The sequence below is a fragment of the Ottowia sp. genome (assembly GCF_046348305.1).
In the GTDB taxonomy this organism is placed as follows: domain Bacteria; phylum Pseudomonadota; class Gammaproteobacteria; order Burkholderiales; family Burkholderiaceae_C; genus Ottowia.
In genome coordinates this window covers 56050-109723 of record NZ_JAXMEM010000012.1, presented here as the reverse complement: position 1 = coordinate 109723, position 53674 = coordinate 56050, and the positions used below count along the sequence as shown (strand labels likewise).

The 53674-nt window shown below is 68.2% G+C and carries 50 protein-coding genes and 2 tRNA genes (1 of these 52 cut by a window edge); 37 read left to right on the top strand and 15 right to left on the bottom strand.

Translation table 11 applies throughout. From position 1 onward, the window contains the following. Positions 1 to 59 precede the first annotated feature (59 nt). From U1F38_RS15045 to U1F38_RS14975, 15 genes are all read left to right on the top strand, one after another. Positions 60 to 135: transfer RNA gene (locus U1F38_RS15045), tRNA-Trp, on the top strand. A 112-nt stretch (positions 136 to 247) separates the two neighbouring features. Further along, positions 248 to 631: a preprotein translocase subunit SecE gene (gene secE, locus U1F38_RS15040; RefSeq protein ID WP_409987882.1), complete on the top strand. Its 384-nt coding sequence runs from the start codon at positions 248 to 250 to the stop codon at positions 629 to 631. Positions 632 to 651: 20 nt separating this feature from the next. After that, positions 652 to 1212, top strand: a complete 561-nt coding sequence (gene nusG, locus U1F38_RS15035) for a transcription termination/antitermination protein NusG (RefSeq protein WP_409987886.1) — start codon at positions 652 to 654, stop codon at positions 1210 to 1212. A 117-nt stretch (positions 1213 to 1329) separates the two neighbouring features. Beyond that, on the top strand, positions 1330 to 1761 hold the full coding sequence (rplK, locus tag U1F38_RS15030) for a 50S ribosomal protein L11 (protein WP_409987881.1): 432 nt from the start codon (positions 1330 to 1332) through the stop codon (positions 1759 to 1761). Beyond that, positions 1762 to 2457 carry a 50S ribosomal protein L1 gene (gene rplA / locus U1F38_RS15025; RefSeq protein WP_409987880.1) on the top strand — a complete coding sequence of 232 codons (696 nt, stop codon included), beginning with the start codon at positions 1762 to 1764 and terminating at the stop codon, positions 2455 to 2457. Positions 2458 to 2715: 258 nt separating this feature from the next. Then, positions 2716 to 3222: a 50S ribosomal protein L10 gene (rplJ, locus tag U1F38_RS15020; RefSeq protein WP_409987879.1), complete on the top strand. Its 507-nt coding sequence runs from the start codon at positions 2716 to 2718 to the stop codon at positions 3220 to 3222. A gap of 47 nt (positions 3223 to 3269) precedes the next feature. Beyond that, a complete protein-coding gene (rplL, locus tag U1F38_RS15015) occupies positions 3270 to 3650 on the top strand; it encodes a 50S ribosomal protein L7/L12 (protein WP_409987878.1) in 381 nt (126 codons plus the stop codon). 364 nt (positions 3651 to 4014) lie between these two features. Continuing rightward, on the top strand, positions 4015 to 8127 hold the full coding sequence (gene rpoB / locus U1F38_RS15010; protein ID WP_409987877.1) for a DNA-directed RNA polymerase subunit beta: 4113 nt from the start codon (positions 4015 to 4017) through the stop codon (positions 8125 to 8127). Positions 8128 to 8147: 20 nt separating this feature from the next. Further along, positions 8148 to 12383, top strand: a complete 4236-nt coding sequence (gene rpoC, locus U1F38_RS15005; RefSeq protein WP_409987876.1) for a DNA-directed RNA polymerase subunit beta' — start codon at positions 8148 to 8150, stop codon at positions 12381 to 12383. 73 nt (positions 12384 to 12456) lie between these two features. After that, a complete protein-coding gene (locus tag U1F38_RS15000; protein ID WP_409987875.1) occupies positions 12457 to 13020 on the top strand; it encodes a hypothetical protein in 564 nt (187 codons plus the stop codon). Positions 13021 to 13159: 139 nt separating this feature from the next. Further along, positions 13160 to 14518, top strand: coding sequence for a 16S rRNA (cytosine(967)-C(5))-methyltransferase RsmB (gene rsmB / locus U1F38_RS14995; RefSeq protein ID WP_409987874.1), 1359 nt, complete (start codon positions 13160 to 13162; stop codon positions 14516 to 14518). A gap of 19 nt (positions 14519 to 14537) precedes the next feature. After that, positions 14538 to 15119 (top strand): DUF4390 domain-containing protein, encoded by a 582-nt coding sequence (locus U1F38_RS14990; protein ID WP_409987873.1) that lies wholly within the window; start codon positions 14538 to 14540, stop codon positions 15117 to 15119. Continuing rightward, positions 15116 to 17440: an ATP-binding protein gene (locus U1F38_RS14985; RefSeq protein ID WP_409987872.1), complete on the top strand. Its 2325-nt coding sequence runs from the start codon at positions 15116 to 15118 to the stop codon at positions 17438 to 17440. Before U1F38_RS14990 ends, U1F38_RS14985 begins: the two co-directional genes overlap by 4 nt. A gap of 25 nt (positions 17441 to 17465) precedes the next feature. Further along, a complete protein-coding gene (locus tag U1F38_RS14980; RefSeq protein WP_409987871.1) occupies positions 17466 to 18179 on the top strand; it encodes a response regulator in 714 nt (237 codons plus the stop codon). A 35-nt stretch (positions 18180 to 18214) separates the two neighbouring features. Next, a tRNA-Phe gene (locus U1F38_RS14975) sits at positions 18215 to 18290 on the top strand. 314 nt (positions 18291 to 18604) lie between these two features. Here U1F38_RS14975 and U1F38_RS14970 read toward each other — a convergent pair. The 4 genes from U1F38_RS14970 to U1F38_RS14955 form a co-directional block, all read right to left on the bottom strand. Beyond that, the gene (locus U1F38_RS14970) at positions 18605 to 18886 is read right to left on the bottom strand and encodes a BrnA antitoxin family protein (protein WP_409987870.1); all 282 of its coding nucleotides are present in this window, start codon (positions 18884 to 18886) and stop codon (positions 18605 to 18607) included. Next, complete coding sequence (locus U1F38_RS14965) at positions 18873 to 19151, bottom strand: BrnT family toxin (protein WP_409987869.1); 279 nt, start codon at positions 19149 to 19151, stop codon at positions 18873 to 18875. Before U1F38_RS14965 ends, U1F38_RS14970 begins: the two co-directional genes overlap by 14 nt. Continuing rightward, positions 19148 to 19459, bottom strand: a complete 312-nt coding sequence (locus U1F38_RS14960; RefSeq protein ID WP_409987868.1) for a hypothetical protein — start codon at positions 19457 to 19459, stop codon at positions 19148 to 19150. Before U1F38_RS14960 ends, U1F38_RS14965 begins: the two co-directional genes overlap by 4 nt. A 231-nt stretch (positions 19460 to 19690) precedes the next feature. After that, the gene (locus U1F38_RS14955) at positions 19691 to 20611 is read right to left on the bottom strand and encodes a LysR family transcriptional regulator (protein WP_409987867.1); all 921 of its coding nucleotides are present in this window, start codon (positions 20609 to 20611) and stop codon (positions 19691 to 19693) included. A 122-nt stretch (positions 20612 to 20733) separates the two neighbouring features. Between U1F38_RS14955 and U1F38_RS14950 the strand changes: the two genes are divergently transcribed. Beyond that, positions 20734 to 21816, top strand: a complete 1083-nt coding sequence (locus U1F38_RS14950; protein ID WP_409987866.1) for a YeiH family protein — start codon at positions 20734 to 20736, stop codon at positions 21814 to 21816. A gap of 200 nt (positions 21817 to 22016) precedes the next feature. Here the strand turns inward: U1F38_RS14950 and U1F38_RS14945 are convergent, their stop codons facing one another. Continuing rightward, on the bottom strand, positions 22017 to 23171 hold the full coding sequence (locus tag U1F38_RS14945; RefSeq protein WP_409987865.1) for an acyl-CoA dehydrogenase family protein: 1155 nt from the start codon (positions 23169 to 23171) through the stop codon (positions 22017 to 22019). Positions 23172 to 23437: 266 nt separating this feature from the next. On the opposite strand from U1F38_RS14945, the gene U1F38_RS14940 reads away from it, so the two are divergent. Together U1F38_RS14940 and U1F38_RS14935 are read left to right on the top strand one after the other, a co-directional pair. Continuing rightward, positions 23438 to 23791 (top strand): hypothetical protein, encoded by a 354-nt coding sequence (locus tag U1F38_RS14940; RefSeq protein WP_409987864.1) that lies wholly within the window; start codon positions 23438 to 23440, stop codon positions 23789 to 23791. Positions 23792 to 23954: 163 nt separating this feature from the next. Next, positions 23955 to 24407 carry a hypothetical protein gene (locus U1F38_RS14935; RefSeq protein WP_409987863.1) on the top strand — a complete coding sequence of 151 codons (453 nt, stop codon included), beginning with the start codon at positions 23955 to 23957 and terminating at the stop codon, positions 24405 to 24407. A gap of 146 nt (positions 24408 to 24553) precedes the next feature. Here the strand turns inward: U1F38_RS14935 and ruvC are convergent, their stop codons facing one another. From ruvC to U1F38_RS14910, 5 genes are all read right to left on the bottom strand, one after another. Further along, a complete protein-coding gene (gene ruvC, locus U1F38_RS14930) occupies positions 24554 to 25090 on the bottom strand; it encodes a crossover junction endodeoxyribonuclease RuvC (RefSeq protein ID WP_409987862.1) in 537 nt (178 codons plus the stop codon). Continuing rightward, a complete protein-coding gene (gene mtgA, locus U1F38_RS14925; protein WP_409987861.1) occupies positions 25087 to 25812 on the bottom strand; it encodes a monofunctional biosynthetic peptidoglycan transglycosylase in 726 nt (241 codons plus the stop codon). The genes ruvC and mtgA overlap by 4 nt, the downstream gene beginning before the upstream one ends. Further along, the gene (locus U1F38_RS14920; RefSeq protein ID WP_409987860.1) at positions 25812 to 26729 is read right to left on the bottom strand and encodes an energy transducer TonB; all 918 of its coding nucleotides are present in this window, start codon (positions 26727 to 26729) and stop codon (positions 25812 to 25814) included. The genes mtgA and U1F38_RS14920 overlap by 1 nt, the downstream gene beginning before the upstream one ends. Further along, positions 26726 to 28786 carry a ribonuclease catalytic domain-containing protein gene (locus U1F38_RS14915; protein WP_409987859.1) on the bottom strand — a complete coding sequence of 687 codons (2061 nt, stop codon included), beginning with the start codon at positions 28784 to 28786 and terminating at the stop codon, positions 26726 to 26728. Before U1F38_RS14915 ends, U1F38_RS14920 begins: the two co-directional genes overlap by 4 nt. 176 nt (positions 28787 to 28962) lie before the next feature. Beyond that, positions 28963 to 29562, bottom strand: coding sequence for a YqiA/YcfP family alpha/beta fold hydrolase (locus tag U1F38_RS14910; RefSeq protein WP_409987858.1), 600 nt, complete (start codon positions 29560 to 29562; stop codon positions 28963 to 28965). 39 nt (positions 29563 to 29601) lie between these two features. Between U1F38_RS14910 and rodA the strand changes: the two genes are divergently transcribed. Together rodA and U1F38_RS14900 are read left to right on the top strand one after the other, a co-directional pair. After that, positions 29602 to 30756: a rod shape-determining protein RodA gene (gene rodA, locus U1F38_RS14905; protein WP_409987857.1), complete on the top strand. Its 1155-nt coding sequence runs from the start codon at positions 29602 to 29604 to the stop codon at positions 30754 to 30756. A gap of 43 nt (positions 30757 to 30799) precedes the next feature. Further along, positions 30800 to 32431, top strand: a complete 1632-nt coding sequence (locus U1F38_RS14900) for a phospholipase D-like domain-containing protein (RefSeq protein WP_409987856.1) — start codon at positions 30800 to 30802, stop codon at positions 32429 to 32431. On the opposite strand, the gene U1F38_RS14895 is transcribed toward U1F38_RS14900, so the two are convergent. Together U1F38_RS14895 and U1F38_RS14890 are read right to left on the bottom strand one after the other, a co-directional pair. Beyond that, positions 32432 to 32626 carry a DUF2905 domain-containing protein gene (locus U1F38_RS14895; protein ID WP_409987855.1) on the bottom strand — a complete coding sequence of 65 codons (195 nt, stop codon included), beginning with the start codon at positions 32624 to 32626 and terminating at the stop codon, positions 32432 to 32434. A gap of 948 nt (positions 32627 to 33574) precedes the next feature. Then, entirely contained in the window at positions 33575 to 34759 is a 1185-nt protein-coding gene (locus tag U1F38_RS14890) for a class I SAM-dependent methyltransferase (protein WP_409987854.1), read from the bottom strand. A 42-nt stretch (positions 34760 to 34801) separates the two neighbouring features. Here U1F38_RS14890 and U1F38_RS14885 point away from each other — a divergent pair, with 42 nt between their 5' ends. The 9 genes from U1F38_RS14885 (at position 34802) to U1F38_RS14845 (ending at position 42026) form a co-directional block, all read left to right on the top strand. Next, the gene (locus tag U1F38_RS14885; RefSeq protein ID WP_409987853.1) at positions 34802 to 35620 is read left to right on the top strand and encodes an SDR family oxidoreductase; all 819 of its coding nucleotides are present in this window, start codon (positions 34802 to 34804) and stop codon (positions 35618 to 35620) included. Next, positions 35617 to 36030: a dihydroneopterin aldolase gene (locus tag U1F38_RS14880; protein ID WP_409987852.1), complete on the top strand. Its 414-nt coding sequence runs from the start codon at positions 35617 to 35619 to the stop codon at positions 36028 to 36030. Before U1F38_RS14885 ends, U1F38_RS14880 begins: the two co-directional genes overlap by 4 nt. Before the next feature lie 4 nt (positions 36031 to 36034). Then, positions 36035 to 36418, top strand: a complete 384-nt coding sequence (locus U1F38_RS14875; RefSeq protein WP_409987851.1) for a dihydroneopterin aldolase — start codon at positions 36035 to 36037, stop codon at positions 36416 to 36418. Positions 36419 to 36517: 99 nt separating this feature from the next. Further along, entirely contained in the window at positions 36518 to 37693 is a 1176-nt protein-coding gene (locus U1F38_RS14870) for a serine hydrolase domain-containing protein (RefSeq protein ID WP_409987850.1), read from the top strand. A 72-nt stretch (positions 37694 to 37765) separates the two neighbouring features. Next, on the top strand, positions 37766 to 38254 hold the full coding sequence (locus U1F38_RS14865) for a hypothetical protein (RefSeq protein ID WP_409987849.1): 489 nt from the start codon (positions 37766 to 37768) through the stop codon (positions 38252 to 38254). 4 nt (positions 38255 to 38258) lie between these two features. After that, the gene (locus U1F38_RS14860) at positions 38259 to 39347 is read left to right on the top strand and encodes a PHA/PHB synthase family protein (protein ID WP_409987848.1); all 1089 of its coding nucleotides are present in this window, start codon (positions 38259 to 38261) and stop codon (positions 39345 to 39347) included. After that, positions 39344 to 39931, top strand: coding sequence for an N-acetyltransferase family protein (locus tag U1F38_RS14855; RefSeq protein ID WP_409987847.1), 588 nt, complete (start codon positions 39344 to 39346; stop codon positions 39929 to 39931). Before U1F38_RS14860 ends, U1F38_RS14855 begins: the two co-directional genes overlap by 4 nt. 24 nt (positions 39932 to 39955) lie before the next feature. Then, positions 39956 to 41539: a WS/DGAT/MGAT family O-acyltransferase gene (locus tag U1F38_RS14850; RefSeq protein ID WP_409987846.1), complete on the top strand. Its 1584-nt coding sequence runs from the start codon at positions 39956 to 39958 to the stop codon at positions 41537 to 41539. Positions 41540 to 41585: 46 nt separating this feature from the next. Further along, a complete protein-coding gene (locus U1F38_RS14845; RefSeq protein ID WP_409987845.1) occupies positions 41586 to 42026 on the top strand; it encodes a phasin family protein in 441 nt (146 codons plus the stop codon). 14 nt (positions 42027 to 42040) lie between these two features. On the opposite strand, the gene U1F38_RS14840 is transcribed toward U1F38_RS14845, so the two are convergent. Beyond that, the gene (locus U1F38_RS14840) at positions 42041 to 42985 is read right to left on the bottom strand and encodes a COX15/CtaA family protein (RefSeq protein WP_409987844.1); all 945 of its coding nucleotides are present in this window, start codon (positions 42983 to 42985) and stop codon (positions 42041 to 42043) included. 149 nt (positions 42986 to 43134) lie between these two features. Between U1F38_RS14840 and U1F38_RS14835 the strand changes: the two genes are divergently transcribed. From U1F38_RS14835 to U1F38_RS14800, 8 genes are all read left to right on the top strand, one after another. Continuing rightward, positions 43135 to 43299 carry a hypothetical protein gene (locus tag U1F38_RS14835; RefSeq protein WP_409987843.1) on the top strand — a complete coding sequence of 55 codons (165 nt, stop codon included), beginning with the start codon at positions 43135 to 43137 and terminating at the stop codon, positions 43297 to 43299. A 40-nt stretch (positions 43300 to 43339) separates the two neighbouring features. Then, positions 43340 to 43882, top strand: a complete 543-nt coding sequence (locus U1F38_RS14830; protein ID WP_409987842.1) for a cytochrome C oxidase subunit II — start codon at positions 43340 to 43342, stop codon at positions 43880 to 43882. A gap of 10 nt (positions 43883 to 43892) precedes the next feature. Continuing rightward, positions 43893 to 45593, top strand: coding sequence for a cbb3-type cytochrome c oxidase subunit I (locus U1F38_RS14825; protein WP_409987841.1), 1701 nt, complete (start codon positions 43893 to 43895; stop codon positions 45591 to 45593). A gap of 58 nt (positions 45594 to 45651) precedes the next feature. After that, a complete protein-coding gene (locus U1F38_RS14820) occupies positions 45652 to 46548 on the top strand; it encodes an SCO family protein (RefSeq protein ID WP_409987840.1) in 897 nt (298 codons plus the stop codon). Further along, on the top strand, positions 46545 to 48140 hold the full coding sequence (locus U1F38_RS14815; RefSeq protein WP_409987839.1) for a hydrogenase iron-sulfur subunit: 1596 nt from the start codon (positions 46545 to 46547) through the stop codon (positions 48138 to 48140). The genes U1F38_RS14820 and U1F38_RS14815 overlap by 4 nt, the downstream gene beginning before the upstream one ends. Next, complete coding sequence (locus tag U1F38_RS14810) at positions 48137 to 48670, top strand: hypothetical protein (RefSeq protein WP_409987838.1); 534 nt, start codon at positions 48137 to 48139, stop codon at positions 48668 to 48670. Before U1F38_RS14815 ends, U1F38_RS14810 begins: the two co-directional genes overlap by 4 nt. Positions 48671 to 48853: 183 nt before the next feature. After that, positions 48854 to 50281, top strand: a complete 1428-nt coding sequence (locus U1F38_RS14805) for a cbb3-type cytochrome c oxidase subunit I (RefSeq protein ID WP_409987837.1) — start codon at positions 48854 to 48856, stop codon at positions 50279 to 50281. Continuing rightward, a complete protein-coding gene (locus U1F38_RS14800; protein WP_409987836.1) occupies positions 50278 to 52191 on the top strand; it encodes a cytochrome b N-terminal domain-containing protein in 1914 nt (637 codons plus the stop codon). The genes U1F38_RS14805 and U1F38_RS14800 overlap by 4 nt, the downstream gene beginning before the upstream one ends. On the opposite strand, the gene U1F38_RS14795 is transcribed toward U1F38_RS14800, so the two are convergent. Both U1F38_RS14795 and U1F38_RS14790 read right to left on the bottom strand, forming a co-directional pair. Beyond that, the gene (locus tag U1F38_RS14795) at positions 52192 to 53424 is read right to left on the bottom strand and encodes a lytic murein transglycosylase (protein ID WP_409987835.1); all 1233 of its coding nucleotides are present in this window, start codon (positions 53422 to 53424) and stop codon (positions 52192 to 52194) included. 220 nt (positions 53425 to 53644) lie between these two features. Then, a protein-coding gene (locus tag U1F38_RS14790) for a GNAT family N-acetyltransferase (protein ID WP_409987834.1) crosses the window boundary here: on the bottom strand, positions 53645 to 53674 show its end. 2652 nt of this gene lie beyond the right edge of the window; 30 of the gene's 2682 nt are visible here — the last part of the coding sequence; its start codon lies beyond the right edge, outside the window — the gene reads right to left on this strand; its stop codon occupies positions 53645 to 53647.

The following is a 53674-nucleotide window of genomic DNA, read 5'->3' as shown; positions in this document are numbered from 1 at the left end:
TGGCCGCACGGTGGGCGCGGGTGTGGTGGCCAAGATCATCGAGTGATCGGGGTTTCCGAAGGGGTATAGCTCAATTGGCAGAGCGTCGGTCTCCAAAACCGAAGGTTGTAGGTTCGATTCCTACTGCCCCTGCCACCTGAAATCGGGTGGTTTCGCAAAGCCCGCCCCCTCGGCGGGCTTGCGCATTGAGATGTGAATGAAGTTCGAGGCTCCTGAGCCTCTTGTGTATTGGAAACCGGCAGCCCACATGGCAAGCACGCAAATCGAAACCGTGAGCACGGGAGCTGACAAGGCCAAGCTGGCGCTGGCCGGCGTGCTCGTGCTCGGCGGCCTGGCGGCGTTTTACCTGCTGTCCGGCCGCGGTCCGCTGATCCAGTGGGGCGGCCTGATCGGCGCCCTGGTGTTGGCGGTGATTGCCTTTTTCACCTCCGAGTCGGGGCGGCAGTTGATCGCCTTCGGCCGCGACTCCTGGCGCGAGATGCAGAAGGTGGTGTGGCCGACCCGCAAGGAAACCCTGCAAACCACCGCCTTCGTGTTTGCCTTCACGGTGTTTCTGGCGCTGTTCATGTGGATCACCGACCGGTTTCTGCAATGGTCGCTGTATGACCTGATTCTGGGGTGGAAGCAATGACGAGCGACGTGGTGAATGACATGGCCTTGGGTGCGTCGTCGTCCAATCCCGACCTGCGCTGGTACGTCGTGCATGCCTACTCGGGCATGGAAAAGGCGGTGGAGCGCAACATCCTGGAGCGCGTCAAGCGCGCCGGCATGGAGGGCAAGTTCGGCCGCATCCTGGTGCCGACCGAGGAAGTCGTCGAAATCAAGAACGGCGTCAAGCGCACCACCGAGCGCAAGTTCTTCCCGGGCTACGTGCTGGTCGAAATGGTGATGGATGACGACACCTGGCACCTGGTCAAGCACACCAACAAGGTGACCGGTTTCGTGGGCGGCGCCAAGAACCGCCCGGCTCCCATTTCGGAAGACGATGTGATGAAGATCGTCAACCAGATGCAGGAAGGCACGGACAAGCCGCGCCACAAGGTCGAGTTCGTGGTGGGCGAGTACATCCGCGTCAAGGAAGGCCCGTTCGCCGACTTCAACGGCACGGTCGAGGAAGTCAACTACGACAAGAGCAAGCTGCGCGTGTCGGTGACCATTTTTGGTCGCGCCACGCCGGTGGAGTTGGAGTTCGCGCAGGTCGAGAAGGCCTGATCGCTATTGATTTGATAGTTGCTGGCGCTTGCCGACTCGGCGCCAGCAGCTCATTTGGTGAGTCGTAACCCCCGGGGAGCGCCGATGTGGCGCGTTTGAACCCGCAAGGAGCAAAGCATGGCGAAGAAAATCGTCGGCTTCATCAAGCTGCAAGTGCCAGCTGGTAAGGCCAACCCGTCCCCACCCATTGGCCCGGCGCTGGGCCAGCGCGGCCTGAACATCATGGAGTTCTGCAAGGCGTTCAACGCCCAGACCCAGGGTGTCGAGCCCGGTCTGCCGCTGCCCGTGGTCATCACGGCGTTTGCCGACAAGAGCTTCACCTTCATCATCAAGACGCCGCCCGCGGCCACCCTGATCAAGAAGGCCATCAAGCTGGACAAGGGCTCGGCCAAGCCCAACACCGACAAGGTCGGCAAGATCACGCGCGCGCAGCTCGAAGAGATCGCCAAGACCAAGCAAAAAGACATGACCGCCGCCGATCTGGACGCCGCCGTGCGCACGATCGCCGGTTCCGCCCGCTCCATGGGCGTCACGGTGGAGGGCGTGTAAATGGCCAAGCTGACCAAGAAGCAAAAGACCCAAGAGGGCAAGATCGACTCCACTCGCCTGTACCCCCTGACCGAGGCGCTGGCCATCGTCAAGGAGCACGCCACGGCCAAGTTCGATGAGTCCATCGACGTGGCGGTGCAGCTGGGCATCGACGCCAAGAAATCCGACCAGGTGGTGCGCGGCGCCGTGGTGCTGCCCAACGGCACCGGCAAGACCAAGCGCGTGGCCGTGTTTGCGCAGGGCGCGAAAGCCGAAGAAGCCAAGGCCGCCGGCGCCGACATCGTGGGCATGGACGACCTGGCCGCCCAGGTCAAGGCCGGCGACATGCCCTTCGACGTGGTGATTGCCGCCCCCGACGCCATGCGCGTGGTCGGCACGCTGGGCCAGATCCTGGGCCCGCGCGGCCTGATGCCCAACCCCAAGGTGGGCACCGTGACGCCCGACGTGGCCACGGCGGTGAAGAACGCCAAGGCCGGTCAGGTGCAGTTTCGCGTGGACAAGGCCGGCATCGTGCACGGCACCATCGGTCGCCGCTCGTTCGAGGCCGACAAGCTGCAGGGCAACCTGGCGGCGCTGATCGAGGCACTGAACAAGGCCAAACCCGCCACCAGCAAGGGCGTGTACCTGCGCAAGGTGGCGGTGTCCAGCACCATGGGCGTGGGCGTGCGGGTGGATACCCAGACGATCAGCGCCTGATGAAGAAATTCGGCCCGCCGCCTCCGCAAGGGGTATCGGGCCGGTGTGGTGGGCTGCGGCGGCTGCAAGGTTGTCGCAGGTCATCCAAGACCGCTGGCGGGTCGGCGCAAGCCGAACTTAATCGGCTCTCATTTTGAGAGCGGCCAGCGCAGATGGCGAGCCTGCCGCGAAGGATTTGTTCCTGAAACGGTTGGTCGCTTTGGAAGGCGCGTTGCCCAGGGCCCCGGCCGCAAGCAACGCATTTTTAAGGAGTAGACCTTGAGTCTGAATCGCAGTGAGAAAGAAGCGGTCATCAAAGAAGTGACCGGCCTCGCCGCAAAAGCTCAAACGCTGGTGATGGCGGAATACCGCGGCGTCACGGTCGCTGACATGACGAAACTGCGCACTTCGGCGCGCAGCCAAGGCGTGGCCCTGAGCGTGTTGAAAAACACGCTGGCGCGCCGGGCTGTGGCCGGCAGCAGTTTCGAAGTGGCCAGCGAGCAGATGTCCGGCCCGCTGATCTATGGCTTCTCCGAAGACGCCGTGGCCGCCGCCAAAGTGGTGGCCGATTTCGCGAAGACCAACGACAAGCTGGTCATTCGCGCGGGCGTTTACGGTGGCAAGGCCCTGGATGCCGATGGCGTGAAGCAGCTGGCCAGCATTCCCAGCAAGGAAGTGCTGTTGGCCCAGCTTTGCGGCTTGCTCATGTCGCCGATCTCCCGCACCGCCGTGGTGCTGGGCGCTCTGGCGGCCAAGAAGGGCGAAGGCGAGGCGCAGGCGGCCTGATGGCCGGCACGCGCCCGCAACTGTTTAACTGAATTGGAAAAATCAAAATGGCATTTGACAAAGACGCATTTCTGACCGCGCTGGACGGCATGACGGTCATGGAACTCAACGACCTGGTGAAAGCCATCGAAGAGAAGTTCGGCGTGAGCGCCGCGGCGATGGCGGCCCCGGCTGCCGGTGGCGCGGCCGGCGGCGGCGCTGCGGCGGCCGAGGAAAAGACCGAGTTCAACGTCATGCTGCTGGAAGCCGGCGCCAACAAGGTGTCCGTCATCAAGGCGGTGCGCGAGATCACCGGCCTGGGCCTGAAGGAAGCCAAGGACCTGGTCGATGGCGCGCCCAAGGCCGTCAAGGAAGGCATCGCCAAGGCGGACGCCGAGGCGGCCAAGAAAAAGCTGGAAGACGCCGGCGCCAAGGCCGAGCTCAAGTAAATCGGTCTGGAGCTACTGCGCGACGCGATCCTGGCCCTGCGATGCTCGCCGTACCTCAGTACGGCTGCGCTTCTCGAACCAGCCTCGCGCCGCTCGCTACGCTCCATCCTCGATTTACAGGCTGGCTGTTGGGGCCAGCCTTTCGCGCTTTCAGAGCGCACCTGCAAGCAGCGGCATGCGCTGCTTGCAAGTGTCTTCTGAACCCGACTGCAGAAGACCACTTGGTTCGGATCGCGTGCAACGCGCGGTCGTCCGCCATGGGCTGGTAGTGGCCAGCCACCAAGCGTTTGTCAGGCTGTTTGGGGCCTGACTTTTCAAGTCGCCTGATATCCAGGACCCAAAGCGTCCATCGCCCGGAGATTTCATGGCCTATACCTTCACCGAACGCAAGCGCATCCGCAAGAGCTTCGGCACGCGTGACAGCGTGCTGCAAGTGCCGTATCTGCTGCAAATGCAGCGCGACGCCTACATCGCCTTCCTGCAGGCCGACACCGCGCCCAAGAAGCGCACCCACGAGGGCCTGCAAGCCGCGTTCGAATCCGCCTTCCCGATCGTTTCGCACAACGGGTTCGTGGAAATGAAATTCCTCGAATACAACCTGGCCAAGCCGGCCTTTGACGTGCGCGAATGCCAGACGCGCGGCCTGACTTTCGCCTCGGCCGTGCGCGCGCGCGTGCAGCTCATCATCTATGACCGCGAGTCCTCCACCCCGCAGTCCAAGGTGGTCAAGGAAGTGAAGGAGCAGGAGGTCTACATGGGCGAAGTGCCCCTGATGACCGACAAGGGCTCGTTCATCGTCAACGGCACCGAGCGGGTGATCGTGTCGCAGCTGCACCGCTCGCCCGGCGTGTTCTTCGAGCACGACAAGGGCAAGACGCACAGCTCGGGCAAGCTGCTGTTCTCGGCGCGCATCATTCCCTACCGCGGCTCCTGGCTGGACTTCGAGTTCGACCCCAAGGACATCCTATTCTTCCGCGTCGACCGCCGCCGCAAGATGCCGGTCACCATCTTGCTCAAGGCGATCGGCCTCACGCCCGAAACCATCCTGGCGAACTTCTTCGTCAACGACAACTTCCGCCTGATGGACAGCGGCGCGCAGATGGAATTTGTCGCCGAGCGCCTGAAGGGCGAGGTGGCGCGCTTTGACATCACCGACAAGTCGGGCAAGGTCATCGTCGCCAAGGACAAGCGCGTGACGGCGCGCCACACGCGCGAGCTGGAGCAGTCGGGCACCACGCACATCAGCGTGCCCGAGGACTTTCTGCTGGGCCGCGTGGTGGCCAAGAACATCGTCGATGGCGACACCGGCGAGATCGTCGCCAAGGCCAACGACGAGCTGACCGAAGCCCTGCTGAAAAAGCTGCGCGAGGCCGGCGTGCAGGATCTGCCCTGCATCTTCACCAACGAGCTGGACCAGGGCGCCTACATCTCGCAGACGCTGCGCGCCGATGAGACCGCCGACGAACTGGCCGCCCGCGTGGCCATCTACCGCATGATGCGCCCCGGCGAGCCGCCCACCGAGGACGCCGTGCAGGCCCTGTTCCAGCGCCTGTTCTACAACCCGGACACCTACGACTTGTCGCGCGTGGGCCGCATGAAGTTCAACGCCAAGGTCGGTCGCGACGAATCCACCGGTCCGATGGTGCTGTCCAATGACGACATCCTGGCCGTGGTCAAGATCCTGGTCGAGCTGCGCAACGGCCGCGGCGAGGTGGACGACATCGACCACCTGGGCAATCGCCGCGTGCGCTGCGTGGGTGAGCTGGCCGAGAACCAGTACCGCACCGGCCTGGCGCGCATCGAGAAGGCCGTGAAGGAGCGTCTGGGCCAGGCCGAGCAAGAGCCGCTCATGCCTCACGACCTGATCAACAGCAAGCCGATCTCGGCGGCGTTGAAGGAGTTCTTCGGCGCCTCCCAGCTGTCGCAGTTCATGGACCAGACCAACCCGCTGGCCGAGATCACGCACAAGCGCCGCGTCTCGGCCCTCGGCCCGGGCGGCCTGACGCGCGAGCGCGCGGGCTTCGAAGTGCGCGACGTCCACGTCACGCACTACGGCCGCGTGTGCCCGATCGAGACGCCCGAAGGCCCGAACATCGGCCTGATCAACTCGCTGGCGCTGTATGCGCGCCTGAACGAGTACGGCTTCATCGAAACCCCGTACCGCCGCGTGGTGGACGGCAAGGTGACCATGGAGATCGACTACCTGTCGGCCATCGAGGAAGGCAAGTACATCATCGCCCAGGCCAACGCCGCGCTGGACAAGGACGGACGCCTCACGGGCGATCTGGTGTCGGCGCGCGAGAAGGGCGACTCGGTGCTGGTCGGCGCCGAGCGCATCCAGTACATGGACGTCTCGCCCGCGCAGATCGTGTCGGTCGCTGCCTCGCTCGTGCCCTTTCTGGAGCACGACGATGCCAACCGCGCGCTGATGGGCGCCAACATGTCGCGCCAGGCGGTTCCGGTACTGCGTCCCGAGAAGCCGCTGGTCGGCACGGGCATCGAGCGCGTGGCCGCCGTCGATTCGGGCACCGTGGTGACGGCGCGCCGGGGCGGGGTGGTGGACTACGTGGACGCCACCCGCATCGTCATTCGCGTCAACGACGCCGAGGCCGTGGCTGGCGAGGTGGGTGTGGACATCTACAACCTGATCAAGTATCAGCGCAGCAACCAGAACACCAACATCCACCAGCGCCCCATCGTCAAGCGCGGCGACAAGCTGGCCAAGGGCGACGTGATCGCCGACGGCGCCTCGACCGACCTGGGCGAGATCGCCATCGGCCAGAACATGCTGATCGCCTTCATGCCCTGGAACGGCTACAACTTCGAAGACTCGATCCTGATCTCCGAGAAGGTGGTGGCCGACGATCGCTACACCAGCATCCACATTGAGGAGCTGGTGGTGATGGCGCGCGACACCAAGCTGGGCGCCGAAGAAATCACGCGCGACATTCCCAACCTGGCCGAGCAGCAGCTCAACCGCCTGGACGAGTCCGGCATCATCTACGTGGGCGCCGAGGTCATGCCCGGCGACACGCTGGTGGGCAAGGTCACGCCCAAGGGCGAGACCACGCTGACGCCCGAAGAAAAGCTGTTGCGCGCCATCTTCGGCGAGAAGGCCTCGGACGTGAAGGACACCTCGCTGCGCGTGGACCAGGGCTCGCAAGGCACCGTGATCGACGTGCAGGTGTTCACGCGTGAAGGCATCCAGCGCGACAAGCGCGCCCAGCAGATCATCGACGACGAGCTCAAGCGCTTCCGGCTGGACCTGAACGACCAGCTGCGCATCGTCGAGGCCGACGCGTTCGACCGCATCGAGAAGCTGCTGAGCGGCAAGATCGCCAACGGCGGCCCCAACAAGATCGCCAAGGGCGCGAAGATCGACAAGGCCTATCTGGCCTCGGTGGACAAGTACCACTGGTTCGACATTCGCCCGGCCGACGACGGCGTGGCTGCGCAGCTGGAGAGCATCAAGGCCTCCATCGAGCAGCAGCGCCACAGTTTCGATCTGGCGTTCGAAGAAAAGCGCAAGAAGCTGACCCAGGGCGACGAGCTGCCCGCGGGCGTGCTCAAGATGGTCAAGGTGTACCTGGCCGTCAAGCGCCGCCTGCAGCCGGGCGACAAGATGGCCGGCCGCCACGGCAACAAGGGCGTGGTCTCCAAGATCGTTCCGGTCGAGGACATGCCCTACATGGCCGACGGCACCACCGCCGACATCGTGCTCAACCCGCTGGGCGTGCCCTCGCGCATGAACGTGGGCCAGGTGCTCGAGGTGCACCTGGGCTGGGCCGGCAAGGGCATCGGCCAGCGCATCAACGAGATGCTGCACGCCGAGAACCGCGTGGCCAAGCTGCGCACGTACCTGGAGCAGCTCTACAACAGCACCGGCCGCGCCGAGGACCTCAAGTCCATCAGCGACGAGCAACTGCTGGAGATGGCCGACAACCTGGCTGGCGGCGTGCCGTTTGCCACGCCGGTGTTCGACGGCGCCTCCGAGGACGAGATCCACGCCATGCTGGCGCTGGCCTATCCCGACGAAGTGGCCAAGCTCAAGGGCCTCACGGCTTCGCGCACCCAGGCCTGGCTGCACGACGGACGCACCGGCGAGGCGTTCGAGCGCCCCACCACGGTGGGCTACATGCACTTCCTGAAGCTGCACCACCTGGTGGACGACAAGATGCATGCGCGCTCCACTGGGCCGTATTCGCTGGTCACCCAGCAGCCGCTGGGCGGCAAGGCGCAGTTCGGCGGCCAGCGCTTCGGCGAGATGGAGGTCTGGGCGCTGGAAGCCTATGGCGCCTCCTATACGCTGCAGGAGATGCTCACCGTCAAGTCCGACGACGTGCAGGGCCGCACCAAGGTGTACGAGTCCATCGTCAAGGGCGAGCACTCGATCGATGCCGGTATGCCCGAGTCTTTCAATGTGCTGGTCAAGGAGATTCGCTCCCTTGGCCTGGACATGGAACTCGAGCGCTCTTAATTCAAGAAGGATAGGTTCCCATGAAATCGCTACTCGACCTGTTCAAGCAATTCACGCCGGATGAGCATTTCGATGCTATCCGCATCGGCCTCGCGTCGCCCGAGAAGATCCGCTCGTGGTCTTTCGGCGAGGTGAAAAAGCCCGAGACCATCAACTACCGCACCTTCAAGCCCGAGCGTGACGGCCTGTTCTGCGCCAAGATTTTTGGCCCGATCAAGGACTACGAGTGCCTGTGCGGCAAGTACAAGCGCCTGAAGCACCGCGGCGTGATCTGCGAAAAGTGCGGCGTTGAAGTGACCCAGACCAAGGTGCGCCGCGAGCGCATGGGCCACATCGACCTGGCCGCCCCCTGCGCCCACATCTGGTTTCTCAAGTCGCTGCCCAGCCGCCTGGGCCTGGTGCTGGACATGACGCTGCGCGACATCGAGCGCGTGCTGTACTTCGAGGCCTACGTGGTCACCGATCCCGGCATGACGCCGCTGAAGAAGTTCGGCATCATGAGCGAGGACGACTATGACGCCAAGCGCAAGGAATACGGCGACGAGTTCGTCGCGCACATGGGCGCCGAGGGTATCAAGGAGCTGTTGCAAGGGATCGACCTGGACATCGAGATCGAACGCCTGCGTGGCGACCTGACGGGCTCGGAGGTCAAGGTCAAGAAGAACGCCAAGCGCCTGAAGGTGCTCGAAGCCTTCAAGAAGTCCGGCATCAAGCCCGAGTGGATGGTGCTCGACGTGCTGCCCGTGCTGCCGCCCGACCTGCGCCCGCTGGTGCCGCTGGACGGCGGGCGCTTTGCCACGTCCGACCTGAACGACCTGTACCGCCGCGTCATCAACCGCAACTCGCGCCTGCGCCGCCTGCTGGAGCTGAAGGCCCCGGAAATCATCGCGCGCAACGAAAAGCGCATGCTGCAGGAGGCCGTGGACAGCCTGCTGGACAACGGCCGCCGCGGCAAGGCGATGACCGGCGCCAACAAGCGCGCGCTCAAGTCCCTGGCCGACATGATCAAGGGCAAGAGCGGGCGCTTCCGCCAGAACCTGCTGGGCAAGCGCGTGGACTACTCGGGTCGCTCGGTCATCACCGTGGGCCCCACGCTCAAGCTGCACCAGTGCGGCCTGCCCAAGCTGATGGCGCTGGAGCTGTTCAAGCCCTTCATCTTCGCGCGCCTGGAGACCATGGGCATCGCCACCACCATCAAGGCCGCCAAGAAAGAGGTCGAATCGGGCACGCCCGTGGTGTGGGACATCCTGGAAGAGGTCATCAAGGAGCATCCGGTGATGCTCAACCGCGCTCCCACGCTGCACCGCCTGGGCATCCAGGCCTTCGAGCCGATCCTGATCGAGGGCAAGGCCATCCAGCTGCACCCGCTGGTGTGCGCGGCTTTCAACGCCGACTTCGACGGCGACCAGATGGCCGTGCACGTGCCGCTGTCGGTCGAGGCGCAGATGGAAGCACGCACGCTGATGCTGGCCTCCAACAACGTGCTGTTCCCGGCGAGCGGAGAGCCCTCCATCGTGCCCTCGCAGGACGTGGTGCTGGGCCTGTACTACACCACGCGCGAGCGCATCAACGGCAAGGGCGAGGGCCTGATCTTCTCCGACGTCGGCGAAGTGCAGCGCGCGCTGGACGGCGGCGTGGTCGAGCTGACGGCCAAGGTCACCGTGCGCATGACCGAGTGGACCAAGGACAAGGCCAGCGGCGAGCTGGTGGCATCGACCTCGCTGGTGGACACCACCGTGGGCCGCGCCCTGCTGTCCGAGATCCTGCCCAAGGGCCTGCCCTTCGCGCTGATGAACAAGGCGCTCAAGAAGAAGGAAATCTCGCGCCTGATCAATGCGTCCTTCCGCAAATGCGGCCTGAAGGACACCGTGGTGTTTGCCGACAAGCTGCTGCAAAACGGCTTCCGCCTGGCCACGCGCGCCGGCATCTCGATTGCCATCGAGGACATGCTGGTGCCGCTGGAAAAGCCCGCCATCATCGACCGCGCCGAAAAGGAAGTGAAGGAGATCGAGCAGCAGTACGTCTCGGGCCTGGTCACCGCCGGCGAGCGCTACAACAAGGTGGTGGACATCTGGGGCAAGGCCGGCGACGAGGTTTCCAAGGTCATGATGGCCCAGCTGGCCAAGCAAAAGACCACGGACCGCCATGGCAAGGAAGTCGATCAGGAGTCCTTCAACTCCATCTACATGATGGCCGACTCCGGCGCGCGCGGCAGCGCGGCGCAGATCCGCCAGTTGGCCGGCATGCGCGGCCTGATGGCCAAGCCCGACGGCTCCATCATCGAGACGCCGATCACGGCCAACTTCCGTGAAGGCCTGAACGTGTTGCAGTACTTCATCTCCACGCACGGCGCCCGCAAGGGCCTGGCCGACACGGCGCTGAAGACCGCCAACTCGGGCTACCTCACGCGCCGCCTGGTGGACGTGACGCAGGACCTGGTCGTGACCGAGGTGGACTGCGGCACCAGCGACGGCGCGCTGATGCGTGCGGTGGTCGAGGGCGGCGAGGTGATCGAGTCGCTGCGCGAGCGCATCCTGGGCCGCACCGCGGCCGAGGACGTGATCGATCCCGAGACGCGGGCGGTGGTGGTCCAGGCCGGCAACATGCTGGACGAGGACGCCATCGACGAGCTGGAGGCCGCGGGCATCGACGAGGTGCGCGTGCGCACCGCGCTGACCTGCGCCACGCGCTTCGGCCTGTGCGCCAAGTGCTATGGGCGTGACCTGGGCCGCGGCGGCCTGGTCAACACCGGCGAGGCCGTGGGCGTGATTGCCGCCCAGTCGATCGGCGAGCCCGGCACGCAGCTGACCATGCGCACCTTCCACATCGGCGGCGCCGCGTCGCGTGCCGCCGTGGCGTCCAACGTCGAGGCCAAGTCCAACGGCACGATCGGCTTCAACGCCACCATGCGCTACGTCACCAACACGCGCGGCGAGCTGGTGGTCATCTCGCGCTCGGGCGAGATCACCATCCACGACGAGCACGGCCGCGAGCGCGAGCGCCACAAGGTGCCCTACGGCGCCACGCTGACCGTGAAGGCCGACCAGGCCATCAAGGCCGGCACCATCCTGGCCAACTGGGACCCGCTGACGCGCCCGGTGATCACCGAGTACGCCGGCCGCATCAAGTTCGAGAACGTCGAGGAAGGCCTGACGGTGGCCAAGCAGGTGGACGAGGTCACGGGCCTGTCCACCCTGGTGGTGATCGATCCCAAGCGCCGCGGCTCGGCCAAGATCGTGCGCCCGCAGGTCAAGCTGGCGGACGCCGCCGGCAACGAGGTCAAGATCCCCGGCACCGACCACTCGGTGACGATCGGCTTCCAGGTCGGCGCGCTGATCCAGGTGCGCGACGGCCAGGACGTGGGCCCCGGCGAGGTGCTGGCGCGCATTCCGGTCGAAGGCCAGAAGACGCGCGACATCACGGGCGGCCTGCCGCGCGTGGCCGAGCTGTTCGAGGCGCGCAGCCCCAAGGACAAGGGCGTGCTGGCCGAGCAGACCGGCACCATCTCGTTCGGCAAGGAGACCAAGGGCAAGATTCGCCTGCAGATCACCGACCCGGACGGCAAGGTGTGGGAAGAGCTGATCCCCAAGGAGAAGAACCTGCTGGTGCACGAAGGCCAGGTGGTCAACAAGGGCGAGTCCATCGTCGACGGTCCGGCCGACCCGCAGGACATCCTGCGCCTGCTGGGCATGGAAGAACTCGCGCGCTACATCGTCGATGAGGTGCAGGACGTCTATCGCCTGCAGGGCGTGAAGATCAACGACAAGCACATCGAGGTCATCGTGCGCCAGATGCTGCGCCGCGTCGTGGTCGAAAACCCGGGCGAGTCCAGCTACATCGCCGGCGAGCAGGTCGAGCGCAGCGAGATGCTGGACACCAACGACGCGCTGCGCGAGGCAGGCAAGCTGCCCGCCACCTACAGCAACCTGCTGCTGGGCATCACCAAGGCCAGCCTGTCCACCGACAGCTTCATCAGCGCCGCGTCTTTCCAGGAGACCACGCGCGTGCTGACCGAGGCCGCCATCATGGGCAAGCGCGACGAGCTGCGTGGCCTGAAAGAGAACGTCATCGTCGGGCGCCTGATCCCGGCCGGCACGGGCCTGGCCTATCACCAGGCGCGCAAGGCCAAGGACCAGATGGACGAGGTCGAGCGCCGCGCCATTGCCGAGGCCGAGGCGGCCGAGCTGGCCGAGGCCACCGAGGACGCGTCGCATGCCGCGCCATCGGTGCCGGACGGCGGTGCCGCCGCGGATTGAGACACTCTTGAAACCATAGCGCCCTGCGCGCGCCCCACGGGCGTGCCAGGGCGTTTTTTCTTTGATTTTGCGGATGTCCCAAAGTCTTTGGTCCCTTGTGCTGGTGCTGGCCCTGGTGTTTTTCTGGGCCATTGGCGCCTACAACCGGCTGGTGCGCCTGCGTGCTGCCGTGGGCACGGCCTTTGCCGCGCTGGAGCCGCTGCTGCGCGAGCGCCTGGCGTGGGTCAAGAGCGTGCTGCCACCGGCCGATCCATCGCCCGATGCCCCCGCAAGCACCCTGGACGAGTCCCAGACGCAAGCCTGGGCGCGCCTGGGTGCCGCCGGCGACCAGCTGGCCCTGGCCCTGGCGCCCGTGCGCAGCCAGCCCGTGAGTGCCCGCGCGGTGCGCAGCCTGGCGCAAGCCCAGGCGGCCCTGCAGGCGGCATGGGTCGCCGTGGCGCCCGCCGAGGCCGGGCCTGCCTTGCAGGCTCAGTGGGACCGCTTGCGCCACCAGGAACTGCCCTTGACGGCGGCCTTCAATGAAGCCGTGCGCGCCTACAACGCCGCGGCCACGCAGTTTCCGGCCATGGTGATGGCGCGCTTGTGCGGCTTTCGTCCCGGGCAGGTGCTGATACCGGCCGAGGATGACCGGCCATGAGACCCCCTGTGTCAACCCCCTGTTGTTTGAAGCACGAGCTGAGCGCCGCGGTGGCGAGCCCGGTCGCCGGGTTGGCGGTCGATCCAGGCGCGCCGGGCCGCTCCCAGGCGCGAATCCCGCAGCGCGCAGCGCGGAGGGCGTGTCATTGAGCGCGCCGCAAGGGCGTGCGCTGGCCGACGAGCCCGCGCGCGCACCGCCGCTGTGGCAGCTGATTCAGGCCGTGGCGCGCCTGGTCGAGGCCGTGCAGGCCGGCCAGTCGCTGACCCGCCTGCTTGAGGCCGTACCCCCGGCGCTGCGCGGCGGCGCGCAAGCGCTGGGCTTTGCGGTGTTGCGGCGGCTGGGCACGGCGCAGGCTGTGCGCCGCCAGTTGGCATCGCGCCGGCCCGCGCCCGCCGTCGATGCGCTGCTGTGCACCGCGCTGGCGCTGTTGCTGGCCGAGGGCGAGGTGTCCTACAACGCCTTCACCGTGGTCGACCAGGCCGTCGAGGCCGCCAAGCGCCAGGCCGATACGCGGCGCCAGGCCGCCTTTGTCAATGCCTGCCTGCGCCGGTTTCGGCGCGAGGCCGATTCCTGCCTGGCGGCGGTGGCGGGCGACGCGGTGGCCCGCTGGAATCACCCCGCGTGGTGGATCAGCCGCCTGCAGGGCGACTATCCGGATGACTGGGCCGCCATCCTGGACGCCGACCAGTTGCCCGCGCCGATGGATTTGCGCGTCAACCTCCGGCGTGGCTCGGTGGCGGCGTACTGCGAGTTGCTGGCCCGGCACCAGATCGCCGCCACGCCGCTGGGCGCGGCCGCCGTGCGCCTGGCGCGCCCGCGACCCGTGCGCGAGCTGCCGGGCCTTGCGCAGGGGCTGGTGTCGGTGCAGTCGGCGACGGCGCAGCGCGCCGCCCCCCTGCTGCTGGAAGGCCTGCCGGCGACGCCCCTGCGCGTGCTCGACGCCTGCGCCGCGCCGGGCGGCAAGACCGCGCACCTGCTCGAATGCGCGCCGCAAGCCCGTGTCACGGCACTCGAGCTCAATGCCGAGCGCAGCCAGCGCATCTCCGACAACCTCGCCCGTCTGGACCTGAGCGCCGAGGTGCGCGTGGCCGATGCCGGTGACGTGGGCGCCTGGTGGGACGGCGCGCACTACGACGCCATCCTGCTGGACGCGCCGTGCAGCGCGTCGGGCATCGTGCGCCGCCACCCCGACGTGCGCTGGCTGCGCCGTGCGAGCGACATCGCCCAGCTGGCTGCCGAGCAGGACCGCCTGCTGCACGCGCTGTGGCCGCTGCTGGCCCCGGGCGGGCGCCTGCTGTATTGCACCTGCTCGGTGTTTCGCCAGGAGGGCGCCGAACGCATCGAGGCGTTTGCCGCACGCAACAGCGACGTGCTGCGCTGCCCCGCACCGGGGCATTTGTTGCCCGGGCGCGACGGTCTGGGCGGCCGCGTTGGTGACAATGGGGCCTGTGATGACGATGGCTTCTTCTATGCCCTGCTGCAAAAGTCGCCCGCCTGACAGCGCCATCCGGCGCCGAATGCTGGGCGGGCTGTTGTCGAGCGCCGCGCTGGGCCTGGCGGGCCTGGCGCAGGCTGCCGCGCCTGGCGTGGACGAGTTGCGGGTCGAACGCGGTGATGAAGGGCTTTTTCTCTACGCACAACTGAGTTTCGAGCTGGCGCCCTCGGTGCAGGACGCGTTGCTCAAGGGCATTCCGATCTACTTCGTGGCCGAAGCCCGCGTGCTGCGCGAGCGCTGGTACTGGTTCGACCAGCCCGTGGCGTCGGCCCAGCGCTTCACGCGCATTGCCTATCAGCCGCTCACGCGCCACTGGCGCATCAGCACCTCCAGCGAGCCGCTGGTGGGCGCGGAATACGGCCTGGGCCTGACGCAGCAGTACGACTCGCTGGACGAGGTCATGGGTGCGGTGCAACGCATTGCCGGCTGGAAGATCGCCAATGCCGCGGAGCTGTCCGGCGGCGGTGTTCAGGTCCTGCAATTCCAGTTCCGGCTGGACGCCAGCCAGTTGCCGCGCACCTTTCAGCTCGGGACGGTGCGCCAGTCCGACTGGCACCTGCAGCTCGAGCGGCGCCAGGTGCTCAGCGCGGAGCGCGGCTCGTGACGGCGCCGGCCGACGACCTGGCGCTGCCCGGGCGCAGCGCCGTCACCCGCTGGTCGCTGCGCGTGGCCGCCGCCGTGATGCTGCTGGGCGGCGTGGTGCTGATCTTCCTGCTGGTGCAGGCCACCAACAACCGCCTGCTCTACGAGCGCTACTACACCCGCCTGCTGTGGGTCAATATCGCGGCCGCCGCCGTGCTGGCGCTGGTCATTCTGTGGGGCGTCTATCGGCTGCTGTCGCGCCTGCGGCGCGGCAAGTTCGGCAGCCGGCTGTTGATCAAGCTGGCGGCCATCTTCGGCCTGGTGGGCGTGCTGCCGGGCCTGCTGATCTACGTGGTGTCCTACCAGTTCGTCTCACGCTCCATCGAAACCTGGTTCGACGTGCGGGTCGAGGGTGCGCTGGAGTCGGGCCTGACGCTGGCGCGCACCTCGCTGGAGACGCAGGCGCGCGAGTTCGGCAACCAGTTGCGCAGTGCCACCGCCCAACTGGCCGACGTGCCCGACGGCGCCGCGGCCTTGCCGCTGGAGCGGCTGCGCACGCAAATTGGCGCCACCGACGCCAACCTGTGGAACAGCTCGGGGCGCCTGCTGGCCAGTGCCGGCGTGTCGCGCTTCGAGTTTTCGCCGGTGCGCCCCTCGGCGCAACTGCTGCGCAACGCCCGCGCGCTGGGCGTGGCCACGCAGATCGAAGGCATCGACGACCTGGCCTCGCCCGTGCCCGGCGCCGCGCCGCCGACGGCGCGCATTCGTGCCCTGGCGGTGGTCGGCGGTCGCTCGCTGGGCCTGGCCGACGAGACGCGCCTGCTCGAGGCCGTGCAGCCGCTGCCCACCACCCTGGTTGAAAACGCGCTGGCCGTGCAGGAGGCCAACCGCGAATACCAGGAGCGCGCCTTGGGCCGCCAGGGCCTGCGGCGCATGTACATCGGCACGCTCACGCTGGCGCTGTTTCTGGCCGTCTTTGGCGCCGTGCTGCTGGCGGTCCTGCTGGGCCAGCAACTGGCCGCGCCCCTGCTCATGCTGGCCGACGGCGTGCGCCAGGTGGCGGCCGGCGACTTGCGGCCCAAGGTTATCCTGCCCGGGCGCGATGAGCTGGTCGGCCTTACGCGCTCGTTTGCCGACATGACCCGGCAATTGGCCGACGCCCGCGCGGCGGTGGACACCAGCATGCGCGCGGTCGACACCGCGCGCGCCAACCTGCAAACCATCCTGGACAACCTGACGGCCGGCGTCATCGTGCTCGACCACGCCGGCGTGGTGCAATCGGCCAACCCCGGCGCCACCCGCATCCTGCGTGCGCCGCTGGCGGCGGTGGTCGGCCAGCCACTGGCGTCGCAGCCCAAGCTCGAAGGCTTCGCGCGCGACGTGCAACAGCAGTTCAGCGCCTTCGAGCAGGCCCTGGCCGAGCACGGGCCCGACCACTGGCAGCAGGCGTTCGAGCTGCACGGCGCCACCGAGGGCGCCAATGCCGACGCCGTCTCGCTGGTGGCCCGCGGCGCGAGCCTGCCGGGGGGGTTGCACCTGCTGGTGTTCGACGACATTTCCGAGATCGTCTCCGCGCAGCGCACCCAGGCCTGGGGCGAGGTGGCACGGCGCCTGGCGCACGAGATCAAGAACCCGCTTACGCCCATCCAGCTGTCGGCCGAGCGGCTGGAGCGCCGGCTGGCCGACAAGCTGCCCGAGGCCGACCGCGCGCTGCTGGTCAAGTCGGTGCGCACCATCGTCGAGCAGGTCGACGCCATGAAGCGCCTGGTCAACGAATTTCGGGACTACGCCCGTTTGCCGGCCGCGCAACTGGCGCGCATGGACTTGAATGCCCTGGTGGCCGACGTGCTGCATCTGTACGGGACGGCCGCCGACGGCACGGCGCACGAGAACGCCGTGCCGCTGCGCTTCGAGCGCGACGACGCCTGCCCGCCCATCCTGGGCGATGCTCAGCAACTGCGCCAGGTCATCCACAACCTGGTGCAAAATGCGCTGGACGCCTCCAGCGGGGTCGACAGACCACCGGCCGGCGGCGACGGTGCTGGGGTGCTCATCCGCACGCAGTGGGTCGAGGCCACGCAGCGCGTGCGCCTGTCCGTCATCGATCACGGCCATGGCTTTCCCGAGGCCATCCTCAAGCGTGCCTTCGAGCCCTACGTCACCACCAAGGCCAAGGGCACCGGACTGGGCTTGGCGGTGGTCAAGAAAATTGCCGAGGAGCACGGCGCGCGCGTGGATGTGTCCAATCGCATCCACGATGGGCAGGTCACCGGCGCGCAAGTATCATTGACATTTGAGCCGGCGGCGCAGGCCGCCCATCGGGCACACGCTGCAAGCGGCTGACATCACGAAGGAAACATGCTTACCCATGGCCAATATTCTGGTGGTTGACGATGAGCTGGGCATTCGGGATCTCCTGTCGGAGATCCTCAATGACGAGGGTCACACCGTCGAACTCGCCGAAAACGCCGCGCAGGCCCGCGCCGCGCGCCAGCGCGCACGTCCCGACCTGGTGCTGCTCGACATCTGGATGCCCGACACCGACGGCGTGACCCTGCTCAAGGAGTGGCGCGGCACCGGTCTGCTGACCATGCCCGTCATCATGATGAGCGGCCACGCCACCATCGAGACCGCGGTGGAGGCCACGCGCATCGGCGCGCACGCGTTTCTCGAAAAGCCCATCACGCTGCAAAAGCTGCTCAAGAGCGTCGAGCACGCGCTGGCGCGTTCGACGCCGCCACCGCCCGAGGCACCGGTGCGCGAGGTCGAGCCCCGTGCGCCGGCCGTTGCCACCGACGCCGAGCTCACGGTCGAAGCGGCGATGACCGGCGGGCAGACGTTGCCCCAGGCGCTCGACCTGTCGCCCCAGCCCCAGCGCTCGTTCGAGCTGGACCAGCCTCTGCGCGAGGCGCGCGACGCGTTCGAGAAGGCCTATTTCGAGTTTCACCTGGCCAAGGAGGGCGGCTCCATGACCCGCGTGGCCGAAAAAACCGGCCTGGAGCGCACCCACCTCTACCGCAAGCTCAAGCAACTGGGCGTCGACTTGGCGCGCGGGCGAAAAAGCAGCCAGGCGACGGCTTGAGCGCGCCAGAAACCCGATATAATCTCGCGTTTTACGGCCCGGTAGCTCAGTCGGTAGAGCAGAGGACTGAAAATCCTTGTGTCGGTGGTTCGATTCCGCCCCAGGCCACCATACAAGCCCGCATGGGCACTGAAAACCCCGCTAGCAATTTCGCAGCGGGGTTTTCTTTTTCCAGCCCGTGTAACCGCTGTGTAGGCACCGGGGCGAGGTTTTGCACCCGTCGGTGGGCCATCGCGGCGCGTTCGCAAAAAAGCCCGCACGCGGCGGGCATGAAAAAGCCAGTCTCTTCAAGACCGGGGGCGATCCTGATGAACTCCGAGGCAAAACGCTCCGGTGCGACCGGCTTGCGTGGTGACCGTCAGTTGGAACCCGCAGGGCGTCAAGTAGCGGATAGGCCGCGCCGGGGGATCGCGGGCAAGATCTCATCAGGCGTGGCGTTTGACCCAGTTGCGCAACACGTCATTGACGCGGGTTTGCCAGCCTGCCCCGGTCGCGCGCAGGCGCTGCACCGTGTCGACGTCCAGGCGCATGGTCACCTGAATTTTGGTGCCACTGCCCAGCGGGCGGCCCCGGCGTGCCTGTGGCTTTACCGCCTCCCATTCGGCATCGGTAAACGGGCGTGCGTCCGGGTCGGCTTGGGCGGCGGCGGAAATGGCTGCATCTTCCGCAGGCGTCGGCAGGATGGTTCCGGGTTTAAGTTTCGGCATAGCGTGTCACCTCGCGGCGGTTGGCTTTCCTCAGACTGATGATGCGGCGCTCCGTGGGCTTGCCCTCGGGGCGGTCGGTGAACACCACGGCCATGATGCGCGGGCCGATGTATCCCAGTGTCGCCATGCGCGGTTCGCCATAGTCGTGGCGGTGGTCAGGCCATACCAAAGCGGTTTCCCACTCGAAGCCCGCAGCATCAGCAAGCGATACACCATGTCTGGCCCGGTTGGCTTCGTCCTTGTCCGGGTCGAACGTGATGTTCATGGCTTTATTGTAGTTGCGTTTATTCGTTTTTCAGGGATTTTTTGTCGTTGCGTTATTTGGCGGCGCTGCCCACTGCCCACTGTCAGCAGCTTGCCGGGCTTCTTGCTGGCGATGAACTTCACGGCGACCCGCTCCAAAATCCACACGTCGAACCGTTCGTGGTGCAGGCGCAGCAAGTCCAGCGGGCGCACGCGGCAATGCTTTTCGGCGGTGGCGCTGGGCTTGTGGCCCTGAATCTGCGCCACCACGCCGGCAGGCAATTCCAGCCGCTCGGCCAGACTGCCGAAACTGCGGCGCAGGCCGTGCAAGGTCACGTCAACACCAGTCACGGCGCAAGCGGCGGGGTTCGCGCGCGTGGGTGCTTGTGGGCTTGTCGCCACGGGTGCCAGCAAACACGAGAGCGCCACGGTGGGGCAGGCCGGCAATCAGGCCGCGCACGCAGGGCGTCAGGAGGACAACGCGGCTTCGTGGTCCGGTGGGCGCGTGCTTTTTCGGGCGTTCTGCCGCAGGGGATCAACGGTGCATGGCGCGGCGCGGTTTCAGCTTTCGTTTTGCATCAGCGACGCCGTCAAGCGCTCGAGCCCGCCCGTCATCTGCTTGTGGCGGTGCAGCACCACGTAGCAGGGGCGCCGCATGCGCGGCAGCGTGGTGGGCACGCGCGCGAGCCGCCCGGATTTGACCAGGTCGGCCACCACCCATTCGGACAGGCAGGCCAGCCCCAGGCCCTCGGCGGCGGCGTGCTTGATGGCTTCGGAGTTGCCCAGCTCGATGCTGCGGCGGTAGGCGCGCAGGTGCGGCAGCAGCTCGAGGTCGGTGGCCACGCGGGTGCCCGAGCCGGCCTCGCGCAGCAGCCAGACCTGCTGGCGCAGCACGCTGACGGGCACGGCGGTCGCCTGGGGCTGCAGCTGGCGCGCCAGCCGGGGCGAGGCCACGATGATCAACTCGTCGCGCAGCCAGGGACGCGTGTGCAGCAACGGGTCTTGACAAGGGCCTTCGATCAGGCCGATGTCCAGCGTGAAATCGGCCACCGCGCGGCAGATTTCGGCCGTGTTGCCGATCTTCACTTCGGCATGCCACTCGGGCGGTTGCGCGGCGTACCAGGGCGCCCAGTGCAGGCTGAGCCAACGCGGCAGCACGTAATTGCCGATGGTGGTGCTGGCGCCGATGCGCAGGGCGTCGGGCGTGTCCAGCTCGCCGCGGGCGGTGCGTTGCAGGCTGGCGGCGCCGTCCAGCAGCGACCGGGCGCGCGGCAGCAGCGAGCGTCCGTTGCTGTTGAGCTGCAGGCGCTTGCCCACGCGGTCGAACAGGGGGGCGTCCAGCACGCGCTCCAGCTCCTTCAGGGCGGCGCTGGTGGCCGACTGCGACAGGCCGATCGCGTCGCCGGCTGCGGCGGTGCTGCCGGCGTGCGCCACGGCGGCAAAGATTTGCAGTTGCCGCAGCGTCAGGTGCAAAGGATCCATGACTGCATTATCAATCGGCAAAACAGTTTGATCATACAAAAATCATTCGTTGGACAGATTGATGGCCGATTTCTACAGTGCGGGCTGTGCATGGTGATGCACGTGATCGCAACGGAGTGGAAATGTCTGTCTTGTCGAGAACGGCCGGGTTGGCCGGATGGGATGCGGGAAGCCGCCTGCTGCCGGGGCTGGTGCTGAGCGCCGGCCTGGGCTGGCTGGCGCTGCGCCTGGCCGAGCACGCCTGGGTGCAGGCTGCGGGCTTGAGCGGGCTCAGCCTGGCCATCGTGCTGGGCATGGTGGTGGGCAACCTGGGGTATGCGCGCATCGCCGTCCACGCAGAGCCAGGCGTGGTGTTCTCCAAGCAGAACCTGCTGCGCCTGGGCATCGTGCTGTACGGCCTGCGCCTGACGGTGCAGGACGTCGCGCAAGTGGGCGCGGCCGGCGTGCTGATCGACGCGGCGGTGGTGTGTGGCACCTTTGTGCTGGCGGTATGGCTGGGCACGCGCTGGCTGGGGCTGGATCGGCAGGCCGCCATGCTGATCGGCGCCGGCAGCTCGATCTGCGGCGCGGCGGCCGTGCTGGCGGCCGAGCCGGTGGTCAAGGGCCGTGCCGAGCAGGTGACGGTGGCGGTGGCCACGGTGGTGGTGTTCGGCACCGTGGCGACGTTTCTGTATCCCGCGCTCTTCGAGCTCAACCGGCACTGGGGGTTCATGGCCGGCGGCGAGCATGCGTTTGGCGTCTACATCGGCTCCACCGTGCACGAGGTGGCGCAGGTGGTGGCGGCAGGCAATGCCGTGAGCGCCGCCGCGGCCGACACGGCCGTGATCGCCAAGATGGTGCGCGTGATGATGCTGGCGCCGTTTCTGATCGGCCTGTCGGCCTGGCTGGCGCGACACCCCGGCGCGGATCGACGCGCGACCGGGGCGGCCCGCCCGAGCGCACCGCGCGTGACGGTGCCCTGGTTTGCCGTGGGTTTTGTCGCGGTGGTGCTGTTCAACTCCCTGCAATGGCTGCCGGCGCCGGTGACGCGGGCGGCGACCGAGCTGGACAACCACCTGCTGGCCATGGCCATGGCGGCCCTGGGCTTGACCACCCACGTCAGCGCCATCCGCAGGGCGGGCGTGCGTCCGCTGCTGCTGGCCCTGATGCTGTTTGGCTGGCTGATGGTGGGCGGGGCGCTGCTCAACCGGCTGGTGCTGGGCTGAAGCACAAAGGGACAGCCGGACGCAAAGCCGAACGGCCGGACGCAGAGGACGCAAAGAATTCGCAAAGGGCGCAGAAGAATCCAAATTCGCCGCTGCCGATTTGATAGCTGCCTGCGCTTGCAAAAAAAGGCCTTTCGGCCAATCAAGCTCAGTTGACGGTGTTTTGGCGTTCTTTGCGTTGCCTTTGCGCTCGGCTGCCTTCAACGCCCATCCAGCAGATCGCGGGCGATGATCTCCTTCATGATCTCGGACGTGCCGCCGTAGATGCGCTCGATGCGCGCGTCGCTCCAGGCGCGGGCGATGGGGTATTCGTGCATGTAGCCGTAGCCGCCGAAGAGCTGCAGGCACTCGTCGGTCACGCGGCCCAGCAGCTCGCTGTGCCACAGCTTGCCGGCGGCGGCGCCCACGGCGTCCAGTTCGCCGGCGAGGTGGCGGGCTAGCAACTGGTCGCAATAGGCCCGGCCGGCGGCCAGGTCGGCGGCCAGCGCGCCCAGCTTGAAGCGGGTGTTCTGAAAATCGGCCAGGCGCTGCCGGAAGGCCTGGCGCTCCTGCACGTACTGCACGGTCCAGTCGAAGGCGGCTTCGGCGCGGGCCTGGCACTGCACGCTGATGAGCAGGCGCTCTTGCGGCAGCTTCTGCATCAGGTACTTGAAGCCCTTGCCCTCCTCGCCCAGCAGGTGGTCGGCCGGAACGCGAACGTTGTCGAAGAACAGCTCGGCCGTGTCCTGCGCGTGCTGGCCGATCTTGCGCAGGTTGCGCCCGCGCGTGAAGCCGGCCATGCCATCCTGCACCACCAGCAGCGACACGCCGTGCGCGCCCTGGCTGGCGTCGGTCTTGCAGGCCACCACGATCACGTCGGCGTTGTGGCCGTTGGTGATGAAGGTCTTCTGGCCGCTCAGCACGTAGTGATCGCCATCGCGGCGCGCCTGCGTGCGCATGCCGGCCAGGTCGCTGCCGGCGCCGGGCTCGGTCATGGCGATGGCGCTGATCGACTCGCCGCGCACCATCGCGGGCAGCAGGGCGCGCTGCAAGGCGGGCGCGGCATGCGCCGTGAGGTAGGGCATGACGATGACGGAGTGCAGGGCAAAGCCGGGGCCGGTGGCGCCGATGCGGCCCAGCTCCTCGGCCACAATCATGTCGAACAGCAAATCGGCCCCGTGGCCGCCCTGCGCCTCGGGCAGCCAGCAGCCCAGCAGGCCCAGCTCGCCGGCGCGCCGCCACACGGCGCGCGGCACGCCGTGAGCTTCTTCCCAGGCGGCGTGGTGCGGCGCGATTTCCTTTTCGCAAAAGCGGCGCACCAGCGCGCGAAAGGCGTCGTGCTCGGTGCTGAAAAGGGGGCGGGGTGTGGGATTCATGCCCGGCACTGTAGCCAAGGCGGGGGGGCTTGTCTGGGACACCTTGGCGATACGCCTAGGAGGCTGTCGGACTTGGAAATCGTTGGCTGCAAATCGACTGCAGCGGCCCATTTTCCACCGTCTTTTTGCCCATTAGCTCGGCTAGTGGGCTGCAAATCCGGCAAAAACTGTGCTCGCTGGGGCCGATTTTCGCTATCGACGTTCCGAGTCCGACAGCCTCCTAGGGAAAGTCCCGAAGGGCATTCATGCTATTTTGGTTGATGACCTTGCAACGCAATCAAGCACCGCTGCCCGACCCCACCGATTCCTACGCTTTCCTCATGCGGGTGGAGGTGCAGTACTGCACACCCCGCTGGGGCATGCTGTGCCCCAAACGCTGGGCGCGCATGCTGGCCACCGACGACGCGCGGGTGCGGGTGTGCGGCAGCTGCGGCTGCGAGGTGACGCTGTGCCGCACGTTCGAGGAGTCCTGCGAGCTGATCCGCCGCAGCCCCATGGCCATGATGGCGTGCGCGCCAGAGCACTTCGTGGAAGAAGTCAGAATCAACCGCGACCCGAAGTGGTACCGGCAAAGGCGGCGGGAGAAGGGCGCACCGGGCCAGCGCAAGCGCTCGCAGTGAGCGCCGCAAGGCGGAAATTGAGCGAGAATTCACCCCTGATTTTTTTGGATGTTGACATGAACTGAACACCCCGATGGCATGAGCTGGAAGCGTTGCGCGGGGACAGGTGCGCCTGTTTGCACCGCCTGCGTCGCGCTGGTTTTCACCATGCCAAGGAGTGTTCATGTCGACGTTTCAGTTTCTCGAATCCCAATCCCCCGACCCCGTCGAGCGGGCGCTGGCCCGGCGCGTCGCCGCCGTGCTGGAGCACCCGCGCCTGACGCGCGCGCAGCGCGAGGCGCAGGTCAAGCAGGCGCAGCGGGAGCTGCTGGCCCACCGCCAGCAGGTGCAGCGCCAGCGCCTGCTGGCCTGGGCGCAGGGCCTGCCGGCATCGCTGGTGGGCGCGGCCGTCAGCGTGCAGGTGTGCGCCGGGCGCGTACAGCTGGGGCTGCGCGGCGCGCGCCCTGGTTTTGTCTGGCAGGACGCGGGCGCGGCCCCGCCGGAGCTGGGTGAGGCGGTGGCGGCCGTGCCGCTGGCGCGCGCGGGCAAGCCGGCGCGTGCGGGGCGCAAGGCCGCCATCGACCCGATCGCCGCGCGGCGGCGCGAATTGCGGCGCACGCCCGACAAGCCGGCGTGAGCGCGCCGGGCCGCTCCCAAGCGCGAATCCCGCAGCGCGCAAGCGCGGAGGGTAGTCCAGTGAGCGCGCCGGGCCGCTCCCAAGCGCGAAACCCCGCAGCGCGCAGCGCGGAGGGTAGTCCAGTGATCCGGGGGGCGCGCACCGGATCAGCTGCGGCGGTACATGCTGCTGGTGGTGCGGCCCAGCCCGGCGGCGTGCAGGCGCGCCAGCGTGCCGCCGGCGTGGGCGTGGGTGATGGCCAGGCCCAGCGCGTCGGCGGCGTCGGGGCCGGGGGCTTGGGGCAGGCCCAGCAGGCGCTGCACCATGGCCTGCACCTGCGCCTTGGCGGCCTTGCCGTGGCCGGCCACGGCTTTTTTCATTTGCAGCGCGGTGTATTCGGCCACCGGCAGGCCGCAATGCACCAGCGCCGTGACGCAGGCCCCGCGCGCCTGGCCCAGCAGCAGCGTGGCTTGGGGGTTGACGTTGACGAAGACGATCTCGACCGCGGCGGCCTGCGGTTGAAAACGGGCGTGCACCTCGCGGATGCCGTCGAACAGCAGCTTCAGCCGCGCGGGCAAATCGCCCTGGGCGGCGTCGTGCGTGCGGATGACGCCGCTGGCGACATAGGCCAGGCGCGGGCCGTCCACGTCGAGCACGCCAAAGCCGGTGGTGCGCAGGCCGGGGTCGATGCCCAGAATCCTCATGGCAGCTCGGCGCGCTTCATGCGCGCGACGATCGTGGCGGCGCGCTGGTTGAGGTAGGCCGAGCGCGGGCGCTGCTCGAAGTAGCGCGGGCGCGGCAGCATGACGGCCAGGCGGGCGGCCTCCCACGCGCTCAGTTGCGCGGCGCTCTTCTTGAAGTAGTGCTGCGCGGCGGCTTCGGCGCCGAACACGCCGGTGCCCCACTCGACGTGGTTGAGGTAGATCTCCAGGATGCGGCGCTTGGACAGCAGGCGCTCGAGCGCAAAGGTCAGCACCAGCTCCTGGCCCTTGCGCAGCAGGGTGCGCTCGCCCGACAGCAGCAGGTTTTTGGCCAGTTGCTGGGTGATGGTGGAGCCGCCGCGGATCTTGATGGGGCGCGCCGGCAGGTTTTGCTCGGCGCGGGTGGCTGCTGCCTGCTCGGCCTTGGCGTTGCGCTCCCAGGCGCGCTCCATGGCTTCCCAGTCCACGCCGTCGTGGTTGGTGAAGCTGTCGTCCTCGGACGCGATCACCGCGCGCTTCAAGGTGTCGGCGATCTGGTCATAGTCGCGCCAGTGCTGGCTCCAGCGCAGGGGGCCGTCTTGGGCCAGGCGCCAGGCCTCGGAGCGCTCGAAGGTGGTGGACTGTGGGTCGATCACGGCCATCAGCGCGATGCGGCTGATGAAAAACAGTTGCAGCACCAGCGCGGCCGCGGCGGCCAGCAGCAGCCAGCGCCCCACGTGGCGCATCAGCGCACCCCACTGCGGGTGGCGCCGATCTCGTCGGCCTGCAGCGTGGTCTCCAGCGTCTGTTCGTGCGTGAAGCGAAAGCGCGCGGTGACGTCGAACTGATCGGTGTCCTTGCGCATGGCCGGCGTGAAAGGGCCGAAGGGCGCGGCCTTTTGCGCGATCGCCTCGGCCAGGCGGTCGAGCATGCGGTCGCCCGAGCCGCGCACCACGCGCGCGTCCAGGATGCGCCCGTCGTGGTTGATGAGCAGCGCCATCAGCAGCTCGCCATACAGCTTGCGCCCGGCCACGTGCGGAAAGTTGGCGGTGCCCACCTGCTCGATCTTGCGGCGCATCTCGTCGTAATAGGTCGCGTAGGTGGCGCCCAGGGTGGCGGGGCTGAGAAAGCGCTTGCGCGGGCGGCTGTTTTCCTCTTGCACGCGCCGCTCGATGGCGGCCAGCAGCTTTTGCAGTTGCTGGCGGCGGTCCTGGTCGGCCCGGGCCTGCGGATCGTTCTGGATGCGGGCCGGATCGGGCGCGGGCAGGGCGGCCAGTTGCTGGCGCACCTGGGCCAGCAGTTGCTCCTGCTGTTGCAGCATGCGCTGGATTTCGCGCTGGCTTTGGTCGAGCGCGGCGTCGCCCTCGGCCTCGCGCGCGCTGGGGGGCAGGGGCGTGCTGGCGATGCGCGCGTCGCTGGCCTCGCCGCCGCCGGCCAGGTTGTGCTGGGCAATGGCCTGGGCCTTGACGGGTTTTTCATCGCTCTTGGCGTTGACCAGCACCACGTCGAGCGTGTTGTTCTCGAACACGCGCCGGAGCCCTTGCGGGTCGACGAAGCGCACCGTCAGCACCACCGCGTGCAACAAGATCGACAGGCCCAGCGCCCACTGCAGGGTGCTGAAGCGGCGCAGCGAGGGCAGGGTGGGGCGCAGCGCCAGTGTCATGCGGGGGTATCGCCGGCGGGCTCGGCTTCGTTCATGTCCACCGCGATGGCCAGCGGGCCGGCGTCGGCGTCCTCGTCGTCGGGCGTGTCGCTGGCGGCGACGGGCAGCGTGTCGGCCAGCACCTCGAGCACGGTGCCGTGCACGTCCAGCGCGATCGGGTCGGTGTTGCCCAGCCTGACGCGCACGCGCGCGCCGCGGGTCAGGGCTTGCGCGCCCATGACGGTGAAGACCAGGGGCAGCTCGTCGGCGCGCACCAGCCAGGCGCCACCGGCCTGCTCGCGCAGCAGGCTGGCCGTCAGCTCGGTGGCGCCGTGCTGGCACAGCCATTGCAGCGTCCAGAAGCGCTCCATGGCGGCCTGGTGGCCGTTGTAGGCCGTGTAGGCCGCGTCGAACGCGCTGATGATGGCGAACAGCTGGGCGTCCTTGGGCTTGAAGGGCGCGGCCAGCGCGGCGGCCGTGCCGTGGCGTGCGGCGGCGATGATCTGCCACTGGTTGACCAGATCGACATAGCGGCGCAGCGGCGAGGTGCTCCAGCAATAGCTGGGCACGCCGATGCCCGCGTGCGGCAGCGCCTTGGCCCCCATGCGCACCTTGATGCCCGGCAGCAGGCTGGCCTGGCTGCGGTAGATGGCAGGCACGCCCAGGCCCTTGAGCCATTCGCCCCAGCTGCTGTTGGCCAGGATCATCAGCTCGGCCACCATCAGGTCCAGCGGCGCGCCGCGCTGACGCGGGGTGATCTGCACCTGCTCGTCGCCCGTGGGCGCCTGGCCATCGGCCACGCCGACCAGCTTGAAGCTGTAGTCCGGCCGGTTGAAGGTTTCGGGCTTGCCGCGCACCTGCTCGCGCTTGGCCTTCAGGTGCTGGGCCAGACGATATAAAAACGATAGCTGCTCGCGCTGGATGGGGGCGGGCAAAGCCCCGGTTTGGCTTGCGTCATGGGTGCCCGCCAGCCATTCGGGCGTGATGAGCGCATCGAGCTGGTCGTGGCGCAGGTTGGCGACGATGGGCACGCGCTCGATGCGCGTCTCGCTGGCCTGGATGGCCAGGCTGGCTTCATCGAGCGTGACGTACAGCGACACCGCCGGCACATCCTGCCCTTCGGCCAGGGTGCAGGCCTGCACCACGTCGTCGGGCAGCATGGTGATCTTGTAGCCCGGCATGTAGACGGTGGACAGGCGGTTGCGGCCCACGTCGTCCAGCGCATCGCCGGGCGCGATCGCCAGGCCCGGCGCCGCGATGTGAATGCCCAGCTCCACGGTACCCGTGCCCAGGCCTTGCAGCGACAGCGCGTCGTCGATCTCGGTGGTCTGCGAGTCGTCGATGGAGAAGGCCTGCACCGGCGCCAGCGGCAAATCCTGCGGCAGGGCCAGGGGCGGCAGCGGCGGAAAGTCGGTGCCCTTGGGGAAGTTCTCGAACAAAAAGCGCTGCCAGTGAAACTGGTAGGCCGAGGTGATCGCGCCCGCCCGCTGCAGCAGTGTCAGCGGCGCCAGCTGCGTGGCGCGCGCGGCCTCGACCACGGCCTTGTATTCGGGGGCGTTCTTGTCCGGCCGGAACAGGATCTTGTAGAGCTGCTCGCCGATGGGCGCCGGGCAGCGGCCGGCCGCCAGCTCGCCCGCCCAGCCGGCGATCTGCGCGGCGAGCTGCTTTTTCTTCTCGATGGCCGCCAGCGCCTGCGCCACGATGTCGGCCGGCGCCTTCTTGAAGCGGCCCTTGCCGGCGCGGCGAAAGTAGTGCGGCGCCTGCTGCAGGGCCATCAGGGCGGCGGCCTGCTGCACGGTGTCGGGCGCCGCGCCGAAGTAGTCGGCCGCCAGTTCGGCAAAGCCGAACTCGCCCTCGGGGGCGAATTCCCAGGCCAGCGCCGGGTCGATGTCGGTGGCCTGTGATTCGGCCTGCGCCAGCAGCTCGGCGGGCGCCGGTTTGTCAAAGCGCAGCAGCTGGTTGGCGGCCTTGACCTTGACGCGCTTGCCCGAGTCGAGCTCGACCTGGGCGGAGGCTTCGGCCTCGGAGAGGATGCGGCCGGCCAAAAATTTGCCGGCTTCGTCGAAAAGCATGTACATGGAGGGGATGGATTGTCCCATCAACGGCGGTGGGTGCGCTGTCTGGGGGAGCACAAAACAGGCCGGTGAGCGGGCCGGTGAGCGGGCACGCGGCGCGGCGCTGCGGCCGTCCGGCGGCGGTTTATGAATGAAATCAGGTGTTTGCGCAGGCTCAGCAAGCGCAAACAGCTATCAAATCAGGACTGTTGATCCCGGGCGAGATGCAGGAATTCAATCACCTCGTCGATCAGCGCCGGAAAGTCCGACAGCGCATGATCGCCCCCCTCCAGCAGCCGGATATGCGCACCGGCGTAGCGCACGACCATTTCGCGCCAGGCGAGCACTTCGTCGCCCTTGGCGATGACGGCCAGGATGCGGCTCGGGTCGGCGAGCGGCCCGGCGCGCAGGGCGCGCAGCTCCTCGATGTATTCGGCGCGAAAGAAGAAATTCGCCGCCGGGTCGTGCCAGGCGCTCTGCTCGCCGACGTGCGCGGCCAGGTCGCGCGCCGGATCGACGGCGGGGTTGAGCAGCACCGCGCGGCAGCCGCGCCGCTCGGCCAGCCAGCTGGCGTAGTAGCCGCCCAGCGAAGAGCCGACGACGGCCATGTACTCAGCCGGCCAGTCGGCAGTGCCCTCATCGATCAGCGCCGCGGCGGCGCGGGGCGAGGGCGGCAGTTGCGGACACCACCAGTGCACGGTGGGGTGCTCGGCCTGCACGCGCGCCGCCATCTGTCGCGCCTTGTTGGACTGGGGCGAGGAGCGAAAGCCGTGCAGGTAGAGCAGGTGGGTGGTGGTCATGGCGCGATGCTACGGTGATCGCGCGGGATAATTCGGCCCATGGCGGTTGTATTTGACAAGCCCTCGCTGTGGCAGCGGGTGGCGCCGATGTTGCGCGGTTTCGACTGGTTGCTGCTGGCCGCTGTCGTGGTGCTGGCCGGGCTGGGCCTGCTGGCCATGTACTCGTCGGGGTTCGACCACGGCACGCGTTTTGTGGACCACGGGCGCAACATGCTGATTGCCGCCGGCATCATGTTCGTGGTGGCCCAGGTGCCGCCGCGCCAGCTGATGCAACTGGCCGTGCCGGTTTACGCGCTGGGCGTGGCGCTGTTGGTGGCCGTCGCCCTGTTCGGCATCAGCAAGAAGGGGGCGCAGCGCTGGATCAACCTGGGCGTGGTGATCCAGCCCAGCGAGCTCCTGAAGATCGCCACGCCGCTGATGCTGGCCTGGTGGTTTCACCGCCGAGAAGGGCAAACCCGCCCGCTGGACTTTGCCGTGGCCTTTGCGCTGCTGGCGGTGCCGGTGGGGCTGATCGTCAAGCAGCCGGACCTGGGCACGGCCATGCTGGTGCTGGCCGCCGGCCTGGCCGTGATCTTCTTTGCCGGCCTGCCCTGGAAGCTGGTGCTGCCGCCGGTGCTGATCGCCGCCGTCGGCGTGGCGCTGATCCTGGCCTTCGAGCCCGAGCTGTGCGCCGACGGCATGGACTGGGTGGTGCTGCACGAATACCAGCGCCAGCGCGTGTGCACCCTGCTGGACCCCACGCGCGACCCGCTGGGCAAGGGCTTTCACATCCTGCAGGGCATGATCGCCATCGGCTCGGGCGGGCTGTGGGGCAAGGGTTTCATGCAGGGCACGCAGACGCACCTGGAGTTCATCCCCGAGCGCACCACCGACTTCATCTTTGCTGCCTATTCCGAGGAATTCGGCCTGGTGGGCAACCTGGCGGTGATTGCCGGCTTCATCTTCCTGATCGCGCGCAGCCTGATGATCGCCGCCGACGGCCCGACCCTGTTCGCGCGCCTGCTGGCGGCCAGCCTGGCCACCATCTTTTTTGCCTATGCCTTCGTCAACATGGGCATGGTCAGCGGCATCCTGCCCGTGGTCGGCGTGCCGCTGCCCTTCATCAGCTATGGCGGCACGGCCATGGTGACGCTGGGGCTGGCGCTGGGCATGCTGATGTCGATCGCCAAGGCGCGGCGCCTGATGCAAAGCTGAAGGGCCGCTGCCTGCCGAACGGGCCGCGTGTTTATCATGGCCGATGATCCGGCCAATCCAGAGCGTGTGGGCATTCATGCATCGATCGGGCGCCGGTCTCGCGCCAGGCGCTGCGGCGCTGTGGCGCGGTCGGCTGGCGGGGCTTGGCGTGCTCATCGGGCTGCTATCCGGCTGCGCCAGCCTGCCCACCGACGTGCAGCGCCCGGTGTCGCACGCGCTGGCCCAACCCGGGGCGACGCCGCTGGGGCAACTCGTCAGCCAGCGGCGACCCGAGGCCGTGCGGCCGGACGTGTCGGGCTTCGCGCTGATCGCCTCGTCCAGGGACGCCTTTGCGACCCGCCTGGCGCTGACGCAACAGGCGACGCGCACGCTCGACATCCAGTATTACGCCATCCACGCCGACCCCAGCGCGGCCGAGCTGCTGCGCGCCGTGCGCACGGCCGCACGGCGCGGCGTGCGCGTGCGCATCCTGCTGGATGACTTCAACAGCGCGGGCCACAACGCGCTGGTGATGCGCATGGCCAGCGTGCCCGGCGTGCAGATGCGCATGTTCAACCCGCTGCCCGGCGATCGCGGTCTGGGCATGCTGCGCGCGCTGGGCTCGTTGCACGACTTCCAGCGCATCCAGCATCGCATGCACAACAAGCTGTTCATCGCCGACAACGCCTGGGGCGTCACTGGCGGGCGCAATTTGGGCGATGCATATTTCGGCATCGCCAGCGGCAGCAATTTCGTCGACCTGGACGTGCTGGCCGCCGGCCCCGTGGTGCAGGACATGTCGGCCAGCTTCGACCGCTACTGGAACAACCCTCTGGCCTATCCGGTCGAGACGCTCATCACGCCCGAAGAGCTGGCCCGCTTGGGCGCGACCACCCAGCCGGACGCCAGCGATCTGCCGGCCCCGGGCAACACGCCCCCGCCGCCCCCGCCGATGGATCTGGTCGCGCTGCGGCTGGTGTGGGCACCTGCCGTTTTGCGCGCCGACAGCCCCTTCAAGCTGGTGCCAGGGCACGACGAGCAGAGCGACCCCAGCGTGGTGGGCGACATGCTCGGCCTGATGCAGCGCGCGCTCAACGAGGTGCTGATCGTCTCGCCGTATTTCGTGCCCGGCGCCGACATGATCGAGCAATTTGCCCGCATGCTTCAGCGCGGCGTTCGGGTGCTGGTGTTTACCAACTCGCTGGCCTCCACCGACGCACTGCTGGCCCAGGTCGGCTACGCGCGCCACCGCAAGCAGATGCTGCACCTGGGCGTCGAGCTGTACGAGATGCGCGCGCTGGAACCCGCGCGGCTGACCCGGGCGGTGCTCGGCTCGGCCGCGGGGGGCTCGAGCGGCCGCGGCTCGCGCGCCAGCCTGCATGCCAAGCTGGTCATCGTCGACGAGCGCGTGATCAGCGTCGGCTCGATGAACCTGGACCAGCGCTCGCTGCTGCAGAACTCCGAGGTCGCATTGGTGATCCACAGCCCCGAGCTGGCGCGCCAGGCGGCGGAGCGCTTGCGGGCCGGTCTCGCCGTCGGCGCCTGGCGCGTGGTGCTGACGCCCGAAGGTCGGCTGCGCTGGCTGGCCCCGCCCGGCGCGGATTTCAGCGACTCCGACCACGAGCCCGACACCAGCGTGTGGCTGCGCCTGCTGGCCGATCTGCTGAGCCCGCTGGCGCCCGACGAAATGCTGTAGCTACAACCAGCGGGCGATCAGGCTGGCCAGCAGGCTCAGCAGCACGGTGCTGGCCAGCGGGATGAACCACTCACGTCCGAACAGCCGAAAGTGAAAGTCGCCCGGCAGCCGTCCCAGGCCGAACTTGCGCAGGAAGGGCGCCAGGCCATTGATCAGCACCAGGGCCAGGAAGACGACGATCAGCCAGCGGATCATGGAAGGTTCCTCAGCACTTCAGTGCGGTCTTGCCCCTCGCCCCTTTGGGGAGAGGGCTGGGGTGAGGGGCTGCAGCGTTGGAGTAGTTTGCTGAAGTTTGATTTTGAGTCGGTGCTGCATGCGCTCGCTGGCCGGGATGTGCGCCCGGCGGCGCAGTCCCTTTCTTTGCTTCGCCAAAGAAAGGAACCAAAGAAAGGCGACCCCACTGGCCGTGTCCCTTCGCTTCGCTGCGGGCAGCCTGCGATGCTCGCGCGCGGGGCGGTGCTGCGGAACTCGCTTTGTTCGCTGCGCTCACGCCGCTCAAACAACCGCAGCAAGTCAGATCACGATGCATGGGCATACTGCGTTGCCCATGCCCGCCCCACGCCCTGCGCTTCTCGGCACGGCCAGAGGGGAGTTCAACTCCAACCCGGGCCATCGCTGCGCTCGGCCCCGCCAACAGCCAAACCTGGGGCCGAGCGCAGCGATGGCCCGAATGGTTTTCCCTCCCCCTTGAGGCTGCGCCTGCGGCGCGGCGCTTGCGGGGTGGCGCGTGCAGCGCAGCATGCACGCGCTTCGTGGACTGACTCGCCGCGGTTGTTTGAGCGCAGTGAACGAAGTGAACGCAGCGAGTTCTGCGGCGCACCCCGCAAGCGTTGCGGCGCAGGTTTGCCCCGTAGCGAAGCGCAGGGGTCGCAGACGTGGGGGCGCTTTCTTTTGCCTCCTTTTCTTGTGCGTACAAGAAAAGGAGGTGCGCTGCCGGGCGCATATCCCGGCCAACAGGAGCACGCAGAACAACAGAGCAAGCAATCAACGGCCAACAACTCCAACGCCAGCGGCCCCTCACCCCAACCCTCTCCCCAGAGGGGCGAGGGAGCAAGACCGCACATTCCCCCCAACCCTTCACCCCAACCCGCTGCCCCAATGGGCGAGGGAACCAAGCCGGGCGCGCGCGGGCGTTTGCGGCGCTCACAGCCGGTGCGTGCGGTCGCCCGTCGCAAACCCTTGCGCGGCCCAGCCTTCGCCCACGGCCAGGCCGATGACCTTGAACAGCTCGCCCATTTCGTGCTCGGCCAGCAGCTTCATCGCGGGCGCGCGCTCGATGAGCGGCAGCGCGGCCATGCGCTCGGCCAGGCCGCCGTTGAACAGAAAGCGCCCCTGGCTGGTGTAGCCCAGCACCGACAGGCCCGCGTCCTGCGCGGCCAGGGCGATGCCGGTGAAGTTGACGTGGGCGGTGATGTCCTTCTCGCCCACGTCCGCCAGCGGCTCGTCGTCCATGCGGTGCGCGCGGTGGCAGGCCAGGGTGCCCATGTGGCGCTGCGGGTGGTAGTACTCGGCCTCCGGAAAGCCGTAGTCGATGAAAAACGCCGCGCCGCGGCCGCCGCGCAGCAGGCGCTCGGCCAGGGTGCGCACGAAGGCCTCGGCCTGGGGATGGATCTCGGTCACGCAGTCGTGCTCGCCGTCGATCTCCACCGGCGGGCGCAGCGCGGTGGGCTGGTCATGCCATGCGAATGCTTCTGAATTGATAGCTGCTTGCGCTCGTCCATTGGGCGTCAGCGGCCGATTTGGCTTGCAGACCACGCCCCGCTCGTGCCACGTCCCGTCCACCCGCGCCAGCAGCTTGACCGGCATGGCGTCCAGCACCTCGTTGCCCAGCACCACGCCGGTCATGGTCTCGGGCAGGGAGTCGGCCCATTGCACGATGGCGCCGTGCGCGGCCAGGCGCTGCTGCTGACGCGTGCGCAGAGCGCCCGACACATCGACGATGGTGTAGCGGCGCAGCGACTGGCCGCGCCGCGCCAGCTCGCCCAGCACCTGCTCGGCCAGCGCGCCGGAGCCCGCGCCAAATTCCCACACCTCATCCGTGCCGGTGTGCTGCAAGGCCTCGGCCACGGCGCCGGCCAGCGTCTGGCCAAACAGCGGCGAAAGCTCGGGCGCGGTCACGAAGTCGCTGCCGTCGCGCGCCAGCTGGCCGAACTTGCGCGAGCCATGGGCGTAGTAGCCCAGGCCCGGCGCGTACAGCGCCAGCTGCATGAAGCGGTCAAAGGGCAGCCAGCCGCCGGCGGCCTGGATGGCGTGGACGATGTGCGCGGCCAGTTCGGCGGATGGGGCGTGTGAGGCGGCGGTGGAAGACACGGGCGAATTGTCCGCCATGCGCGCAGCCGCCCGCGGCGCCGATTTGCCACAATGCGGCCCGTGTCCGCTGCTCTTCGCCCATCCCCAACGCGCACCGTGCTGGTCACCGGCGCGGCGCGCCGGCTGGGGCGCGAGATCAGCCTGGCCTTTGCGCGCGCCGGCTGGGACGTGCTGGCCCACCATCGCCATTCGGAGGATGAGGCGCACGCCCTGCAGGCCGACATCGAGCGCATGGGCCGCCGCTGCCACCTGTTGCAGGCCGATTTGCGCGCGCCCGATGCGGGCTTGACCGTGCTGCACCTGGGCCGCGCACTGGCGGGCGCGCTGCCGCACTGCATCGTCAACAATGCTTCTGTTTTTGAAGCGGATGACGCCCTGTCGGCGAGTGCCAACGGCCTGTTGGATCATTTTTCCACCAACACCATCGCACCCCTGCTGCTGGCCAACGGGCTGGCGCGGGCGCTGGCCGAAGGTGGCCAGCCGACGGCGGGGCTGCACAGCGTGGTGCACGTGCTGGACCAGAAGGTGCACAACCTCAATCCGGACTATTTTTCCTACACCGTGAGCAAGCTGGCGCTGGCCCAAAGCGTGGCCCTGCAGGCGCAGGCGCTGGCACCCTGGGTTCGGGTGTGCGGCCTGTCGCCCGGGCTGATGTACCTGAGCGGGCCGCAGACGCAGAGCAACTTCGAGCGCGCCAGCCGCGTCAACCTGCTGCACCAGCCGATCGACCCGGCGGATGTGGCGCGCTGCGCCGTGTTCATCGCGGAGAACGTGAGCCTGAACGGCACCACACTGCAGGCCGACAACGGCCAGCATCTGGTGGCGCTCGATCGCGATGTCATGTACTCCATTGACGGCGCGAAGGGGGCGGCCGCATGAACTCCATGCTGCTGGCTTTCGCGGCGCTGGATGCGCGCCTGGCGCTGGAGTGCCGCCTGCTCAGCCTGCGCCGACACGAGCGCGCGGTGCGCATCGGCGTGCACGACTTCGAGCGCGGTGCGCCGCAGCGCCTGTGGTTCGATGTCGATCTGTGCGTGCGTCTTGTGCACGCCGAGGCCGCGCGCGACGACATCCGCGACACGCTGGACTACGACTTCGTGCGCGAGGTGATTGCCCAGGCCGTCGGCCAGCAGCACCACGAGTTGCAGGAAACCCTGTGCGACGCCGTGCTGGCCGCCGTGCTGCGCCGCCCCGAGGTGCAGGCCGCGCGCGTGGCCACGCGCAAGCCCGACGTGTATGCCGACAGCGCCTCGGTGGGTGTCGAGCGCGTGGCCGTCAAACCCTGGTGACTCGATGAGCGTCAACCCCCAAACCGAGCTGGGCGAGCAACGCCTGCACCTCAGCGGCCTGCGCTTTGCCGCCAGCCTGGGCATCCTCGACCATGAAAAAGGCCGCCCGCAGCCCATCCAGGTGGATGCCGAGCTCAACCTGGGCGCGCAGCCGCTCAAGCCCGCTGACGACGACATCACCCACGTGCTGGACTACCGCAAGGTGCGCCAGATCATCATCGACGAATGCACGGCCGAGCACGTGAACCTGCTGGAGAGCCTGATCGGCAAGCTGTGCGAGCGCCTGCTGGGCCTGCACGGCGTGCTGGGCGTGCGCGTGAAGATCACCAAGCTGGAGATCTTCGATGACTGCGCGGTGGCCATCCGCATGCAGGCCGGGCGCTGGTAGGGCGCCGGTAGGGCGCGTCGCGCAGGCGACTGGCGCGGCCTGGGCGTCGGCGCGCGCCGCTACGATGCGGCCGAGGCAACCCCTTCGGAGACATCGCCCATGAGCAGCCCCTTTCAAGCCCTGCACGCGGCCCTGCAGTCGCAGGTTGATCGCCAGTTTTTGCCCGGCGCCTCCAGCGTGCTGCTGCGCGGGCGCGAGGTGGTCGATCGCTTCGCCTGCGGCCAGGCCGACGTCGAGGCCGGCGTGCCGCTGCGCGAGGAGCACATCTTTCGCGTGTTCTCCAACACCAAGCTGCTGACGTCCTGCGCCGTGCTGCTGCTGCTGGAGGACGGCCGCCTGAGCCTGGACGATCCGGTGGAGCGCTACCTGCCGCAGCTGGCCAATCGCCACGTCTTGCGCGCTGGCGCCACCGCCATTGACCAGGTCGAGCCCGCGCGCCAGCCGATCACGCTGCGTCACCTGATGACGCACACCTCGGGCCTGTCCTACGGCCTGTTTGACCCCGGCAGCCTGCTGTTCAAGGCCTATGGCGAAGCGGGGGTGCACAACCCGCTGCTCAGCCAGGCGCAGTTCATCGACGTGCTGGCCACGCTGCCGCTGGCGTTTCAGCCGGGCGAGCGCTGGGAGTATTCGCTGGCCACCGACGTGCTGGGCCGCGTGATCGAGGTGGTGTCGGGCCAAAGCCTGGGCGAGTTCTTCCAGGCGCGCATCTGCGGCCCGCTGGGCATGCTTGATACCGCCTTCTGGGCGCCCGAGGCCAAGCGAGCCCGCCTGGCCGCGCTGTATGGCGGGGTGGACTTCATGGACCCGCTCAAACCGGGCCTGGTGCGCATGGACGCCGCGCCTTTCCCCGGTGCCTACATGAGCCCCAAGCTGCGGCAAACCGGCGGCGGCGGGCTGCTGTCCACGCTGGACGACACGGTGCGCCTGGTGCAGGCGCTGATGCCCGGCGAGGGCGGCCTGCTGAAGCCCGACACCCGCGCGCAGATGATGCGCAACCAGGTCGCGCCGGGGCTGTACGTGCAGTTTCCCAACATGCCGGCCAACCCCGGGCGGGTGTTTGGCCTGGGCTCGTCGGTGCTGGCCCAGCCCGGTGCGTTCGATCCGCCCGGCGCGGCCGACGAAGTGAGCTGGGGCGGCCTGGCCGGCACCGTGTGGTGGATCAACCCGCGCCTGAACATCGCCGGCGTGCTGATGACCCAGCGCTACTACGGCTTTGGCAACCCCTACACCTTCGAGTGGCGCCACCACGCCTATCGCGCGCTGGGGTGTTGACGCGGGGCATGGCGCTGCTACATTGCAGGCAGATTCAGCCATTTCTCTCTCCCCCCTCGGCCCGGAGCCCCCATGATCCCCTCGCTGTTTCTCGACCCGTTGCAGATGTGGCGCGACGCCATCAACCGCCTGGAGGGTGAGGCCAATACCATGGCCACCGGCAGCCTGAAGTCGCCCGAGCTGGTGCGCTCGCTGCAACAGGCCACGGCGGTGTCCGCCGGCATGCAACAGGGCTTCGACAAGATGGTCGATGGCTACCTGCGCCGCGCCAACCTGCCCAGCCGCAAGCAACTGGCCGAGTTGGTGCAAACGCTGGAGCGCATCGAGCAGAAACTCGATCGCCTGCTGCCCCCCGATGAGGTGCCCCGCCCGGCGCGCACACGCAAGCCTGCGGCCACACCCGTCGTCGCGCCCAGCGCGCCCGCTGCCCCGGCCCAGGCTGCGCCCGAAGCCGTGGCGCCCGCGCCCAAGGCCAACCAGGACGCATCGGCCAAGACCAAGGCCAAGCCCGCCAAGACCGCCAAGACCGCCTCCCGGTCCCGTCGCCCCGCCAAGGCTTGACATCATGGCCACCCAAGCCCGCACCAGCGACGCCGACCTGGCCCTGACCGAGCGCCTGCGCCTGGAAGTGGAGCGCGCCGTGCAGCGCGGCCTGAAGGGCATCGAGCTGATGGGCGCGGAGCCGCCCACGGTGGGCCGCACGCCCAAGACCGTGCTGCACCGGCGCGGCACGGTCGAGCTGGTGCACTACCACGCGTTGGCCGACGAGGTCTACCGCATTCCGCTGCTGATCGTCATGGCGCCCACCAACAAGGGTTACGTGCTCGACCTGGCGCCCGGCCAAAGCCTGGTCGAGTTTTTGCTCAAGCGCGGCTACGACGTCTACATGATCGACTGGAACGCGCCCACCGCCGCCGAGCGCGACCTGGGCCTGGCCGACTACGTGCTGGACTTCATCCCCGACTGCATCCGGCGCGTGCAGCAGGACTCGGGCGAGGAGGACGTCAACCTGGTGTCGTATTGCGCCGGCGGCATGCTCTCGCTGATCTACCTGGCGCTGCACCCGGGCGGGCCGGTGCGCAACATTGCCTGCTTCACCACGCCCATCGACTTCTCGCAGATGGAGCTGTTTCGCGCCATGTCCGACGAGAAGGCGTTCGATCTGGATGCCTTCGTCAATCGCAACGGCGTGATCCCCGCCGATTTCATCAGGAACGGCTTCGACGCGCTGCGCCCCGCCAGCCGCGTGGCCGGGCAGATCAAGCTGTGGGACAACATGTGGAACGATCAGTACGTGGTGGGCTTTCGCATGATGGAGCGCTGGGGCAACGAGACCCTGCCGGTGCCGGGCGGCTATTTTCGCGAGATGACCAAGGAGTTGCTGCGCGAGAACGCGCTGTACAAGGGCACGCTGACGATCCGCGGGCGCCCGGTGGATCTCAAGCAGATCACCATTCCGCTGCTGCACATCGCCGCGCAGTACGACCACATCGTGCCCGCCGCCTGCTCGCAACCCTTGCTGGGCATGATCGGCTCCACCGACAAGGAAGAAGTCACGTTGCCCGGCGGCCATGTCAGCATTGCCGCCGGCGCCAACGCTGTCAAACGCATGTGGCCCAGGCTGGACGCCTGGCTGGAGGGACGTTCCGTATGACCGAAGCTTCACGCAGCTACCCGCGCACGCTCGAGTGCGGCGGCGACGCCGTCGAACTCAACCGCCTGCAGGCCAGCGACCGCGCGGCACTGGTCGAGTTCGTCGCCCGGCTGCCCACCACCGACCTGCTGTTCGTGCCGCGCGACATCAACCATCCCAAGGTGATCGACGCCTGGATGGCCGCGCTGCAAGACGGGCGCATGGCCGGCCTGGCGGCGCGTCGGGGCGGCCAACTGGTGGGTTGCAGCTCCATCTACACCGATCCGCTGAGCTGGTCGCGCCACGTGGGCGAGCTGCGCGTGCTGGTGGCTTCGTCCGAGCGCGGCCGCGGGCTGGGCCGCTGCCTGATCCAGGAGTGCTTCATCCAGGCGCTCGAACTGGGGTTGAAAAAACTGGTGGCACAAATGACCACCAACCAGACCGGCGCCATCGCCGTGTTCGAGGACCTCGGGTTTCACCCCGAAGCCCTGCTGCGCCAGCACGTGGCCGATCGCGACGGCGACCTGCACGACCTGGTGCTGCTCAGCCACGACGTCGCGGCGGTGGCCGGGCGCCACGCCGCCTACGGCGTGGCCGGCGCCTGATCCCCAGTCCCTGGACACCAAGCCATGCACCACCTCAGCAGCCTCGACGCATCCTTTCTGCATCTTGAAACGCCCGAGACGCCCATGCACGTGGGCAGCCTCATGCTGCTGGAGCTGCCCAGGGACTACCAGGGCGACTTCTACGAAGACGTCAAGGCCATGATCGGCGAGCGCCTGCACCTGGCCACGGTGCTCACGCGCAAGCTGGCCACCATGCCGTTCGAGCTGGCCGAGCCGGTGTGGATCCATGATGACGACATCGACCTGGACTACCACGTGCGCAGCCTCGTCTTGCGCCGGCCGGGCTCCATGGCGCAGCTGCAGCAACTGGTGGGGCGACTGCATTCCAGCCTGCTCGACCGCAGCCGCCCGCTGTGGGAGATGTACGTCATCGAGGGCCTGCAAAACGGCCAGGTGGCCTTCTACACCAAGGCCCACCACAGCGGGGTGGACGGCAAGGCCGGCACCGAGCTGGCCAAGGTGCTGTATGACACCTCCGCCGAAATCCGCCGCGTGCGCCCGCCGCACCGCGCGCGCCGCGCCACGGCCTATCAGTTGGGCGTGACCGAGCTCTTGCAGGCGGCCGTCACCAACACCGCCCAGCAATACCGCAAGCTGGCCGAGCTGCTGCCCACCGCGGCGCGCGCGCTCACCACCGCCGCGCGGGTGCTGGCCGGCCAGCAGAGCACACCGGGCGAGCGCGCGCTCAACCTGGGCCTGGCGCCCAAGACCATCTTCAACGACGCCATCACCAACCAGCGCTCGTTCACCACCCTGTCGGTGCCCATGGATGAGCTCAAGGCGCTGGGCAAGCGCGTCGGCGGCACGGTCAACACCATCGTCATGGCGATGTGCGCCGGCGGGTTGCGGCGCTTTCTGGCCGAGCGCAACCTGCTGCCCGCCCAGCCCCTGATCGCCGCGGTGCCGGTCAGCCTGCGCGTGGAGGGCAACGACGACATGAACAACCAGGTGTCGATGGTGCGGGTCGATCTGGCCACCGACCTGGCAGACCCCGCCGCGCGCTTTGCGGCCATCCACGCTTCGTCCGAGGCGGCCAAGGCCGTGGTGCGCGAACTCAAGCCCGTGCTGGGCGTGGACTTGCCCTTCACCGGCTCGCCCTGGGTCATGACCAGCCTGGCCTCGCTGTACGGGCGCTCCAACCTGGCGCGCCGGCTGCCGCCGCTGGCCAACGTCACCGTCTCCAACGTGCCCGGGCCCGCCATCCAGCTGTACGTGGCAGGCGCCAGGATGGTGGCGTTTTATCCCGTCTCCATTCCCTACCACGGCATGGCCGTCAACATCACCGTCCAGAGCTATGCCGGGACGCTCGAGTTCGGCATCACCGCCTGCCGCCGCGCGTTGTCGCAGGACGAGTCCACCGAACTGCTGGGCTACCTGCAAGACGCGCTGGCCGAAATCAAGCGCCTGCCGGCCGTGGATGGCGCGGAGGGCGCTGGCACACCGGCCGACACGATGGCGCCGGTGGCCGCCGCCGCCCCGCCCCCGGCGCGCAAGAAGTCCGCGCCGCGCCGCGCGCCCGCCCGCAAATCAGCCGGCGACAAACCGGCTGCCGCAAAGCGCGTGCGTTCGCGTGCGGCGGCCTCGTAGCGTCTGTCATTCCCACCGTTTTTCAACCCGCCCCTGGAGGATCGTCATGGCCACAAGCACCAAGAAGTCATCTGCCGCCGCGCCCGGCATGCCCGATTTGGGCGAACTCACCAAGACGCTCAAGCAGTTCAAGCTGCCCGGCGTGGACGCGAGCGCGCTGGTCGAATGGCAGCGCAAGGACTTCGAGGCCCTGGCCGAGGCCAATCGCCAGGCCTATGAGGGCATGAAGGCGCTGGCCGAGCGGCGCAGCGCCATCCTGCGCGAGAACCTGGCCGCCCTGCAGGAGTCGATGAAAGGCGCGCTGGACAAGGACGCGATGGCCAAGCAGGGCGAGGTGTTGCAACGCGGCATGAAGAAGGCCATGAAGGACTTCCAGGAACTGGCCGCGCTGGAGACCAAGACCCGCACCGACGCCTGGAAGGTGGTGCAGCAGCGCATGCAGGAGAACATGGCCAGCTTGCAGGCGCTGATGAAGGGCAAGAAGTAGCCGGCGGGTCAATCTCAGAGCCAGCGTGCCAGCAAGGCCAGCGTGAAGGCCGCCAGCACGTTGTGCGCCAGCACCAGCGCCATCGGATAGCCGGCGCTCGCCATCAGCGGCCCCAGTGCGGCTTGCAGCAGCAGGCAGGCCAGCACAGCCGCGGCGCCGCGCCGATCGTGCGGGCGCAGGCGCCAGGCCAGCGGCGCAGCCAGCAAGAGCACGAGCCAGCTGCCCAGCCGGTGCGCCCATTGCACGCCGGCGCCGCCGCCAAGCGCTGGGGCGTGCCAGGGGTTCAGCGCGCTCCATGCGGGCCCGTCCTGTGCCTCTGCCCAGCAATCGCTCAGGCCGTCGCAGGCCAGCAGGGAACCGCTGGCGCTGGCCAGGCCGCCCAGTGCGGTTTCCAGCAGCACCAGCCCGAACGCGGCCCATAGCCAGACGCGAGCGCCGGTTCCGGCGTCGATGGGCCGGCCACTGGCCAGGCGCAGGCTGAGGGCCAGCATGGCAAAGCCGCCCAGCAGGTTGCCCAGCGCCACCGCCGGCAGCAGCGACTGCGCGCCCAGGGCCCCCAGCACGGCCAGGCCCAGGGTGACGGCCAGCAGCGCGCCGGCTTCCAGCGCCGGTCGCCACCCGTGCCGGCGCGGCGGCCACGCGCTGGCCAGCATGACGACGATCAAGACCAGCGCGGCCACCGCCAGCACGCGGTGCGCCAGCCGCACGGCGAGAACCGTGGCGGACGTCTCGGCGCCGGCCGGCAGCGCGGGGGCGGCCGCTTGCCACACCGCTCCGTAGCAGGCCGGCCAGTCCGCGCAGCCAATGCCGGATCGGGCCAGGCGCAGCCACGCGCTGAGCGTGATGATCGCCAGCACCAGCGCGGCGCACAGCCGGGCCATGCGGCGCAGTCGGCGTGCCGGATCGCGCGCGTCGGGGTCGGACGGGGGGCTGCTGGCGCTGGGGGCGGTGGGCGTCATGGCGCGCGATCGTAGCGCGACGTCCGGCCGGCCCGCCGGGCCGCGGCGCCAAACATTGAACTAAGTCAAATCAATCCCGAGTGGGTTACTCGAGAATGGGCGAGCCTCCCCGCGTCCGCTTGGGCGCGGGTTTTCCACCGGAGGGATCCATGAGCCAGAAAGACGACCTGAACGACCCCAACGAACCCATTCCCTGGATGCAGCAGTTGCTGGACAGCCCCTTCATCCTGCTGTTCCTGGGCGTGCTGATTCCCATGCTGGTCTACAACCTGTGGGGCGTGGTCGAAATCATGATGCTGCCCCTGGGCAAGTAAGCCCCGGTCCGATCGCCTTTCCACCCCGAGGTTCCACACCATGAGCGCCATTCTTCCGCCGCCCGAGCGGCTTTGGTACAAGCATCCCATCGACCGGGTCGAAGGCACGTGGATCGTGCTGTCGCTGACCTGGTGCCTGATCATGTTCGTCATGATGGTCGGCTGGCACGTCTGGGGCAACCAGAACCTGTCGACCGAGACCTACCGCACCACGCCCGAGAAGTTCACGGCCAAGGCGCAGGCCGTGGTCGACAAGTACACGGTGCGCACCGAAGGCGAGCAAAACACGCCCGTGGTGGCCCCGCCGCCGGGCAGCGACGTCTACATGCTGGGCCGGCTGTGGAACTTCTGGCCCATCCTGGAGCTGAAGAAGGGCGAGAAATACCGCCTGCATCTGACGGCCATGGACTACAACCACGGCTTCTCGCTGCAGCCGCAGAACATCAACATCCAGCTGGTGCCGGGCTTCGAGCACGTGCTGACCATCACGCCCAACCAGTCGGGCCAGATCTCGATCGTGTGCAACGAGTTCTGTGGAATTGGCCACCACACCATGGTGGGCCGCATGTACATCAAGGACTGAGGGACGCACCATGGGACAAGCCACCACCTATCGCACCTGCCCGCGATCGGGCCTGCAATTTGAAGCGCAGGCCGAAAAACTCATCATGTGGAACGCCGTCGCCGGCGTGCTGTTCTTGGCCTTCGGCGGCCTGCTGGCCATCGGCGTGGTGCTCACGCGCTGGCCGGCGGTGCACTGGCTGGAGGCCGACACCTTCTACATGGTGCTCACGGCCCATGGCCTGGACATGCTGATCTTCTGGCTGATCTTCTTTGAGATCGCCATCCTGTACTTCTGCGCCTCCACCTTGCTGCGCTGCCGCATTGCCACACCCAAGCTCGCCTGGCTGGCCTTTGCGCTGATGGTGATCGGCTCGGTGGGCAACAACATCGTCGTGTTCCAGGGCAGCTCCAGCGTCATGATGACCAGCTACGTGCCCATGATGGCCTCGTCCTGGTTCTATCTGACCATCATCCTGTTCGCCGTCGGCGCGCTGATCGGATGCGGCGTGTTCTTCGGCACCCTGGTCGTCGCCAAGCGCGACCGCACCTATCAGGGCTCGGTGCCGCTGGTCACCATGGGCGCCATCACGGCGGCCATCATTGCGGTGTTCACCCTGCTGTCGGGCGCCATCATCCTGATCCCGACCTGGCTGATGTCCATCGGCCTGATCAAGCAGGTCGATCCGCTGGCCTACCGCACCATCTGGTGGGCGCTGGGACACTCCTCGCAGCAGATCAACGTGGCCGCGCACATCTCGGTGTGGTATCTGGTGGCAGCGGTCGTCTTCGGCGCCAAGCCGATGAGCGAGCGCGTCAGCCGCACGGCGTTTTTGCTCTACATCTTGTTCCTCCAGCTGGCCAGCGCACACCACCTGCTGGCCGACCCGGGCCTGTCCACGCCCTGGAAGATCGTCAACACCAGTTACTTCATGTACTTCGCGGTGCTGGCCTCGATGCTGCACGGCCTGACGGTGCCCGGCGCGATGGAAGTGGCGCAGCGGCAAAAGGGCTTCACCAAGGGCCTGTTCGAGTGGCTGCGCAAGGCGCCCTGGGGCAACCCCACGTTCTCGGGCGTGTTCATCTCGATCATCGGCTTTGGCTTCCTGGGCGGCATCTCGGGCGTGATGATGGGCACCGAGCAGCTCAACATGATTATCCACAACACGATCTATGTGCCGGGCCACTTTCACGCCACCGTCGTCGTGGGCACCACGCTGACTTTCATGGCGCTGACGTATTACCTGATCCCGGTGCTGTTCAAGCGCGAGATGATCGCGCCCAAGCTGGCCAAGTGGCAACCGTACATCTTCGGCTTCTCGATGTACTTCTTCTGCCTGGTGATGATGGGCGCCGGCACCCTGGGCGTGTCGCGTCGCCACTGGGACATGGCCTTCAGCGGCAACCCGCTGGCCTACGAATGGCCGGGCGCCGCCTACCTGATGATGGGCCTGGTGGGCATCGGCGGCGTGGCGGCAATTGCCGGTGGCGCGATCTACATTTACGTCACCGTCGGTTCGCTGTTGTGGGGCAAGAAGCTCGAACGCGGCGCCGAGCGCGCCACCTTCACGCCGATCCCGCGCACCGCCCCCACCGTGGTGGCGCAAACCGCCGGTTCGGCCGGTTTTGCGGCCCCCGGCACCTTCGTGCTGGCCATGGTGTTCCTGGTGGCCTTCGTGCTGTACTACTTCATCAACTGGAAGTACCTGTCCACCCTGTGGGGCCTCAGTTGAGCGTGGCCCGTTGATCGCCGCGGCGCTGGCCGTGGCGGTTCGGAGCTTGAACGTGCGGATGAAAGCGGTGACCGGGCTGGCCCAGCGTGTGCAACGCATGCTGTGGACGCTGGCAGGCGTGCTCCCCCTGCTGGGCGCCGCCGGATGGGCGCAGGCGGACGACGCCGTGGCCAGCACCGTGCCCCGCCTGGACGCCACCGCCGCGCTGGCCGCCGGCCAGGCCGTGATCGGCACGACGCCGCCCGACTTCACCTTGCTCGACCGCCAGGGCAAGCCGGTGCGGCTGTCCCAATACCGGGGCAAGCCGTTGCTGGTGAGCTTCATCTACACCGGCTGCTTCGAGATCTGTCCCACCAGCACGCGCAACCTGCACGAAGCCGTCAAGGGGCTGGACCAGCTGCTCAGCCCGGGCCAGTTCAACGTCGTCAGCATCGGCTTCAACCAGCCGGCCGACTCGCCGGTGGCGCTGCGCTCGTTTGCCGCGCAGTACGGCATCAAGTACCCCAACTGGGAGTTCCTCAGCCCGCACGCCAAGATCGTGGAGCCGCTCACGCGCAGCTTCGGCTTCAGCTACCTGGCCACGCCGGCGGGCTTCGATCACATCCTGGGCGTCACCGTGCTGGATGCCGAGGGCAAGATCGCCACCCAGGTCTGGGGCGACCAACTGACGGCGCAGCAGCTCGGCGAGCCACTGCGCCAGCTGCTGGGCCGCGCGCCCGTCACCCAGCGCGAGACGCTGGCCGGCCTGCTCGAACGCGTGCGCATCCTGTGCACCGTATACGACCCGGAGACCGGCACCTACCGCTTCAAGTACGCGCTGGTGATGGAGATCGTTGGCGGCATGGTGTTCTTCGTGTGGATGATCGGGTACTTCGTGCTCGAATGGCGGCGCCATCGGCGCGCCCGCCGGCAAGTGCGCCGGAGCGCACCGGTGCCTGCGGAGGCCCTGCATTGAATGCCGCCGCTGTCCTGCCCGCGCCGGTGCCGCGCCGCGCCGGGGCTCCGGCAGCGCCAGGGCGCGCCCTGGCTGCCTGGCAAGCGCTCGAGCGCGGCATCGACCGCTGGACGTGGCCGGCGCTCAATCCGCTGCATCACCTGGGCAGCATGGCCTTTCTGTGCTTCTGGACGCTGGCGGCCAGCGGCATTTACCTGTACGCCGTCATCGACACCTCGGCCGCCGGCGCCCACGCCTCGATCGAGCGCCTGGCCGCGTGGCCCTGGTTCTACGGTGGCTGGCTGCGCAGCGTGCATCGCTACGCGGCCGATGCCTTCGTGCTGCTGATGGGCCTGCACGCGTTGCGCGAATGGCTGCATGGGCGCTTTCGCGCCCATCACCGCTTCAGCTGGCTCACCGGCGTGCCGCTCATCGTGTTTGCCTTTGTCTGCGGCATCGGCGGCTTCTGGCTCAATTGGGACGAGCTGGGCCAGTACTCGGCCCTGGCCACCGCCGAATGGCTGGACGCCCTGCCGGGGCTGACCACGCCGCTGGCGCGCAACTTCCTGTCGCTGGACACGGTGGGCGACCGCCTGTTCTCGCTGTTCGTCTTCGTGCATCTGGGCGTGGCGCTGCTGATGACGTTCGGACTGTGGTTTCACATCCAGCGCCTGCCGCGCGCGCGCGTCGTGCCGCCGCAGCCGCTGGCCCTGGGTCTGCTGGCCATGTTCGTGGGGCTGGCCACCGTGACGCCCGTGGTCAGCGGTCCGGCGGCCGACATGACCCGGGTGCCCGCCGCGCTGCGGCTGGACTGGTTGCTGCTGTTTGTCCACCCCATGGCCGACGCGCTGTCGGGCGGGCTCGCCTGGGTTGTGCTGGGTGGCGCCCTGGCCGGTCTGCTGTGGCTGCCCTTCATGCCGCACCGCCGCGAGGACGCGCCCGCGGCCCGGGTCGATCCCGACTATTGCAGCGGCTGCCGGCGCTGCGTCGATGACTGCCCCTACGCCGCCATCGGCATGGTCGCGCACCCCAGCGGCAAGCCCGGTCATGAGCTGGCCGTGGTCGATGCCGAGCGCTGCGCGCGCTGCGGCATCTGCGCCGGCGCCTGCCCATCGGCGACGCCATTTCGCAGCGTGGCCGATTTGCAAAGCGGCATCGACATGCCGCAGTTGCCGGTCAACACACTGCGCGAGCAGTTGCGCCAGCGGCTGCAGGCTGCGCCCGCGGCCCGATCCATCGTGGCCTTTCGCTGCGCCCACGTGCCGCCGCCGGCCTGCCTGCTGGCGCCCGACGTGGTGGCCATCGAATTGCTGTGCGTCGGCCAGTTGCCGCCCGCCTTCGTCGAATACGCGCTGCGCGACGGCGCCGCCGGCGTGCTCGTGCAGGCGTGCGCGCCCGGCCACTGCGCGTTCCGCGACGGCGCCACGCTGTTGCACGAGCGCCTGCACGGCGTGCGCGAGCCCCGCCTGCGGCCCACCGTGCCGCGCGAACGCTGGGCCATGGTCTGGTCCGGTGCGCGGGATGCCGATGCCATCGCACCCATCCTCGATCGTTGGCGCGGCCCGCAGTCGGCGCGCGAGCGCACCCCATCCGCCCTCGAGTTGTCCACATGAATGCCTCCACCGTCGATCCTTCGCGCCATCGCGTTTCCGTGGGGGCATGGCTGGGCCAGGCGCTGCTGTACGTCTTGTTTGCCGTGTTCATCGGCGTGTTCTCGCACTGGCCCGTCTACCACCCGCTGCCGCCGGGCGATGCGCTGATCAAGATCAGCTTCACGCACACCGGCAAGCCGGTGGGCGACTGCCGCCCCCTGACCGAGGAAGAAAAGGCCAAGCTGCCCCCGCAGATGCGTCCCAAGCAGATTTGCCCGCGCGAGCGCTCGCCCGTCAGCATCGAGGTGGACATCAACGGCCGGCGCGTGCTGCAAGAGACGGCCGAGCCCAGTGGCCTGAAGCGCGATGGCGCCTCCGCGGTATATCGGCGGGTCCAGGTGCCGGCCGGGGAACAAAAAATTGCCGTTCGCATGAAGGACGACGCACGCGCTCCGGGTTTCACGGCGCAGCTCGAGGACACGGTGACGCTCAAACCCAATCAAGTCCTGGTGATCGACTACAACGCCGAGAAGGGCGGCATCACGTTCTAATGAACACCTCCCTGCGTCGCTGCGCGCCTTCCCTCCTCTCTGGCGCTGCGCCTGGAGGAGGGGCAACGCCTGTGGCCGGCGCAGGTCCGGCCACGGCGTTCGCTGTCATGGCCCGCTCGGCGGCCAATGGGCGCTTTGGGTTTGCGGCGCCCCCGGCGCTTGGCAGCACCCTGGAAGATTGATATGAATCACCCTGCACAAGCCATTTTCGATCCCCACGCGCTGTACGCGCCGCGCACGGCAGAGCCTGCCGCCTACACCTTGCCGCAGCCCACCACCGCCCAGCGCGCGCTGGCGCGGGCCTGGTTGGCGCTGGGGCTGGCGGCGCTGGCTGGCTCGGGCCTCTATTCGGTGCTGCTGGTGCTGGCGCGCACGCCGGGCGTCAACCAGTGGTTTCCGGTTGCCGACTTTTTTCGCGTGGCACTGGTGGTGCACGTGGATTTGTCGGTGTTGGTGTGGTTTGCCGCCATGGCGGGCATGTTGTGGAGCCTGAACACCACCGAGCGCGGCCTCGGCTGGAGTTGGGCCGCCCTGGGCCTGTGCGGCAGCGGCACGGTGCTGATGGCGCTGGGCGCCTTCATCCGCCCGGGCGAGGCCATCATGGCCAACTACATCCCGGTGTTGCACGGGCCGCTGTTCCTGGCCGGGCTGGTCGTCTTTGGCCTGGGCCTGGGCGTGCAGGTGCTGCGCAGCCTGCTGGCCGCCCCGCGCCTGGGCGGCGTGATCGACGGCGAGCGCGCGCTGCGCTTCGGGTTGAGTGCCAGCGTGGTGTGCGTGGCCGTGGCGCTGCTGGCCTTTGCCTGGTCGTTTGCCGCGGTGCCCACCCGCATGGATTTGCGCACCTATTACGAGATCCTCTTCTGGGGCGGTGGCCACGCCTTGCAGTTTGCCTGGACGCTGCTGATGCTGGTGGTGTGGCTGTGGCTGGCCCATGCCTGCGGCGGGCGGGTGCTGCTGAGCCCGCGCATCGCCTTGCTGCTGCTCATGCTGGCGCTGGTCAGCGTGTTCATCACGCCCTACGCCTATGTGGCGTATGACGCCGTCAGCGTGGAAAACCGCCAATTGCACACCTGGGCCATGCGCGTTGGGGGCGGGCTGGCGATCTTTCCCATCGCGCTGGCCGTGGTGCTGGCACTGGCGCCGCTGCGCCGGCTGCGCGATGAGCAAAGGCCGCTGTGGGGCGCGCTGGTCAGCTCCATGCTGCTGTTCGCCTGCGGCGGCGTGATCGGCATGCTGATCAGCGGCAGCAACGTCAAGATTCCGGCGCACTACCACGGCTGCATCGTGGGCGTCACGCTGGCGCTGATGGGCATCGTCTATCACCTGCTGCCCACGCTGGGCTGGAGCGCGCCGCGCGGGCGCATGGCGGTGTGGCAGCCCTGGCTGTATGGCGCGGGGCAGCTGATGCACATCATCGGCCTGGTTTGGTCGGGCGGCTATGGCGTGCAGCGCAAGGTGGCCGGCAGCGAGCAGGTGCTGCGCAGCACGGCCGAGGTGGCCGGCATGGGCCTGATGGGCCTGGGCGGGCTGCTGGCCGTGATCGGCGGCCTGCTGTTCGTCGTCGTGGTGCTGCGCGCCATGCGGGCCCGGTCCATGGAGGTGCCGGCATGATCGGTCGGCTGCAGGCGCTGATGCGCTGGGGCTTCATGCGGGTGGAGGCGGTCTTCAACCGCGCCTTCGGCGACCGCCTGAACCCCTACTACCACCTGGGTCCGCTGACCTTCTTCCTGTTCTGGATCGTCGCCGGCACCGGCCTGTACCTGTTTGCCTTCTTCGACACCAGCGTGACGGGGGCCTACCAGTCGGTGGAGGGGCTCACGCACCGGCAGTGGTTCATCGGCGGCATCGTGCGCAGCGTGCATCGCTACGCCTCGGACGCCATGGTGGTGACCATGGTGATCCACATGCTGCGCTACTTCGCGTTCGACCGGCTGCGCGGCTTCCGTGCGTTCTCGTGGGTCACGGGCGTGGCGCTGATCTGGCTGGTGTATGCCGCCGGCGCCAACGGCTACATGCTGCCCTGGGACCAGCTCGCCCAGTTCGTCACCACCACCAGCTTCGAGTGGCTGGACTGGATTCCGCTGTTCCGCGGCTCGCTGATCCGCAACTTCATCTACGACAGCACCGTGAGCGATCGCCTGTTTTCGCTGCTGGTGTTCATCCACATCGGCGTGCCGCTGCTCACGCTGCTGCTGATGTGGGTGCACGTGCAGCGCGTGCCCAAGGCGGCCATGCAGCCGCCCAAGCCGATCGCCGTCAGTGCCGGCGTGATGCTGCTGGTGCTGGCGCTGGTGCTGCCCGTCGTCAGCCAGGGCGGCCCCGCGCACATGGCCGTGGTGCCCAGCCAGCTCAAGCTCGACTGGCTGCTGCTGGGCCTGTACCCGCTGGTGCACGCCTGGGGGCCGGCCTGGACCTGGGCGCTGGTGCTGGGCGTGACCGGCCTGCTGCTGGTGCAACCCTGGCTGGTGTGGCGGCGCGCGGGCGGCGCGGCCCGCACCCTGAACGTGACCGTGCATCCCGATGCGCGCCACGTGTCGGCGCGCCGCGGCGAGACCATCCTGGAGGCCGGCCTGCGCGCCGAGCTGCCGCTGCAATACGACTGCCGCGCCGGCGGCTGCGGGCTGTGCGTGTGCACGGTGCTCAACGGCAAGTTCGACCACGGCCCGTATCAGCCCGCCACGCTGACCGAGGCCATGCGCGAGCGCGGCCAGGCGCTGATGTGCTGTGCCGTGCCGCTGGAGGACCTGGAGATCGAGGTCGAAACCCTGGAGCCCCTGATCAAGCAAGAGTTCAGCGCCACCGTGGTCAGCATGGAACGCCTGGCGCCCGAGGTGATGCGCCTGTTGCTGCAACCCCCGGCCGACCTGAAGCTGGACTTCATCGCCGGCCAGTACCTGAACGTGATCCTGGAGGACGGCGAGCGCCGCGCCTTCTCGTTTGCCAACCCGCCGATGCAGCGCCCGCTGATCGACCTGCACGTGCGGCGCATCCCGGGCGGGCGCTTCACCGGCCATGTGTTCGACGGCATGCAGGTGGGCGACACGCTGCGCCTGGAGGGGCCGCTGGGGCGCTTCACGCTGCGCGAAGGCGAGCGCCCCATCGTCTTTCTGGCGGGGGCCACGGGCTTTGCGCCCGTCAAGAGCATCATCGAGGACGCCTTTGCGCGCGGCATCACGCGGCCCATGCGCCTGTACTGGGGCGTGCGCCAGGTGTCCGACCTGTACATGCGCGATCTGGCCGAAACCTGGCAGTGCGAGCACGCCAACTTCCGCTTCATCCCGGTGCTGTCCGATGGCGCGCCGGGCGACGGCTGGGAGGGCCGCCGCGGCCTGGTGCACCAGGCGGTGCTGGAGGACTTTCCCGACATGCGCGGGCAGGAGCTGTACGCCTGCGGCTCCACCATGATGGTGCAGACGGCGGTGCCCGCCTTTTTGTCGCACGGGCTGGAAGAGGGCGCGTGTTTCTCCGATGCCTTCGTGCTCAATGCGCCGCGTGCGGCGGCCGCCGAATCGACTTCGTGATCAATCCGCTTTTCTGAGCGCGGCCAGCAGCTTCTGGCCGGCGCGCCCGTCGGCCTTGACGCCCAGCCTTTGCTGCTCGGCCTTGATGGCCTCGCGCGTCTTGGCGCCGATCATGCCGTCGGCCGTGCCGATGTCGTGGCCACGCGCCAGCAGCAGGGTTTGCAGCTCGCGGTTCTCGGCGCGCGACAGGCCCGGATCGTCCGTGGGCCAGGGCGTGGCAAAGGCCAGGGGCGCCTGCGGGTCGGCGATCAGGTCGGCCAGGTGGGCGATGGCCAGGGCGTAGTTCTCGCTGGCGTTGTAGCGGTACAGCGCGTCGAAGTTGCGCCCTACCAGAAAGGCCGGGCCGCCGGCGGCCGGAATCATCAGGCCGGCGCTGGGCAGATCGCCCGGCAGGGGCTGGCCATCCGCCAGCGTCAGGCCGGCGCGCTGCCAGGTGGCGATGGGCTGCTTGGCCTTGCGGCTTGCGCCCGAGCTGTCGAAGCCCTTGGGCAGGCGCACTTCAAAGCCCCAGGGCTCGCCGCGCCGCCAGCCGGCGTTTTGCAGGAATTTGGCGGTCGAGGCCAGCGCGTCGGGCACGCTGTCCACGATGTCGCGCCGCCCGTCACCGTCGAAGTCCACCGCGTTGGCAAAAAAGGTGCTGGGCATGAACTGCGTCTGCCCGAACGCGCCGGCCCAGGAGCCGGTCAGCTTGTCGGGCGCGATGTGGCCCTCCTGGATGATGCGCAGCGCCGCCGCGAACTCGCCGCGAAAGTAGGCCTGCCGGCGCCCGAAGCACGACAGCGTGGCCAGCGACTGCACCAGCGGGCGCCCGCCCAGGTTCTGGCCGAAATTGCTCTCCACGCCCCATACGCCGGTGATGATGGCGGCGGGCACGCCCGTCTGCGCCTCGATCTTTTGCAGCACATCCTGCCACTTGGCAAAGGCCGCCCGCCCGTCCTGCACGCGCTCGGCGTCGTCCAGCACGGCCATGTAGTCCCACACCGGCATGGTGAACTCGGGCTGGCGATTGAGCAGCACCAGCACCGAGGGGTCGGGTGCGAGCGTGCGGGTCTGCTCGGCAAAGGTCTGCGCCGTGATGGCGCGAAACGCCGGCGTACCCTGCAGCTGGCTCAGGCAGGTCTTGAATTCGGCGGGGTCGAGGCTGGGCGCGGGCGCGTCCTGCGCCGCGCCGGGCAGCGCCCAGGCGGCGCACAAGGCCAGCAGCGCGGCGCGCGGAAACATGGAAGGGTTCATTCAAAAATGATAGCTGCTTGCACGCACGGGATGGGCGCGAGCGACTGAAACCGCTTGTAATTTACCGGGGGCCGATAAAAACCATGAACAGCCGGACGCAGAGGACGCAAAGGTTTCGCAAAAGGCGCAGAAAACTTCAATCTGGATCCGGTCCTCATGAATGGAATTTTTTGCGTCCTCTGCGTCCGGCTGTTGGAGTTTCGGTTCCCCGCGCGCAGCGTCAGGGCGCCTGCAACTCCAGCGTCAGCAG

Bases quoted from the DNA above. Each gene is read 5' to 3' on its own strand.
- rplK (WP_409987881.1), top strand. From the start codon at position 1,330: ATGGCGAAGAAAATCGTCGGCTTCATCAAGCTGCAAGTGCCAGCTGGT.
- rpoC (WP_409987876.1), top strand. From the start codon at position 8,148: ATGAAATCGCTACTCGACCTGTTCAAGCAATTCACGCCGGATGAGCAT.
- U1F38_RS14990 (WP_409987873.1), top strand. From the start codon at position 14,538: ATGCTGGGCGGGCTGTTGTCGAGCGCCGCGCTGGGCCTGGCGGGCCTG.
- U1F38_RS15000 (WP_409987875.1), top strand. From the start codon at position 12,457: ATGTCCCAAAGTCTTTGGTCCCTTGTGCTGGTGCTGGCCCTGGTGTTT.
- U1F38_RS14895 (WP_409987855.1), bottom strand. From the start codon at position 32,626: ATGATCCGCTGGCTGATCGTCGTCTTCCTGGCCCTGGTGCTGATCAAT.
- U1F38_RS14965 (WP_409987869.1), bottom strand. From the start codon at position 19,151: ATGAACATCACGTTCGACCCGGACAAGGACGAAGCCAACCGGGCCAGA.
- U1F38_RS14910 (WP_409987858.1), bottom strand. From the start codon at position 29,562: ATGACCACCACCCACCTGCTCTACCTGCACGGCTTTCGCTCCTCGCCC.
- U1F38_RS14935 (WP_409987863.1), top strand. From the start codon at position 23,955: ATGTCGACGTTTCAGTTTCTCGAATCCCAATCCCCCGACCCCGTCGAG.
- U1F38_RS14900 (WP_409987856.1), top strand. From the start codon at position 30,800: ATGATCCGGCCAATCCAGAGCGTGTGGGCATTCATGCATCGATCGGGC.
- U1F38_RS14870 (WP_409987850.1), top strand. From the start codon at position 36,518: ATGAGCAGCCCCTTTCAAGCCCTGCACGCGGCCCTGCAGTCGCAGGTT.
- U1F38_RS14850 (WP_409987846.1), top strand. From the start codon at position 39,956: ATGCACCACCTCAGCAGCCTCGACGCATCCTTTCTGCATCTTGAAACG.
- U1F38_RS14955 (WP_409987867.1), bottom strand. From the start codon at position 20,611: ATGGATCCTTTGCACCTGACGCTGCGGCAACTGCAAATCTTTGCCGCC.
- U1F38_RS14840 (WP_409987844.1), bottom strand. From the start codon at position 42,985: ATGACGCCCACCGCCCCCAGCGCCAGCAGCCCCCCGTCCGACCCCGAC.
- U1F38_RS14875 (WP_409987851.1), top strand. From the start codon at position 36,035: ATGAGCGTCAACCCCCAAACCGAGCTGGGCGAGCAACGCCTGCACCTC.
- U1F38_RS14855 (WP_409987847.1), top strand. From the start codon at position 39,344: ATGACCGAAGCTTCACGCAGCTACCCGCGCACGCTCGAGTGCGGCGGC.
- U1F38_RS14825 (WP_409987841.1), top strand. From the start codon at position 43,893: ATGGGACAAGCCACCACCTATCGCACCTGCCCGCGATCGGGCCTGCAA.
- U1F38_RS14845 (WP_409987845.1), top strand. From the start codon at position 41,586: ATGGCCACAAGCACCAAGAAGTCATCTGCCGCCGCGCCCGGCATGCCC.
- U1F38_RS14810 (WP_409987838.1), top strand. From the start codon at position 48,137: ATGAATGCCTCCACCGTCGATCCTTCGCGCCATCGCGTTTCCGTGGGG.
- U1F38_RS14945 (WP_409987865.1), bottom strand. From the start codon at position 23,171: ATGAATCCCACACCCCGCCCCCTTTTCAGCACCGAGCACGACGCCTTT.
- U1F38_RS14805 (WP_409987837.1), top strand. From the start codon at position 48,854: ATGAATCACCCTGCACAAGCCATTTTCGATCCCCACGCGCTGTACGCG.
- U1F38_RS14915 (WP_409987859.1), bottom strand. From the start codon at position 28,786: ATGTACATGCTTTTCGACGAAGCCGGCAAATTTTTGGCCGGCCGCATC.
- U1F38_RS14800 (WP_409987836.1), top strand. From the start codon at position 50,278: ATGATCGGTCGGCTGCAGGCGCTGATGCGCTGGGGCTTCATGCGGGTG.
- rodA (WP_409987857.1), top strand. From the start codon at position 29,602: ATGGCGGTTGTATTTGACAAGCCCTCGCTGTGGCAGCGGGTGGCGCCG.
- U1F38_RS14950 (WP_409987866.1), top strand. From the start codon at position 20,734: ATGTCTGTCTTGTCGAGAACGGCCGGGTTGGCCGGATGGGATGCGGGA.
- U1F38_RS14795 (WP_409987835.1), bottom strand. From the start codon at position 53,424: ATGAACCCTTCCATGTTTCCGCGCGCCGCGCTGCTGGCCTTGTGCGCC.
- U1F38_RS14970 (WP_409987870.1), bottom strand. From the start codon at position 18,886: ATGCCGAAACTTAAACCCGGAACCATCCTGCCGACGCCTGCGGAAGAT.
- U1F38_RS14865 (WP_409987849.1), top strand. From the start codon at position 37,766: ATGATCCCCTCGCTGTTTCTCGACCCGTTGCAGATGTGGCGCGACGCC.
- mtgA (WP_409987861.1), bottom strand. From the start codon at position 25,812: ATGCGCCACGTGGGGCGCTGGCTGCTGCTGGCCGCCGCGGCCGCGCTG.
- rpoB (WP_409987877.1), top strand. From the start codon at position 4,015: ATGGCCTATACCTTCACCGAACGCAAGCGCATCCGCAAGAGCTTCGGC.
- secE (WP_409987882.1), top strand. From the start codon at position 248: ATGGCAAGCACGCAAATCGAAACCGTGAGCACGGGAGCTGACAAGGCC.
- U1F38_RS14835 (WP_409987843.1), top strand. From the start codon at position 43,135: ATGAGCCAGAAAGACGACCTGAACGACCCCAACGAACCCATTCCCTGG.
- nusG (WP_409987886.1), top strand. From the start codon at position 652: ATGGCCTTGGGTGCGTCGTCGTCCAATCCCGACCTGCGCTGGTACGTC.
- U1F38_RS14880 (WP_409987852.1), top strand. From the start codon at position 35,617: ATGAACTCCATGCTGCTGGCTTTCGCGGCGCTGGATGCGCGCCTGGCG.
- U1F38_RS14890 (WP_409987854.1), bottom strand. From the start codon at position 34,759: ATGGCGGACAATTCGCCCGTGTCTTCCACCGCCGCCTCACACGCCCCA.
- U1F38_RS14830 (WP_409987842.1), top strand. From the start codon at position 43,340: ATGAGCGCCATTCTTCCGCCGCCCGAGCGGCTTTGGTACAAGCATCCC.
- ruvC (WP_409987862.1), bottom strand. From the start codon at position 25,090: ATGAGGATTCTGGGCATCGACCCCGGCCTGCGCACCACCGGCTTTGGC.
- rplA (WP_409987880.1), top strand. From the start codon at position 1,762: ATGGCCAAGCTGACCAAGAAGCAAAAGACCCAAGAGGGCAAGATCGAC.
- U1F38_RS14980 (WP_409987871.1), top strand. From the start codon at position 17,466: ATGGCCAATATTCTGGTGGTTGACGATGAGCTGGGCATTCGGGATCTC.
- U1F38_RS14920 (WP_409987860.1), bottom strand. From the start codon at position 26,729: ATGACACTGGCGCTGCGCCCCACCCTGCCCTCGCTGCGCCGCTTCAGC.
- rplL (WP_409987878.1), top strand. From the start codon at position 3,270: ATGGCATTTGACAAAGACGCATTTCTGACCGCGCTGGACGGCATGACG.
- U1F38_RS14820 (WP_409987840.1), top strand. From the start codon at position 45,652: ATGAAAGCGGTGACCGGGCTGGCCCAGCGTGTGCAACGCATGCTGTGG.
- U1F38_RS14860 (WP_409987848.1), top strand. From the start codon at position 38,259: ATGGCCACCCAAGCCCGCACCAGCGACGCCGACCTGGCCCTGACCGAG.